The organism is Nocardia aurantia, assembly GCF_009604425.1.
In the GTDB taxonomy this organism is placed as follows: Bacteria; Actinomycetota; Actinomycetes; order Mycobacteriales; family Mycobacteriaceae; genus Nocardia; species Nocardia aurantia.
The window spans coordinates 286,878-342,412 of the sequence record NZ_WEGI01000009.1; the positions used below are offsets into that span (position 1 = coordinate 286,878).

59 protein-coding genes (1 of these 59 only partly in view) are annotated in these 55,535 nt (G+C 69.8%); 34 read left to right on the forward strand and 25 right to left on the reverse strand.

Going from position 1 to position 55,535, the window contains the following annotated elements; genetic code table 11:
- Positions 1–738 precede the first annotated feature (738 nt).
- Positions 739–1,596 carry a sulfurtransferase gene (locus NRB56_RS21450; RefSeq protein WP_153344902.1) on the reverse strand — a complete coding sequence of 286 codons (858 nt, stop codon included), beginning with the start codon at positions 1,594–1,596 and terminating at the stop codon, positions 739–741.
- Positions 1,596–2,474, reverse strand: coding sequence for a LysR family transcriptional regulator (locus tag NRB56_RS21455; RefSeq protein WP_153344904.1), 879 nt, complete (start codon positions 2,472–2,474; stop codon positions 1,596–1,598). Before NRB56_RS21455 ends, NRB56_RS21450 begins: the two co-directional genes overlap by 1 nt.
- A 195-nt stretch (positions 2,475–2,669) precedes the next feature.
- Between NRB56_RS21455 and NRB56_RS21460 the strand changes: the two genes are divergently transcribed.
- From NRB56_RS21460 to NRB56_RS40205, 9 genes are all read left to right on the forward strand, one after another.
- On the forward strand, positions 2,670–3,857 hold the full coding sequence (locus tag NRB56_RS21460; protein ID WP_153344906.1) for an LLM class flavin-dependent oxidoreductase: 1,188 nt from the start codon (positions 2,670–2,672) through the stop codon (positions 3,855–3,857).
- Positions 3,854–5,029: an acyl-CoA dehydrogenase family protein gene (locus tag NRB56_RS21465; protein WP_319943309.1), complete on the forward strand. Its 1,176-nt coding sequence runs from the start codon at positions 3,854–3,856 to the stop codon at positions 5,027–5,029. Before NRB56_RS21460 ends, NRB56_RS21465 begins: the two co-directional genes overlap by 4 nt.
- 130 nt (positions 5,030–5,159) lie before the next feature.
- A complete protein-coding gene (locus NRB56_RS21470) occupies positions 5,160–6,848 on the forward strand; it encodes an ABC transporter substrate-binding protein (RefSeq protein WP_153344908.1) in 1,689 nt (562 codons plus the stop codon).
- Positions 6,845–7,807 carry an ABC transporter permease gene (locus tag NRB56_RS21475; RefSeq protein ID WP_319943310.1) on the forward strand — a complete coding sequence of 321 codons (963 nt, stop codon included), beginning with the start codon at positions 6,845–6,847 and terminating at the stop codon, positions 7,805–7,807. Before NRB56_RS21470 ends, NRB56_RS21475 begins: the two co-directional genes overlap by 4 nt.
- A complete protein-coding gene (locus NRB56_RS21480; RefSeq protein ID WP_153344910.1) occupies positions 7,808–8,725 on the forward strand; it encodes an ABC transporter permease in 918 nt (305 codons plus the stop codon).
- Entirely contained in the window at positions 8,722–10,395 is a 1,674-nt protein-coding gene (locus tag NRB56_RS21485) for a dipeptide ABC transporter ATP-binding protein (protein WP_153344912.1), read from the forward strand. Before NRB56_RS21480 ends, NRB56_RS21485 begins: the two co-directional genes overlap by 4 nt.
- 21 nt (positions 10,396–10,416) lie before the next feature.
- Complete coding sequence (locus tag NRB56_RS21490) at positions 10,417–11,160, forward strand: DUF1684 domain-containing protein (protein ID WP_319943311.1); 744 nt, start codon at positions 10,417–10,419, stop codon at positions 11,158–11,160.
- 116 nt (positions 11,161–11,276) lie between these two features.
- The gene (locus tag NRB56_RS40200; RefSeq protein WP_319943312.1) at positions 11,277–12,293 is read left to right on the forward strand and encodes a ketopantoate reductase family protein; all 1,017 of its coding nucleotides are present in this window, start codon (positions 11,277–11,279) and stop codon (positions 12,291–12,293) included.
- Positions 12,294–12,431: 138 nt separating this feature from the next.
- Positions 12,432–13,283 carry a nuclear transport factor 2 family protein gene (locus tag NRB56_RS40205; protein WP_319943313.1) on the forward strand — a complete coding sequence of 284 codons (852 nt, stop codon included), beginning with the start codon at positions 12,432–12,434 and terminating at the stop codon, positions 13,281–13,283.
- 41 nt (positions 13,284–13,324) lie between these two features.
- On the opposite strand, the gene NRB56_RS21505 is transcribed toward NRB56_RS40205, so the two are convergent.
- Entirely contained in the window at positions 13,325–14,233 is a 909-nt protein-coding gene (locus NRB56_RS21505; RefSeq protein ID WP_227838102.1) for an alpha/beta hydrolase, read from the reverse strand.
- 212 nt (positions 14,234–14,445) lie between these two features.
- Between NRB56_RS21505 and NRB56_RS21510 the strand changes: the two genes are divergently transcribed.
- Positions 14,446–14,814, forward strand: coding sequence for a hypothetical protein (locus NRB56_RS21510; RefSeq protein WP_153344914.1), 369 nt, complete (start codon positions 14,446–14,448; stop codon positions 14,812–14,814).
- A 57-nt stretch (positions 14,815–14,871) separates the two neighbouring features.
- Here NRB56_RS21510 and NRB56_RS21515 read toward each other — a convergent pair whose 3' ends face one another.
- Positions 14,872–15,303, reverse strand: a complete 432-nt coding sequence (locus tag NRB56_RS21515; RefSeq protein WP_153344916.1) for a nuclear transport factor 2 family protein — start codon at positions 15,301–15,303, stop codon at positions 14,872–14,874.
- Between the two features lie 123 nt (positions 15,304–15,426).
- On the opposite strand from NRB56_RS21515, the gene NRB56_RS21520 reads away from it, so the two are divergent.
- The 5 genes from NRB56_RS21520 (at position 15,427) to NRB56_RS21540 (ending at position 20,033) form a co-directional block, all read left to right on the forward strand.
- Positions 15,427–16,236, forward strand: coding sequence for an enoyl-CoA hydratase/isomerase family protein (locus tag NRB56_RS21520; protein WP_153344918.1), 810 nt, complete (start codon positions 15,427–15,429; stop codon positions 16,234–16,236).
- Positions 16,233–17,153: a TIGR03619 family F420-dependent LLM class oxidoreductase gene (locus NRB56_RS21525; protein ID WP_153344920.1), complete on the forward strand. Its 921-nt coding sequence runs from the start codon at positions 16,233–16,235 to the stop codon at positions 17,151–17,153. The genes NRB56_RS21520 and NRB56_RS21525 overlap by 4 nt, the downstream gene beginning before the upstream one ends.
- Before the next feature lie 72 nt (positions 17,154–17,225).
- A complete protein-coding gene (locus NRB56_RS21530; protein WP_153344922.1) occupies positions 17,226–17,816 on the forward strand; it encodes a TetR/AcrR family transcriptional regulator in 591 nt (196 codons plus the stop codon).
- Positions 17,813–19,009: an NADH:flavin oxidoreductase gene (locus NRB56_RS21535; protein ID WP_153344924.1), complete on the forward strand. Its 1,197-nt coding sequence runs from the start codon at positions 17,813–17,815 to the stop codon at positions 19,007–19,009. The genes NRB56_RS21530 and NRB56_RS21535 overlap by 4 nt, the downstream gene beginning before the upstream one ends.
- A gap of 313 nt (positions 19,010–19,322) precedes the next feature.
- On the forward strand, positions 19,323–20,033 hold the full coding sequence (locus NRB56_RS21540; protein ID WP_406603513.1) for an SDR family oxidoreductase: 711 nt from the start codon (positions 19,323–19,325) through the stop codon (positions 20,031–20,033).
- Between the two features lie 4 nt (positions 20,034–20,037).
- Here NRB56_RS21540 and NRB56_RS21545 read toward each other — a convergent pair whose 3' ends face one another.
- The 3 genes from NRB56_RS21545 to NRB56_RS21555 all read right to left on the reverse strand — a co-directional run bounded on the left by NRB56_RS21545 (position 20,038) and on the right by NRB56_RS21555 (position 23,274).
- Positions 20,038–21,756 (reverse strand): DUF3556 domain-containing protein, encoded by a 1,719-nt coding sequence (locus NRB56_RS21545; protein ID WP_153344926.1) that lies wholly within the window; start codon positions 21,754–21,756, stop codon positions 20,038–20,040.
- 137 nt (positions 21,757–21,893) lie between these two features.
- Positions 21,894–22,091, reverse strand: coding sequence for a ferredoxin (locus NRB56_RS21550; RefSeq protein WP_319943314.1), 198 nt, complete (start codon positions 22,089–22,091; stop codon positions 21,894–21,896).
- Between the two features lie 10 nt (positions 22,092–22,101).
- Positions 22,102–23,274 (reverse strand): cytochrome P450, encoded by a 1,173-nt coding sequence (locus NRB56_RS21555; RefSeq protein WP_153345254.1) that lies wholly within the window; start codon positions 23,272–23,274, stop codon positions 22,102–22,104.
- 393 nt (positions 23,275–23,667) lie between these two features.
- Between NRB56_RS21555 and NRB56_RS21560 the strand changes: the two genes are divergently transcribed.
- The gene (locus tag NRB56_RS21560; protein WP_153344928.1) at positions 23,668–23,886 is read left to right on the forward strand and encodes a hypothetical protein; all 219 of its coding nucleotides are present in this window, start codon (positions 23,668–23,670) and stop codon (positions 23,884–23,886) included.
- Positions 23,887–23,931: 45 nt separating this feature from the next.
- On the opposite strand, the gene NRB56_RS21565 is transcribed toward NRB56_RS21560, so the two are convergent.
- A complete protein-coding gene (locus NRB56_RS21565) occupies positions 23,932–25,341 on the reverse strand; it encodes an MFS transporter (RefSeq protein ID WP_153344930.1) in 1,410 nt (469 codons plus the stop codon).
- A gap of 101 nt (positions 25,342–25,442) precedes the next feature.
- Between NRB56_RS21565 and NRB56_RS21570 the strand changes: the two genes are divergently transcribed.
- Positions 25,443–26,480 (forward strand): helix-turn-helix transcriptional regulator, encoded by a 1,038-nt coding sequence (locus NRB56_RS21570; RefSeq protein WP_153344932.1) that lies wholly within the window; start codon positions 25,443–25,445, stop codon positions 26,478–26,480.
- 20 nt (positions 26,481–26,500) lie between these two features.
- Here the strand turns inward: NRB56_RS21570 and NRB56_RS21575 are convergent, their stop codons facing one another.
- On the reverse strand, positions 26,501–26,719 hold the full coding sequence (locus tag NRB56_RS21575) for a hypothetical protein (RefSeq protein WP_153344934.1): 219 nt from the start codon (positions 26,717–26,719) through the stop codon (positions 26,501–26,503).
- 212 nt (positions 26,720–26,931) lie between these two features.
- On the opposite strand from NRB56_RS21575, the gene NRB56_RS21580 reads away from it, so the two are divergent.
- Together NRB56_RS21580 and NRB56_RS21585 are read left to right on the forward strand one after the other, a co-directional pair.
- A complete protein-coding gene (locus NRB56_RS21580; protein ID WP_153344936.1) occupies positions 26,932–27,495 on the forward strand; it encodes a TetR/AcrR family transcriptional regulator in 564 nt (187 codons plus the stop codon).
- A 181-nt stretch (positions 27,496–27,676) separates the two neighbouring features.
- Entirely contained in the window at positions 27,677–29,263 is a 1,587-nt protein-coding gene (locus NRB56_RS21585; RefSeq protein ID WP_153344938.1) for a GMC oxidoreductase, read from the forward strand.
- A 47-nt stretch (positions 29,264–29,310) separates the two neighbouring features.
- Here the strand turns inward: NRB56_RS21585 and NRB56_RS21590 are convergent, their stop codons facing one another.
- Positions 29,311–29,883, reverse strand: a complete 573-nt coding sequence (locus tag NRB56_RS21590; protein ID WP_153344940.1) for a hypothetical protein — start codon at positions 29,881–29,883, stop codon at positions 29,311–29,313.
- A 261-nt stretch (positions 29,884–30,144) separates the two neighbouring features.
- Positions 30,145–31,185, reverse strand: a complete 1,041-nt coding sequence (locus tag NRB56_RS21595; RefSeq protein ID WP_319943315.1) for a TIGR03857 family LLM class F420-dependent oxidoreductase — start codon at positions 31,183–31,185, stop codon at positions 30,145–30,147.
- 325 nt (positions 31,186–31,510) lie between these two features.
- Here NRB56_RS21595 and NRB56_RS21600 point away from each other — a divergent pair, with 325 nt between their 5' ends.
- Genes NRB56_RS21600 through NRB56_RS21610 form a run of 3 tightly spaced genes read left to right on the forward strand, consistent with a single transcriptional unit; the run spans position 31,511 to position 33,944 of the window.
- Positions 31,511–32,119: a TetR/AcrR family transcriptional regulator gene (locus tag NRB56_RS21600; RefSeq protein WP_153344942.1), complete on the forward strand. Its 609-nt coding sequence runs from the start codon at positions 31,511–31,513 to the stop codon at positions 32,117–32,119.
- Positions 32,116–33,207 carry a phosphotransferase family protein gene (locus tag NRB56_RS21605; protein WP_319943316.1) on the forward strand — a complete coding sequence of 364 codons (1,092 nt, stop codon included), beginning with the start codon at positions 32,116–32,118 and terminating at the stop codon, positions 33,205–33,207. Before NRB56_RS21600 ends, NRB56_RS21605 begins: the two co-directional genes overlap by 4 nt.
- A gap of 38 nt (positions 33,208–33,245) precedes the next feature.
- Positions 33,246–33,944: a response regulator transcription factor gene (locus tag NRB56_RS21610; RefSeq protein ID WP_319943317.1), complete on the forward strand. Its 699-nt coding sequence runs from the start codon at positions 33,246–33,248 to the stop codon at positions 33,942–33,944.
- A gap of 79 nt (positions 33,945–34,023) precedes the next feature.
- Here NRB56_RS21610 and NRB56_RS39160 read toward each other — a convergent pair whose 3' ends face one another.
- Positions 34,024–34,359 (reverse strand): hypothetical protein, encoded by a 336-nt coding sequence (locus tag NRB56_RS39160; protein WP_227838104.1) that lies wholly within the window; start codon positions 34,357–34,359, stop codon positions 34,024–34,026.
- Between the two features lie 137 nt (positions 34,360–34,496).
- Between NRB56_RS39160 and NRB56_RS21620 the strand changes: the two genes are divergently transcribed.
- The 4 genes from NRB56_RS21620 to NRB56_RS21635 are packed head-to-tail and all read left to right on the forward strand — an operon-like array spanning position 34,497 to position 36,952.
- Positions 34,497–34,730: a hypothetical protein gene (locus NRB56_RS21620; RefSeq protein WP_153344944.1), complete on the forward strand. Its 234-nt coding sequence runs from the start codon at positions 34,497–34,499 to the stop codon at positions 34,728–34,730.
- 1 nt (position 34,731) lies between these two features.
- Positions 34,732–35,220 (forward strand): Clp protease N-terminal domain-containing protein, encoded by a 489-nt coding sequence (locus tag NRB56_RS21625; RefSeq protein ID WP_153344946.1) that lies wholly within the window; start codon positions 34,732–34,734, stop codon positions 35,218–35,220.
- Entirely contained in the window at positions 35,217–36,119 is a 903-nt protein-coding gene (locus tag NRB56_RS21630; protein ID WP_319943318.1) for an ABC transporter ATP-binding protein, read from the forward strand. Before NRB56_RS21625 ends, NRB56_RS21630 begins: the two co-directional genes overlap by 4 nt.
- Complete coding sequence (locus NRB56_RS21635) at positions 36,116–36,952, forward strand: ABC transporter permease (protein WP_153344948.1); 837 nt, start codon at positions 36,116–36,118, stop codon at positions 36,950–36,952. The genes NRB56_RS21630 and NRB56_RS21635 overlap by 4 nt, the downstream gene beginning before the upstream one ends.
- Positions 36,953–37,034: 82 nt before the next feature.
- On the opposite strand, the gene NRB56_RS21640 is transcribed toward NRB56_RS21635, so the two are convergent.
- Complete coding sequence (locus NRB56_RS21640) at positions 37,035–37,589, reverse strand: TetR/AcrR family transcriptional regulator (RefSeq protein ID WP_227838173.1); 555 nt, start codon at positions 37,587–37,589, stop codon at positions 37,035–37,037.
- A 199-nt stretch (positions 37,590–37,788) separates the two neighbouring features.
- On the opposite strand from NRB56_RS21640, the gene NRB56_RS21645 reads away from it, so the two are divergent.
- Genes NRB56_RS21645 through NRB56_RS40210 form a run of 4 tightly spaced genes read left to right on the forward strand, consistent with a single transcriptional unit; the run spans position 37,789 to position 40,920 of the window.
- Entirely contained in the window at positions 37,789–38,799 is a 1,011-nt protein-coding gene (locus NRB56_RS21645) for a Rieske 2Fe-2S domain-containing protein (RefSeq protein WP_153344953.1), read from the forward strand.
- The gene (locus NRB56_RS21650) at positions 38,796–39,881 is read left to right on the forward strand and encodes an NAD(P)H-dependent amine dehydrogenase family protein (RefSeq protein WP_153344955.1); all 1,086 of its coding nucleotides are present in this window, start codon (positions 38,796–38,798) and stop codon (positions 39,879–39,881) included. Before NRB56_RS21645 ends, NRB56_RS21650 begins: the two co-directional genes overlap by 4 nt.
- An 8-nt stretch (positions 39,882–39,889) precedes the next feature.
- Entirely contained in the window at positions 39,890–40,321 is a 432-nt protein-coding gene (locus NRB56_RS21655; RefSeq protein ID WP_153344957.1) for a nuclear transport factor 2 family protein, read from the forward strand.
- An 8-nt stretch (positions 40,322–40,329) separates the two neighbouring features.
- Positions 40,330–40,920 (forward strand): TetR/AcrR family transcriptional regulator, encoded by a 591-nt coding sequence (locus tag NRB56_RS40210; RefSeq protein WP_319943320.1) that lies wholly within the window; start codon positions 40,330–40,332, stop codon positions 40,918–40,920.
- A 6-nt stretch (positions 40,921–40,926) separates the two neighbouring features.
- Here NRB56_RS40210 and NRB56_RS21665 read toward each other — a convergent pair whose 3' ends face one another.
- The 5 genes from NRB56_RS21665 to NRB56_RS21685 all read right to left on the reverse strand — a co-directional run bounded on the left by NRB56_RS21665 (position 40,927) and on the right by NRB56_RS21685 (position 44,763).
- Positions 40,927–41,367 (reverse strand): carboxymuconolactone decarboxylase family protein, encoded by a 441-nt coding sequence (locus NRB56_RS21665; RefSeq protein ID WP_319943321.1) that lies wholly within the window; start codon positions 41,365–41,367, stop codon positions 40,927–40,929.
- Positions 41,368–41,414: 47 nt separating this feature from the next.
- The gene (locus NRB56_RS21670; protein WP_153344963.1) at positions 41,415–42,296 is read right to left on the reverse strand and encodes an NAD(P)-dependent oxidoreductase; all 882 of its coding nucleotides are present in this window, start codon (positions 42,294–42,296) and stop codon (positions 41,415–41,417) included.
- A 102-nt stretch (positions 42,297–42,398) separates the two neighbouring features.
- Complete coding sequence (locus NRB56_RS21675) at positions 42,399–43,256, reverse strand: TIGR03619 family F420-dependent LLM class oxidoreductase (RefSeq protein ID WP_319943322.1); 858 nt, start codon at positions 43,254–43,256, stop codon at positions 42,399–42,401.
- Between the two features lie 89 nt (positions 43,257–43,345).
- Positions 43,346–44,176 carry an alpha/beta fold hydrolase gene (locus NRB56_RS21680; protein ID WP_153344965.1) on the reverse strand — a complete coding sequence of 277 codons (831 nt, stop codon included), beginning with the start codon at positions 44,174–44,176 and terminating at the stop codon, positions 43,346–43,348.
- Between the two features lie 8 nt (positions 44,177–44,184).
- Positions 44,185–44,763 (reverse strand): TetR/AcrR family transcriptional regulator, encoded by a 579-nt coding sequence (locus NRB56_RS21685; protein ID WP_319943323.1) that lies wholly within the window; start codon positions 44,761–44,763, stop codon positions 44,185–44,187.
- Positions 44,764–44,928: 165 nt separating this feature from the next.
- Here NRB56_RS21685 and NRB56_RS21690 point away from each other — a divergent pair, with 165 nt between their 5' ends.
- The 3 genes from NRB56_RS21690 to NRB56_RS21700 all read left to right on the forward strand — a co-directional run bounded on the left by NRB56_RS21690 (position 44,929) and on the right by NRB56_RS21700 (position 47,187).
- Positions 44,929–45,501 (forward strand): TIGR03086 family metal-binding protein, encoded by a 573-nt coding sequence (locus NRB56_RS21690; RefSeq protein ID WP_153344967.1) that lies wholly within the window; start codon positions 44,929–44,931, stop codon positions 45,499–45,501.
- A gap of 33 nt (positions 45,502–45,534) precedes the next feature.
- Complete coding sequence (locus NRB56_RS21695; protein WP_319943324.1) at positions 45,535–46,542, forward strand: RNA polymerase subunit sigma-70; 1,008 nt, start codon at positions 45,535–45,537, stop codon at positions 46,540–46,542.
- A 78-nt stretch (positions 46,543–46,620) separates the two neighbouring features.
- Positions 46,621–47,187, forward strand: a complete 567-nt coding sequence (locus tag NRB56_RS21700) for an RBBP9/YdeN family alpha/beta hydrolase (protein ID WP_153344969.1) — start codon at positions 46,621–46,623, stop codon at positions 47,185–47,187.
- 50 nt (positions 47,188–47,237) lie between these two features.
- Here the strand turns inward: NRB56_RS21700 and NRB56_RS21705 are convergent, their stop codons facing one another.
- The gene (locus tag NRB56_RS21705) at positions 47,238–48,161 is read right to left on the reverse strand and encodes an SDR family oxidoreductase (protein ID WP_153344971.1); all 924 of its coding nucleotides are present in this window, start codon (positions 48,159–48,161) and stop codon (positions 47,238–47,240) included.
- Between the two features lie 112 nt (positions 48,162–48,273).
- Here NRB56_RS21705 and NRB56_RS21710 point away from each other — a divergent pair, with 112 nt between their 5' ends.
- The gene (locus NRB56_RS21710; RefSeq protein WP_153344973.1) at positions 48,274–48,864 is read left to right on the forward strand and encodes a TetR/AcrR family transcriptional regulator; all 591 of its coding nucleotides are present in this window, start codon (positions 48,274–48,276) and stop codon (positions 48,862–48,864) included.
- Between the two features lie 129 nt (positions 48,865–48,993).
- Here NRB56_RS21710 and NRB56_RS21715 read toward each other — a convergent pair whose 3' ends face one another.
- The 6 genes from NRB56_RS21715 to NRB56_RS21740 form a co-directional block, all read right to left on the reverse strand.
- Positions 48,994–49,581 carry a DUF1003 domain-containing protein gene (locus NRB56_RS21715; RefSeq protein WP_319943325.1) on the reverse strand — a complete coding sequence of 196 codons (588 nt, stop codon included), beginning with the start codon at positions 49,579–49,581 and terminating at the stop codon, positions 48,994–48,996.
- 49 nt (positions 49,582–49,630) lie between these two features.
- The gene (locus NRB56_RS21720; protein ID WP_153344975.1) at positions 49,631–50,956 is read right to left on the reverse strand and encodes a magnesium transporter MgtE N-terminal domain-containing protein; all 1,326 of its coding nucleotides are present in this window, start codon (positions 50,954–50,956) and stop codon (positions 49,631–49,633) included.
- Positions 50,957–51,018: 62 nt separating this feature from the next.
- The gene (locus tag NRB56_RS21725; RefSeq protein WP_153344977.1) at positions 51,019–52,401 is read right to left on the reverse strand and encodes a flavin monoamine oxidase family protein; all 1,383 of its coding nucleotides are present in this window, start codon (positions 52,399–52,401) and stop codon (positions 51,019–51,021) included.
- A gap of 233 nt (positions 52,402–52,634) precedes the next feature.
- Positions 52,635–53,657 (reverse strand): TIGR03617 family F420-dependent LLM class oxidoreductase, encoded by a 1,023-nt coding sequence (locus NRB56_RS21730; protein ID WP_319943326.1) that lies wholly within the window; start codon positions 53,655–53,657, stop codon positions 52,635–52,637.
- A gap of 64 nt (positions 53,658–53,721) precedes the next feature.
- Complete coding sequence (locus NRB56_RS21735) at positions 53,722–54,867, reverse strand: hypothetical protein (RefSeq protein ID WP_153344979.1); 1,146 nt, start codon at positions 54,865–54,867, stop codon at positions 53,722–53,724.
- Between the two features lie 3 nt (positions 54,868–54,870).
- On the reverse strand, positions 54,871–55,535 hold the 3' portion of the coding sequence (locus NRB56_RS21740; protein WP_319943327.1) for a metal-dependent hydrolase. It continues 262 nt past the right edge of the window; 665 of the gene's 927 nt are visible here — the last part of the coding sequence; the start codon falls outside the window, past its right edge — the gene reads right to left on this strand; it ends in the stop codon at positions 54,871–54,873.

Sequence of the window (55,535 nt, forward strand, 5' to 3'; positions counted from 1 at the left end):
GGTGACCCGGCCCCGGCAACAGGGGCACGTGCGGCTGCGGAATGGTGACCGGATCACGGCGAGTGGGGTACGTACGGCTGCGTAACGGTGACGGGGTCGCGGGGAGTGGGGTACGTACGGCTGCGGAACGGTGACCGGGCCACGGGGAGTCGGGTACGTACGGCTGCGGAAATGGTGACCGGGCCCCGGCAACAGGGGCACGTGCGGCTGCGGAATGGTGACCGGATCACGGCGAGTCGGGTACGTACGGCCGCGAAACGGTGACCGGGCCACGGGGAGTCGGGTACGTACGGCCGCGAAACGGTGACCGGGCCACGGGGAGTCGGGTACGTACGGCCGCGAAACGGTGACCGGGCCACGGGGAGTCGGGTACGTACGGCCGCGAAACGGTGACCGGGCCACGGGGAGTCGGGTACGTACGGCCGCGAAACGGTGACCGGGCCACGGGGAGTCGGGTACGTACGGCCGCGAAACGGTGACCGGGCCACGGGGAATGGGGTACGTACGGCCGCTAAGGGGTGACCGGGCCACGGGGGAGTCGGGTACGTACGGCTGCTGATGGTGACCCGGCTACGGGGAGTGGGGTGCGTGCGGCTGCTAAATGGTGACCGGGTCACGGGGAGTGGGGTACTTGCGGCGGCGGAAAGGGTGATCGGAGGGGGTGCTGATGCGGTGAGTCTGCTGGGTGGCATGGTGGTGTGGCGGGGTCGGTTGTGCTGTGGAGCGGCCGTCGTGGGCTCAGTGCGTATTCGCGCCTGCGACCGGGCGATCCGGTTCCGAGCTCCACTGTGACCAGGAGCCCGGGAACAGTGCGCCGTTGATGCCGAGGATGCGCAGGGCGGCGAGGTCGACGGCGGCGGTGACGCCTGAGCCGCAGTAGGCGCCGACCTGGTCCGCGCCCTTTGTCTCGGCGAAGATGTTCTCCAATTCCGCGGCGGGACGGAAGAATCCGTTCTCGTCGAGGACCGAGGCGCTGGGGACGTTGCGGGCGCCGGGGATGTGGCCGGGGACGCGGTCCACCGGTTCCACCTCGCCGCGGAAGCGCTCCGGGGCACGGGCGTCGAGCAGGACCCCGGTGGTGGCGAGCGCGGCGGCCTCGTCGGCGGTCAACGTCGGCGCCGCACCGGAATACAGGTCGGGGTAACCGATCTCGACATCGCCGACCGTGGGCTCCTCGGTCCCGGTGGCGAGTGCGTGACCCCCGGCGATCCACGCGGCCAGGCCACCGTCGAGGATCCGCACCTCGGTGAGCCCGGCGGCGCGCAGCACCCACCAGGCGCGCGCGGAGCCGGCGCGATTCCAGTTGTCGTACACCACGACCGGGACGTCGCGGCGCAGGCCCCAGCGCCGGGCCGCCGCCTGCAGGGCCGCGCCGGCGGGCAGGGGGTGGCGGCCGCGGCCGGTCACCTCGTGATCGGACAGTTCGGTGTCCAGGTCCACGTAGACGGCGCCGGGAATATGGCCCGCCGCGTACGCCTCCCGGCCGTCGGGGCGGTCCAGCTGCCAGCGGACGTCCAGCACGCCGGTCGGGGTCCCGCTGCCGAGCCGCTCGGCGAGCTCGGCGGCCGTGATGAGAGTGTCCGGGCGGGAAGGCATTACGCGACTCCTCGAAGCTGTCGGTCGGATGTGGGACGGTAGTGCGCGGCGATCGCCGCGACAGCGGTGGCCTCGATACCGCTGCCCAGCCCGCGCCGGGCCACCAGCCGGACGTCGACCGAGCCCATCGCGGGCAGGCCGCGCACCTCGGCGACGCCGTCGGGGATGGCGGTGTGGAAGGGTAGCAGGGCGATGCCGAGTCCGGCCCGCGCCGCGGCCAGCACACCGTCCAGACTGCCGGATTCGGCGGTCACCGACACCTCGAACCCGATCTCCGTGAGCCGCTGCACCGCGCGGCGGCGCAGCCCGCACGGCTCCTCGAAGGCCACCAGCGAGATCGGGCCCGGCACCGCCGGCGGCTGCCAGTGCGGTCCGGCCACCCAGCGCAGGCCCAGTGTGCCCACCTCGGTGCCGACCGGGTCGCCGTTACCGCCGAGCACCACCGCCAGATCCAGGGTGCCCTTCAGCACGGCGTCGGTGAGCGCGGTGGACCGTTCGATCCGGAAATGCAGATATACGTCCGGATAGGCCGCCCGCAGTACGCTCAGCAACTGCGGCAGCAGCCCGTCGGCGGCGTGTTCGGTCGAGCCGATGGTGATGCGCCGCGGATCCGCCGGCGCGAACCGGGCCAGCACGCTGTCGTGCGCGGCCAGCAGCTTCCGGGCCTCCACCACCAGGCGTTCGCCGTCGGCGGTGAAGCGGGAGCCGCGGCCGTCCTTCTCCACCAGCGGGAGTTTGAGCCGGCGCTCCAGCAGCCGCACATGCTGGCTGACCGTCGGCTGGCTCAGGTGCAGGGCGTCGGCGGCGCGCCGGAAACCGCCGGTTTCGGCGATCGCCACCAGCGTGCGCAGATGGGTCAGATCCAGGGGTTCCGGCATGGTCGAATTCTCGTCCGCTCACGCCGCCGCGAAACCCTTGCACTCAGGCAGATCCGAAAGTACCGATCGGACTTTCCGTTATCGGTTGCTATCGGCGAAATTTATCTATAGGGCTGATTCGAAATATGTTGCCGCCCTGCGGAGCTCCCTAACATTGCGTCCTGCATCGAGCGAGCAGACCGGAAGAGGACCCTCATGACCGTCGATCCCGCCCCGGCGGACGTGCCCGCCACCGCCGCCGCGGAGGTGGAATTCATCAGCCTCACCCACACCAATCCGTCCACCGAACTGAACCCGCTGCCCAGTCGCGGGATCGACCTCGCCTTCGTGCGCCGCTACGTGCGGACGCTGGAGGACGGCGGATTCGACGCCACCCTGCTGCCCTACGCTTCGAACAGCGCGGATTCGTTCGTGCTGGCCTCGGCGGTGGGGCAGCTGTCGGAACGGCTGAAGCCGATCGTGGCGGTACGCCCGAACACGGTGTTCCCGACCGTCGCCGCCCAGCAGCTGGCGACGCTGGATCAACTCACCACGGGCCGGGCGGTGGTGCACCTGATCTCCGGTGGCAGCGACACCGAACAGGCCAGGCAGGGCGATTACCTGGACAAGACCGAAAGATATTCGCGCACCAGCGAATTCATCGACATTCTGCGCCGGTCCTGGACCGAGACCGCGCCCTTCTCGCACGCCGGCGCGCACTACCGGTTCGACGGGTTCGGTCCGGGCTTCCCGCCCTACGCAGGGCCGATCCCGATCTCCATCGGCGGGCAGTCCGATGCCGCCTTCGAGATCGGTGGCGCGCAGGCCGACATCTTCTCGTTCTGGGGAGAACCGCTGGCGGACATCAGGTCTCAGATCGATCGGGTACACGGCATCGCCGCCGCGGCCGGCCGCGCCGACCGGCCGCGGATCTGGGTGACGTTCCGCCCCATCATCGATCGCACCGAGGACCTGGCGTGGTCGAAGGCGCAGGAGTACGTCGAGCGGATCGCCCGCACCTTCCAGGAGGCCACCCACCGGTTGGGCTTCAAGGGCGAACCGCAGAACGTCGGCTCCCAGCGCGCACTGGACTTCGCCCGGCGCCAGGAGGTCTACGATCGCGCCCTGTGGACGCGCACCGCGGCGGCGACGAACGGTAACGGCGCGTCCACCGCTCTGGTCGGCACCCCGGAGACGGTTGCCGCGGCCATCGTCGACTACATCGATCTGGGGGCGAGCCTGGTCTCGATCCGCGGTTACGACACCCTCAACGACGTCGTCGACTACGGCCGCTACGTATTGCCGCTGGTCCGGCAGGAATTGGCGCACCGCAAGGCCACCGGCCGCCGTGGCAGCCTGCAGGCCGACCATCCCGGCGCCCTCGCGACGGCGGGCCACCAGTGAGCACCGCCACGGATCATCAGGTCCTGACCGTACCCGATCTGTCCGAGCCCGCGCTGACCGCGCTGACCACCGAGATCGCCGCCACGGCAAGGGAATACGATCGCAGCGGGGCGATTCCCGAAGCCGGTCTGGCGGCCGCGCACCGCGGCGGCTACCTCACCGCGACGGTCGCCGCGCGATACGGCGGCCCCGCCGTCGACCCGATCGGGCTGGCGCGCATCCTGATCGCCCTCGGCGCGGGCGATCCGTCGGTGGCGCTGATCGCGGCCAACAACCTCAACACGCATCAGACCCAGGCCGCGCACGGCATCTGGCCCGACGACGTGTACACCGACCTGGTGCGCCGCTCGGCGGTGGCCCCGGCGCTGGTGAACGCGATCCGCGCGGAGCCGGAACTGGGCGCGCCCGCGCGCGGCGGACTGCCCGCCACGGTCGCCCGCCGCACCGCCGACGGCTGGATCCTCAACGGCCGCAAGACCTTCGCCACCGGCGGCACCGCACTGGCCTATCACGTGGTGTGGGCCGTCACCGACGAGAACCCGCCCCGCGTCGCGCATCTGCTGGTACCCGCCGACGCACCCGGCATCACCTGGCACGAGACCTGGGACCACCTGGGTCTGCGCGCCTCCAACACGCACGACGTCGAATACGCCGATGTCCCTGTGCCATCGGCGAACTTCGCCGAGATCCCGTTCACCGACGGCGTGTACCGGGATCCGGCGGTCGCGGCGGGCCCGACCTCCTTCGGGCACGTCGCGCTCTACGTCGGTGTCGCTCGCGCGGCGCGCACCGCCTTCGCCGATTTCGCGCGCACCCGGATACCGACCGCGCTGGGCCGCCCGATCGCCGAGACCGAGCGCATCCAGACGGTGGCGGGCGAGATCGAGGCGCAGATCGTGCAGGCGGAGACCCTGCTCTTCGGCACGCTCGCCCTGCTGGCCGCGGGCGAACCGCCCGTGCCGCATCGGCTTTCGCTGATCAAGGCGCAGATCGCCCGTTCGGTGGTGGCGGCCGTGCAGACCGCCGTCGCGGCGCTGGGCAACGCGGCCCTCACTCGGCACAACGACCTGGAACGGCACCTGCGCGACGTCCTGTGTGTGCGGGTGCACCCGCCGCAGGAGGACGCCGCGGTCCTGGCCGCCGGCCGCGCCGTCCTACGTCCGGCTCCCTGACCTCCCGCCCCGTCCGCGAAACCGTCACCGCGCCTGCGAAGTCCCGGCGCGGTCACGAAACCCACACCGCGACAACCGTTGTCACCGAACCGGGGTGCCACCCCGCCCGAACCGAGGAACTGCTTCCGCGATGAACATCACCACGCGTGCCACCCGCCGCCGGCGGATCGGACGACGAGCCGCGGCCGCTGCCGCCGCCGCGCTGACCCTGCTGGCCGCCGCCTGCGGCAGCGGCGGTGACCAGGCCAGCGGTCCCAGCGGCGAGGGCAAGGACCCGGTCCGCGGCGGCACTCTGAACATCGCCTTCTGGCCCGACAACACCGCATTCCTCTGCATCGACCCGTTCCAGACCTACTGGATCGAACATCGTTCGCTGATCCGCAATTTCGCCGATTCGCTGACCGACCAGAACCCGGACACCGGCGAGATCGTGCCCTGGCTGGCCACCAAGTGGGAGATCAGTCCGGACGGCCTGGACTACACCTTCCACCTCCGCGACGGCGTCACCTTCGCCGACGGCGCCCCTCTGGACGCCACGGCCGTGAAGACGAATTTCGACGCCTTCCAGGATCTGGTGCGCAGTTCCGGCGGAACCGCGTTCGGCGCGAGCTACATCGTGGGCCTCGACAACACCACGGTCGTCGACCCGAGCACGGTGCGTTTCCACTTCATCCAGCCCAATGCCTCCTTCCTGCAGGCGACTTCGACCACGAATCTGGCGCTGCTGTCGCCCGCCTCGTTCCGGAAGACCCCGGCGGAGCGGTGCAAGGGTGACATCGCCGGCTCCGGCCTGTTCACCCTGGACAAGTACGTGCCGGAGCAGAGCGTCACGCTCAGCCGCCGGGCCGGCTACCACTGGGGTTCGCCGCTGAGCAAAAACACCGGCGAGGCCTACCTCGACAAGATCCAGGTCAGCTATGTCGCGGAGGACAGCGTCCGGACCGGCAACCTGGTCAGCGGCCAGATCGATGTCGCCTGGCCGCGCAGCCCGTTCAGCGTCGAGGACCGCACACTGATCACCGCCTCGGGTGCGTACCTGAAATCGCGTCCGCTGCCCGGTGTGTCGTACACGTTGTGGTCGAACGTCTCCGACGGACATCCGCTCGCCGACGATGCGGTGCGGCAGGCGCTGTACCGCGCGGTCGACCTGAAGACCTACGCCTCGGCCGTCTACGGCCCCGACTATCCGGTCGTCGCGGGTCATTTCGACAGCACCACACCGTATTTCAGCAGTCAGGCGGCCAAGCTGGCCTACGATCCCGAGGCTGCCGCACGGATCCTCGACGCCGCCGGCTGGAAACTGACCCCCGGTGAGCAGTACCGCAGCAAGGACGGTAAGCGGCTGTCGGTGCAGTTGGTACTGACCACCCACGGCCCCGGCGCGGACCTGTTCCAGGATCAGCTGCGCAAGGTCGGCATCGAGGTCCAGCAGAAGATCGTGACCGCGGCCGAGCGCACCGCCGTCGTCGCGAACAACCAGTACGACCTGATCGAGAACTACTTCACCCGCGCGGATCCCGGTGCGCTGCAATTCATCCTGAACGAGCAGCTGGCGAACTCGAAGGCGATGGCCCGCGCACTGCAGAAGCCGGACACCGCCGTGCGGGTCCGGGACCTGCTGAACTCGGCCGGGCAGGCCACCGACGAGAATCGCCGCAAGCAGATCTACGCGGATCTGCAGAGCCGGCTCCTCGACGAGGGTGTCGGCCTGCCGTTGTACGAGCGGGTGCAGTACGTCGGATTGCGCAACAAGGTCAACGGATTCCGGTTCACCTCCGAGAGTTTCCTGACGCTCAACGACGTCTGGATCCAGCCGTGACGTTGCTGCGCTACATCGCGGGCCGGGTGGCGCAGGCGGCCGTGGTGTTGTGGGCGGCGTTCACGGTGACCTTCGTGGTGCTCTACCTGCTGCCGAGCGATCCGGTCTCGATCCAGCTCAGCGCCGCGGGTATCGAACCGGATTCGCTCACCGGGCCGCAGTTGTCCGCGGCGAAGGCGAAGTACGGACTGGATCGGCCGCTGCTGGAACAGTATTGGACGTCGCTGACCGGCGCGCTGCACGGCGACTTCGGTCTCTCGATCGCCAAGGGCGTGCCGGTGGGCCATCTGATCGGTGCGCGGATCGGCGGCACCCTGGTACTCAGCGCCTTCGCCGGCCTGCTCGCCGTCCTGCTGGGCACCGGGCTCGCGTATCTGGCCGCCTTCGTGCGGATCCGCTGGCTGCACCTGCTGCTGGACCGGGTGCCGGCGCTGGGTGTCGCGATTCCGGGCTTCCTCGTCGGGCTGGTGCTCATCCAGTACTTCTCGTTCGATCTGGGCTGGCTGCCGTCCTCGGGCAGCGGCGGCTGGAAATACCTTGTGCTGCCGGTGATCACGATGGCGCTGCCGACGGCGGCGCAGCTGGCCCAGGTGCTGGGCCGCAGCTTCGAGCAGACGCTGACCGAGCAGTACATCGTGACCGCGCGGGCCAAGGGCCTGTCCCGCGGCGCCGTGCAGTTGCGGCACGCGTTCCGCAACGCGGCGCTGCCCGCGCTCACCATTCTCGGTCTGCTGGTGGGCGTCACGGTGACCAGTTCGATCGTGGTGGAGAACGTGTTCAACCGCAACGGGATCGGCCGACTGGCGCAGGACGCGGTGCTGGCCAAGGACGTTCCGGTGGTGCAGGCCATCGTCGTGATCGCCGCGGGCGGTTTCGTACTGGTGAATCTGATCGTGGATCTGCTCTACCCGCTGCTGGATCCGCGCATCACCCACATCGCGAAAGCCGAGGTGAGCTGAATGGCAACCGATCTCACGGCCGCCACCGCACCGGTGCTGCCCCGGCCCGGCGCCGATCGTCCGGCCGGACCGGGCCGGGCCCGGCCGTCGCGCCGGCGGGGGATTCCCCCGGTGGTGCGCCGCGTGGCCCGGCGGCCGGGCTTCGTGGCCTCGATCCTTCTGGTGTCGTTCGTGGTCGTGGCGGCCTTCGCGCCGCGGGTGTTCACCTCGCGGGACCCGTATGCGACCGCGCCCGCGCTGCGGCTGCGGCCGCCGAGCGCCGCGCATCCCTTCGGCACCGACGACGTCGGACGCGATCTGTGGACGCGCACCCTCTACGGGTCCGAGCTGACCGTCAAGGCGGCGTTGATCGCGGTGGGCATCGCGCTGATCGGGGGCCTGACCCTGGGCCTGCTGTCCGGATTCTTCGGCCGCTGGGTGGACACCGTGATCATGCGGGTGGTGGACGTGCAGCTCGCGATACCCGGCCTGCTGTTCGCGCTGGCCATCGTGACCGCGCTGGGTTTCGGCACCGTCCCGGTCGCGATCGCGGTGGGGGTGGCGAGTGTGCCGGCCTTCGCCCGTACCACCCGCGCCGAGGTGCTGCGGGTGAAGACGCTGCCGTACGTCGAGGCGGCGCGGGCCGGTGGCGCGGCCTGGCCGCGGGTGCTGCTGCGGCACGTGCTGCCGAACTCGTGGGGCCCGGTGTTGTCGCTGGCCGTTCTCGATTTCGGGACCACCATCATCTACGTTGCGGCACTGAGCTTTCTGGGCTTCGGCGCGGCGCCGCCGCGCGCGGAGTGGGGGTCGCTGGTCTCGGGCGGGCGCAATTTCCTGATCACCGCGCCCTGGGTGTCGCTGGTGCCGGGTGCGGTGGTGGTGCTGACGGTGCTGGCGCTCAATCACATCGCCAAGTCCCTGCCGGAGGTGCGCCGATGACCGCGCTCGCCACCGGCGGAACCCACACGGCGACCACCGATTCCGAGGTCGCGCCGGTCGTCGCGATCACCGGTCTGTCGGCCGGGTACCTGCGCGACGGCAGCGTCGTGCCCGCCGTCCACGACCTCACCCTGCGGGTGCGGCCGGGCGAGATCGTGGCCCTGGTGGGCGAATCCGGCTCGGGCAAGTCGACCACCGCGCACGCGATCATCGGCCTGCTGCCGGACAACGCCCGCATCACCGGAGGCTCGATCGCCGTGCGCGGTACCGAGGTGGTCGGCGCGTCCGAGCGAACGCTGCGCGGACTGCGCGGTTCCACCGTCGGCCTGGTGCCGCAGGATCCGATGGTGGGTCTCAACCCCACCCAGCGGATCGGGCAGCAGGTCGCCGAGGCGGTCCGGCTGCGCGGCGTGCGCGGCCCGGCGGTCGCCGCCGAGGTGCGAGAGTTGTTGCACCGGGCCGGATTCGACGATGCGGACCATCGGCTGAGCCGGTACCCGCACGAACTGTCCGGCGGCCAGCGGCAGCGCGTGCTGATCGCGATCGCCCTGGCCGGCGAGCCCGATCTGATCATCGCCGACGAGCCGACCAGCGCCCTCGACGTCACGGTGCAGGCCCGCATCCTGGATCATCTGGAATCCCTGGTGCGTGACAGCGGTACCGCGTTGCTGATCATCACGCACGATCTCGCGGTCGCCGCGGACCGCGCCGACCGCGTGGTGGTGCTGCGCGACGGCCGCGTCGTCGAATCCGGCACGCCGGCCGAGATTCTCGTGGACAGCGCGGACCGCGACCCCTACACCCGGCGGCTCGTCGCCGCGTCGCCGGCGCTGGCCTCCGGCGGCGACCTCGAACCGCGTTACGCGACAACACTTCCGGACGACACCGCCGCACCGATCCTGGAACTGCGCGGCATCCGCAAGGAGTTCCGCACACCGCGCGGGGTGCCGAATGTGACCGCCCTCGACGATCTCTCGGTGCGCGTGGATCGTGGCCGCACCCATGCGATCGTCGGTGAATCCGGTTCCGGCAAGTCGACGGCGCTGCGCATCGCGATGGGTCTGGCGGCGCCGACCGCCGGTTCGGTGCGTTTCGACGGCACCGAGATCACCGGGCGGTCCTGGCGCTCGCTGCGACCGCTGCGGCGGCGTTTCCAGCTGGTGCAGCAGAATCCGTACGCTGCCCTGGACCCGCGATTCTCGGTGCGCGACAGCATCATCGAACCGCTGGTGTCGTTCGGGGTGGGCAGCCGCGCCGATCGCCGCGCCCGCGCGGACGAGTTGCTGGACCGGGTGGCCCTGCCGCGGGCGTTCGGCGACCGCCTGCCCGCGGAACTGTCCGGCGGGCAGCGCCAGCGGGTCGCCATCGCCCGCGCTCTGGCCCTGGAACCCGAACTGGTCCTGCTCGACGAACCGGTGTCGGCCCTGGACGTCTCGGTGCAGGACCAGATCCTGACCCTGCTCACCGACCTCCAGCGGAATCTCGGCCTGACCTATCTGTTCGTCTCGCACGACCTCGCGGTCGTCGCCCGGGTCGCACACACCGTATCGGTCCTCCGCAACGGCCGAGTGGTCGAATCGGGTTCGGCCGCAGCGATTTTCCGCGATCCCGCCGACGACTACACCCGCCGGTTGCTGGCCGCCGTCCCCGGCCGCCGCACCGCCCGCTGATCACCGTACGAAAGGAATCCCGTGACCGCCACCACCGACACCTGGCTCGCCGACCTGGAGGACTGGCACGACCGGCGCACCGCCCAGGCGACCGCCGAGCACGGCATCGCCGCCCTGATCGGCACCCACTGGCTCGACGCCACCCCCGAACCGATCGACGGCCTGCCCGGCGACTGGGCCGCCGTCGACGGAAGGATCCTCGGCACCGCCCCCGGCCTGCACGTCGACCTGTCGCCGGGCGACCGCTACGAGCTCGGCGACCGGGTTCTGGTGGCGCTGGCCCGCGCGGGCCGCCTCGCGCTGCGGATCTTCGATCCGGCCGCGCCGACCCGCACCACCCTCGAGCGCATCGAATCGTTCGATCCCGATCCGGCCTGGGTGCTCACCGGCACGGCCGAGATCGCCGAAACCGATACGTACTCACTGAAATTGGACCACATCGACGGTTTCGTCAGCGACAACACCGGCGTGCGCGTCCGCCTGCCGATCGGCGGCACAGAGCACGTGTTCCACGCCGCCGCCGCGGCGGACGGTTCGTTGCAGATCACCTTCTCCGACACCACCGTCGGCGACGAGACCCAGAACTTCCGGTTCCTGACCGTCCCCGCCCCGGACGCCGAGGGTCGCGTGATCGCCGACTTCAACCGCGCCTACCTCCCGCCCTGCACCTTCACCGACCACTATCTGTGCCCGCTCCCGCCTGCCGAGAACCGCCTGAACCTGCCGGTGCGCGTCGGCGAATCGCGGTTGCGCCGGGTGGGCTGAGCCCGAGCGCTGCCGAGTCCCGAGGTGGACTCGCAGTACCGATCGGTGTGTATCGATGATCTGCGCGGTGCGAAGCCGTGCCGGAGGGTGCCCCCGGGCGCCGGAGGAGGTGTGCTGTGACGCGATACGTGATCGTGGGCGCCGGGGCCGTGGGCGCCTGCCTGGCCGTCGAGCTGGGCGACCGGGGACACGAGGTGCTGCTGATCGCCCGCGGCGCGACCCTGGAACACCTTGCGGCGCAACCGTTGTCGTATCACACCCACGCCGGGGCGCGGGAGGTGCGGCTGCCGGTGGCGGCGATCGGCGACGAGTTGAACCTGCGCCTCGGTGACATCCTGGTGCTCGCGGTGAAGACGCAGGACGTCGCCGGCGCGGCCGCCGAACTGGCCTGGCGCGACGTCTCCGATCGGCGCGGCGGCGTGCTCGGCCCGGCCGCCGAGCTGGTGCCGATCGTCACCGTGCAGAACGGGCTGGACGCCGAGCGCGCCGCGGCCCGCTGGTTCGACACCGTGATCGGCGCGGTCTTCATGATCTCCGCCCAGTACGCCCGGGTGGGCGAGGTACGGGTCGGCGGGTATCCGGCGATCGGCGCCGCGATCGCCGGGGTGGCCGCCGGTGATCCGGGCACCGGTGCGCAGGCGCTGAAGACGTTCGTCGCCGACCTGCGGGCCGCCAACTTCGGCATCGAACCCGTCGCCGACGTCCGCGCGTACAAGGCGGCCAAGATCCTGCACAGCGTCCGCAACGGCGTCGAGGTCCTGGCCGGCGACCGGCCGGTCAAACAGGCCGTCGGCGACGCGCTGACGGCCGAGGCGCGCCGGGTGCTGGCCGCCGCCGGGATCGAGCACCGCGAGACCGGCGACCTGATCCTCGACCCGGACCAGGAGAGTTTCAGCGCCGGTTCGGGCGTACAGCGCGACCGCCAGTCCACCTGGCAGAGCTTCGCGCGCGGTGCCGGCGGTCACGAGGCCGACTACCTCAACGGTGAGATCGCCCTGCTCGCCCGGCTGCACGGCGTCGACGCGCCCCTCAACACGCGCCTGCAGCAACTGCTCGGCCGGGCGGCCCGCCGCGGTGGCGGGCTGGAGCAGCCGGGCCTGGAGCTGCTCGTGGAGCAGCTCCCCGGCGACTGACCGGGCGAGCGGAATCGCGTGCGCCCGGCGGCGGTGCGCGCTCAGCTGTTGAGAATTTCATTCTCGCCATGAAGAATGCAATTGTGCGGGCGCGTCGGTGCCGGCTCGCCAGGGCAACGCCGCCGAAAGGGGTCCCACATGACGGTCGACCGCGAGATCCGCGCGGACGTCACCGACGTCCTGATCCGCTACGCCACGAGTGTCGATCGGCGCGACTGGGACCTGTTCCGCACCTGCTTCACCGACGACTGCACCGCCGACTACGGCGAGATCGGCGTCTTCCACGATGTAGAGGGCTTCACCGAGCGCTGGGCGCTGGTGCATTCCCACTGCGGTCCGTCGGTGCATCGGATCACCAACTGCGACATCGTGATCGGCGAATCCGGCGCCACCGCCCGCTGCTACGTGGACGCCGTCGTCATGACCCCGGACGGCCGGACCGGCAGCCACGCCGTCGGCTTCTTCGACGACGAACTGGTCGAGACCGCGCGGGGCTGGCGGATCGCCCGCCGTCGCTACACCATGGTGCTGCTGCACACGATCGGCAACGAGGGCCGCGGCGCCGCCCGCCCGGACCCGGCCGCCGACATCGAGGCGATCCGGGCCCTGAAGGGCCGCTACTTCCGGACCCTGGACACCAAGGACTGGAACGGTTTCCGCGCGGTGTTCACCGACGACGTGGTGATCGACACCAGCGGCTCCGGCGGCCCGCGCTTCGAGGGCGCGGACGAATTCCTCGCCTTCCTGCGACCGGGCCTGGCCGAGGCGGTCACCGTGCACCACGGGCACACCCCCGAGATCGAGCTGACCTCGGCCACGACCGCCACCGGCGTGTGGGCGATGGCCGATCTGGTGCGCTGGGCCGACGGCTCCCAGCTGACCGGCTACGGGCACTACCACGAGACCTACCGCAAGGACGGGAACGGCTGGCGGATAGCGTCTTCCGCACTGACCCGGCTGCGGATGGACATGGCGCCGGCCGCGGGCTGAGTGAGGTGCGGCCGGGCGGATTCCGGCCGTCCGGCCGCACCTCAGTCGGCCCGGAGTTCCGCTCCCGCAACGCATTCCGCCACGAAGGCGAGCAGGCCAAGATGGTAGGCCCGGGCGGTGTGGCCGATGCTGAGGTTGTGCCCGGCGTCGGCCTGCAGGTGGACGATCGTGCGGGGTGCGTTCGTGAAGGCCGCGGTGGTCGCGGCCAGGTGTTCCGCGTCGTTGCGCCAGACGCTCTCGTGATCGCCCGCGGTCAGCCGCACGGGTCCGCGCACCCGGGCGGCCAGCGACTCGTAGCTGTCCTTCGACCAGTAGGCGGCCGGATCGGTCTCGTGCGGCGGCCGCGGCGAGCCGATCGGCTTGCCGCCGAGGATGTCCGGGGGATACAAGCGGTTCGGCAGCCACAGCCAATGCGCGGGGACGCGCGGCCGGCCCGCCACCACGACCGCCCGGTTCTCGAGGTCCGCCTGCACCTCCGGCCGCAGTTCCCGCCCGGCGCCGCCGATCTCGAGGCCCAGCAGGTTCGCGCCGCGCGGATCGGCCGCGAGACGCAGCGCGATCTCGCTGCCGGCCGAATGGGCGACGAGGAAGATCCCCGCGCCGCGGTCCAGCCCGGCCAGATGCGCGTCGATCGCGCCGAAGGCCAGGTCCACCCGCCGGGCCGGGTCGGCGAGCCCCTCCGGGTTCGCGGCCGACGCGCCGTAACCGGGCCGGTCCAGGGCCAGCACCGTGTAGCCGAGCCGGGTGGCCAGTCGCAGCAGGGACAGCTCCGGGTGGCCGGGACAGTCGAAGTACGCCGAGGTCGTACCGCCGCCGTGCACCGCGACCAGGACGGCTCGCGGCGCGGCCACCGGCGCGAGCAGCCCCGACATTGGGGTGCCACCGACATCGGCGACCACCGGCACAGGGACATGTCCCGAAATAGCCGTCTCCAAATCCGAAAGTGACATTCTCACTCCTGCCGAACTGTATTCTTGCTCGACCAGACCACAGACCGCCGGTCACCGCAAGCGGTGCTGATCTACCGGGCGGCTCTGTCCACCTCGATGTGGCTGTGGGCCTGGGCCACCGCGACAGGGCGCATCCGCGCCCCGGGTCGCGGCCGAGCGTCGCCGACAGCCGCTCTTCTCCATGTTTCCGAGCCCGTAGTAGGGAGCTGTCAATGAAGATTCGTCCCGTTGTCCTCGCCGTCTTGTTCGCCGCGGCGACCGCGGTCGGCGCCGGTTGGACCACCGCCGCCGCCGCGCCGCTGGTCCACGCCGATATTCCGTCGAGTGACTGTGCCGTCCTGAAGCAGATCGCCGGGTCCGTCGTCGGCACGCTGGCGCCCTTGCAGTCCGCGCCGCCGGACGAGGCCGCGGCGACGATGGCCAACTATGTCGCCAACCTGCGCGCCAAGGAGGGCCAGGTCAGCTCGCCGGAGGCCGCGGCCGATATCGAGGGGCTGGCCAGCGCCCTCGAGAACGCCACCGGTCCGGACGGCGCGGGCGCGATCTACAGCGCCATCGGCAAGATGAACAACGCCTGCTAGCGGCGTGGATACCGGCGGCGCCCGGCGTGCGATCCGCACGCCCGGCGCTGTCGGTCGTCAGTTGCGAGCCGGCGCGGGCGGGCGGTTGGCGAACCAGACGATCGTGTCGACCATCTTCGCGCTCTTCCACCCGTCCACGGTCCGCACGACCTCGTGGTAGTAGTGGCCGCCGCAGTAGCTGAGCTCGTCGTTCCCGGGCAGCCGCATCGGGTTGAAGAACAGGGCGCGCACCGTCGCGCGGTCGCCGTCGAGGTCGATCTCCACGTTCGTGATCAGGTGCTGTGTCATCGGCACGTGGTCCAGGCTGGCCGCCCACCAGGCGACCAGATCGTCGCGCGAACCGGCCGGCTTCTCGCCCGAGGTGGGCAGGTCGATGTCGGCGTCCGGGGTGAACACCGTCCGCAGCAGCTCCCAGTCCTTGGTGTCGACGGCCCGCGCGTATCGGGCCAGCAGCTCCTGGATCTCCAGCCGGTCGATGACATGCTGCATAGGGAAACTCGATTCTCTGAAATCAGAACGCGATACTGTATTAATGAGAGCGGATTAATCATCGCGAGTCAATCACGGCACGGCCGGTCACGCCGTCGTGGGAGACCGGGAGAGGAAGACATCATGGGAGACGATCTCGGCGCCGCCGGCCTCCGATTCGAGCGCCAGGGTTCCATCGGCTGGTGCGTCATCGACCGGCCCGAGGCGCGCAACGCCCTGACCCCGGCGATGTACTTCGGCATCAAGAAGGCGGTCCGGCTGGTCAACAGCGATCCGGATCTGGCGGCGCTGATCATCACCGGCACCGGGGACGTGTTCGCGCCGGGTGGTGACCTCGGCGGCCGCCGGCAGCCCGGCGACGCGGAGGTGCCCGACGTCGGCCAGGAGATCCTGCCGTTCCTGAACATTCGCGACAGCCGGGCGCCGGTCATCGCGGCGGTGAACGGCATCTGCCAGGCCGGCGGCCTGCTGATCGCCATGCTGTCCGATATCTGCGTGGCCAGTGACCGCGCCACCTTCCGGGTGCCGGAGTTGTTGCGCGGCATCCCCGATGCCACCTACGCCGCGGTGCTGCCCGCCCATGTGGGGATCGCCGCCGCGCGCGATCTGCTGCTGTCCGCGCGCAAGTTCGATGCCGCGGAAGCCCTTCGGCTGGGCGTGATCTCGCGAGTGGTGCCGCACGAGACGTTGCGGGAGGAAGCGATCCGGGCGGCCCGCGAGATCCTGCAGACCCCGCCGATGGCGCGCATGCACGTGAAGCGAATGCTGAACGAGCGCTACGGATTCATCGATTACCAGACCATGTTCTGGGCGCTGGAGGAGTCGCCGGAGCCGCGCGAGGGCATGCGCGCGTTCATGGAGAAGCGCGCGCCGAACTGGGTGCCCGAGGACGTGGCCCGCGACCTCGGCCCGGAACCGAAGGCGCGGGGATGAAACTCGGCTTCCCGATGCCGCATCTGCTGCGGCTGCCGGCCAACTGCCGGCCGTGGGAATCGGTCGTGACGGGCGCCGACCAGGCCCGGCTCGCGCGCTGGGCGGAGCGGCTGGGCTACGAGATGATCAGCGTCCCCGAACATTTCGTGATCCCATCCGGGCACGTCGAGCGTTCGGGCGCGCACTACATGGCCGCCTATCCGACCATGGCCTACCTGGCCGGCGCGACCGAGCGCATCCGGGTCAACTCCTGCATCGCCATTCTGCCGCTGCAACATCCGATCGTCACCGCGAAAACGCTGGCGAGCATCGACTGGCTGTCCGGCGGCCGGGTCACCGTCACCTTCGGAGTCGGCTGGCTGCCGGAGGAATTCGAGGCGCTCGGCGTGCCCTTCGATGAACGCGGCGCGCGCAGCGAGGAATACATCCGGGCGATCCTCGAACTGTGGACCGCCGAGGAGCCGGAGTTCGAGGGCGAGTTCGTCTCCTTCCGGGACGTCCGGTTCGAGCCGAAACCGGTGCAGTCCCCGCATCCGCCGGTCTGGTTCGGTGGCGACGCTCCGCCGGTGCTGCGCCGCGCCGCCCGGTACGCCTCGGGCTGGTGGCCGTTCCTCACCAAGCCCGAGGACATCCCCGCCAAGCTCGACTACATCCGCTCGCAGCCGGACTACAGCGGCGGGCTCACCGATGTCTGCTACGGCTTCGCGACCACCCGGGTCGGGGAAGGCCATGTCGCGCAGGAGGATCCGCGCGCCCGGCCCGGTATGACGAAACAGGAGATCATCGACCGGCTGGGCTGGTTCGCCGAACTGGGCGTGACGATCAGCGCGGTCCCGATCCCCGACGTGCGGCACCTCGACGAGTACTTCGACTACACCCAGTGGGTGGCCGAGGAGATCATGCCCGCGATCGCCTGACCGATCGCCCGCGTCCCATCGTCGTTTCAATCAGTGATTGAAACGACGATGGGAACGTGTTCTACTTCTGGCATGGCCGACACCGTCCCGGGCACCCGCGACAGACTCCTGTCCGCCGCGGAGACCCTGCTGCGGACCGCGCCCTACGACGAGGTGTCCGTCCGCGCGATCTGCGCCGCGGCCGGTGCCAACCCCGCTGCGGTGCACTACCATTTCGGCTCCAAGGAGGCGCTGGTCGCGGCGCTGCTGGAGGCTCGGCTCGGCCCCCTGTGGGCCGACCGGCTGGCCGTGGCGGCCGGCCGCGGCACGATCGAGGACATCGTCGACGCCGTGCTGGCCCCGTTCGTGGAACTCGCCGCCGATCCCACCGGCCGGTTGCATCTGCGGCTGCTGGCCCGCTTCGTGCCGGGCCGCCGGGTCACCGGATTCCACGGCCCCTGGTTCCGGCTCGACTCCTGGGCGGACCTGCTCCCGGGCCTGGACGAGGCAACCGGCCGGCGTCGCTGGATGCTGGCCTTCGACCTGATCATCATGCGCTTCGGCCAGGCCGGAGCGGCGGAACGACAGCTCTCGCCGGACATGCTCGCCACGCTGCGCGGGTTCGTGGTGGCCGGCCTGACCGCCCCGGCGGCGCAACCCGCATCGGCAGGAGAAATACGATGACCGACATCTTCGACCCGGCCACGCTCGGCCCGGTGACGCTGCGCAACCGCGTGCTCAAGGCCGCGACCTTCGAGGGCCGCACCCCGGACGCGCTGGTCACCGACGACCTGATCGACTTCCATCGCGAGATCGCCGCCGGCGGAGTCGGGATGACCACGGTCGCCTACTGCGCCGTCGCCCCCGGCGGCCGCACCGACCGGCACCAGATCTGGATGCGGCCCGAGGCGGTGCCCGGCCTGCGCCGGCTGACCGACGCGGTGCACGCGGAGGGCGCCGCGGCGAGCGCGCAGATCGGCCACGCCGGACCGGTCGCCAACGCCGCCTCCAATCGCGTTCCGGCCCTGTCGCCGAGCCCGATGTTCAGCCCACTATCCATGAGCCGCATGCGAGTTCCCGACGAACACGAGATCGCCGAGGTCGTCGCCGCGCACGCGAACGCCGCGCGCCTGGCGGCCGAGGCCGGATTCGACGCGGTCGAAATCCATTTCGGCCACAACTATCTGGTGAGCTCGTTCCTCAGCCCGAAGCTGAACCGCCGCAAGGACCGCTACGGCGGCTCCACCGCCAACCGGGCCCGACTCGCCCGCGAGATCGCCCTGGCGGTAAGGGAAGCCGTCGGCGATCGGCTCGCGGTGACGGCGAAGCTGAACATGACCGACGGCGTGCGCGGCGGCCTGGAGGTGCCGGAGTCGCTGCAGGTGGCGGCCTGGCTGGAGGCGGACGGCGCCCTCGACGCGCTCGAATTGACCGCCGGCAGTTCCCTGTTGAATCCGATGCTGTTGTTCCACGGCGACGCGCCGCGCACCGAGTTCGCGAAGGTGCTGCCCACCCCGGCGCGCCTGGGCTTCCGCGTGGTGGGCAAGAAATTCCTGAAGGAGTATCCGTATCGCGAGGGCTTCCTGCTGGAGCGGGCCCGGCACTACCGCCGCGAGCTGTCGATGCCACTGGTCCTGCTGGGCGGCATCACGAATCTGGAAACCATGGAACTGGCCCGCGCCGAGGGCTTCGACTTCGTGGCGATGGGCCGGGCCCTGCTGCGGGAACCGAATCTGTTGCACCGCATCCGATCCGACGCCGCCACGCGTTCGGCCTGCGTGCACTGCAACGCGTGCATGCCGACCATTTACACCCGCACCCGCTGCGTGTTCCGGCCGGACCAACCGGCTGAACCGCTCTCCGCGGAACCGGCCTGACGACCGGGATACGAAGGGAACCAGCATGAATGGACCAGCGCCCGAGTCGGCAGCGGAGCGTGACCGGGAGGGCATTCTGTTCACGCCCGGGGAGCCCAGCACGAGCGGGCAAGCGCCGCAGCGTGACCGGGAGGGCATTCTATTCACGCCCGGGGAGCCCAGCACAAGTGGACAAGCGCCGCAGCGTGACCGGGAGGGCATTCCGTTCACGCCCGGGGAGCCCAGCACAAGTGAACAAGCGCCGCAGCGTGACCACGCAGGTGCCCCGCTCGTACCCGAAAAGCCCAGCGCGAGTGGCAGACTGGCCGGCCGCGTGGCTCTCATCAGCGGCGGCGCCTCGGGGATGGGCGCGGCGCACGCCCGGGCCTTCGTCGCCGAGGGTGCGCGGGTGGTCCTCGGCGACATCGCCGCCGAGGCCGGTGCGAAACTGGCCGCCGAACTCGGCGAGCACGCCGCCTACGTCCATCTCGACGTCACGAAGGCCGCCGACTGGGCGGCTGCCGTCACCCGCACGGTCGACCTGTTCGGCAAGCTCGACGTACTGGTCAACAACGCCGGCGTCCTCGACGGCGGCGAACTCGGCACCTACACCGAAGAACAGTGGCAGCGGGTACTTTCGATCAATCTCACCGGCCCGTTCCTCGGCCTGACCGCGGCTCGCGACGCGCTGGTGGCGGCACGGCCCGCCGCGGTGATCAACATCTCCTCGGCCGCCGGCCTACAGGGCGTGGCCGGGATGCACGCCTACACCGCCTCCAAATTCGGCCTGCGGGGCCTCACCAAATCGGCCGCCCTGGAGCTGGCTCCCCATGGCGTGCGGGTGAATTCGGTGCACCCGGGCGGCATCCTCACCCCGATGATCGGCGCGCCGGTCGGCGCCACCGCCGACCGGGACGCGAACACGCTCACCCGGCTCGGGGTGGCGGAGGAGGTCAGCGGCATGGTGGTCTTCCTGGCGAGCGCCGAGTCCAGCTATTGCACCGGTTCGGAATTCGTCGTCGACGGCGGTATGACCGCGGGCTGAACGGTCACCGATCCACCTCGACCGGCACGTCGTCGTCCCAGGGCTGGCGGGTCACCAGATCCGCCACCCGGACGCTGCCGCGCTCGAATTCGCCGGTGGCCGCGTCGATCAGGCGATACCGCTGGGTCTGCCGATGGATCGGCTGCGCGTCGAGCAGGATCACGCGGACCTCGCCCGGCTCGAATCCGCAGCGCCGTTGCAGGGCCGCGATCAACTGTTCGTTGTGCATATGCCCGTCACCGAAATTCCAGCCGATCGCGGTGGCGCAGATCCGTTCCCCGTCGGTGACGGTGTACTCGTCCTCGTGACCGGCCGGCACCGCCCGGTGCACCAGTGTGAACAACGCCCGCCCGTGCGAATTCATCGCGCGGAACGCGTATCCCAGATACAGCGGGATCACCGCGCGATCCCGGCCGTACATCCGTTCCAGCTGCGCCTGCGGCATGCTCGCGATCGCCACCACGTGCTCGTCGATCTTCCGCGCCGCCGACGGCCGCACGCACCACAGTGTGGTGTCCCAGTTCCCGGCGTAGTACCGCATGCCGGGCAGGAAGGAAACCGTGCGCGGGAACAGATTCCCGGCGGTCACGACCGCGGCGGCCAGCACCGCCGGGAGCACGGCCGGCGCGGGATGTTCCAGATTCCAGGGCCGCAGGTCCGCGTGCGCGACGAACAGCGTGAGCACGCCGAAGATCATGAAGACGTTCCACTCCAGCGGCACCCCCATCGGGATCGCGGTGAGGATCGCCAGATGGAAGCACACCAGCACCGTCGCCGCCACCGTGGTCACCGGCCCGCCGCCGGAACAGATCAGCACGACGCCACCGGTCATCTCGACGGCGGTGGAGACGTGCGCGACCACCCGAGACCACCGGCCCGGCCGCAGATCGTCCGGAAAGCGTTCGAAGAACCGGCGTTTGAGCGCCCGGGTCCGCATCACCGGACTGTTGGACATCATCGTCGAGACCACGAAGGGGAAGTGCCGGTTCAGCTTCGAGGTCGCCGCGCCCATCCAGATCACGACGAAGATCAGCTTCGCCGCGATCACGGTGTCGGCGCCGCCGAACAGGAAGGTGACCGTCAGCGTCGCGTAGACCTCGCCGCGCGCGGCCAGGAAGATCACCTTGTCGCGCAGCCCGGCCACCGCCAGCAGCACGAGGATCAGCACGATCTCCCAGCGCGGCAACAGCCCGGCGCCGTGCTGCGACACCGGATTCGGCCCGGTCCCACCGGATCCCAGCGCCCAGCAGATCGCCAGCAGGACCGCGGCGTAGAGCGCGACGTCCACCGGCGTCCGATCGTCGCCGGAGGTGAACGGAACCCGCCGCGGCCACGGTGGCAGCCGGATCGTGTGGGGCCGCAGCCAGTACAGGGCGGACCCCATCGGCGGGAGATACCGGTTGTTCAGCGGCCCGAACCCGCAGCCCAGCCCGATCACCTCGAAAAGCATGGTGTACAGCACGATCTTCTCGAAGACGATCGGCTCCGACCACCACGACCCGATCGCCGTCGGCCCGCCCAGGCCCGGCGTACTGCCCGCGATCAGCCAGCCGCCGAGCAGATAGAGGCCGATCTTGGCCACGTAGAACAGGTGCAGCACCACCGGTGTGCCGAAGCCGACCTCGGCCCAGTGCCGAGCCATCGGCCGGATCCGTTCCCCGCGTGAGCCTTTCGACCACTCCGCCAGATCCAGCGTGGGCAGTTCGGGCTCGAGAAAACCCATCGGAACGCCTCCGTCCCCGGCGTCACGCCCCGATGCGGCAGCCGGTCCGGATACGGTGACATCCGCCGCCGGTGCTGTCAATCACGTGATAGAGGAGCCGGTCCGGGATCCGGTCGCACGCCGGATCCCGGCACCGCTCACGATTCGTCGAGTTCGATGGCCAGGGCGGGGCACAGCCGCGCCGCCTGGCGCACGTCCTCGTCCCGGTCGGCGGCCGGATTCTCCTGTAGCAGCACCACGATCGCGTCGTCGTCGCGCTGGTCGAACACGTCCGCGGCGGCCAGCACACACTGTCCCGAACCGATGCACTTGTCTTGATCCACAACAACTTTCACGAGGGCCTCCTCACCAGGTCACGGGCAGGGCATGGACGCCGTACACGATCATGTCGTGCTTGAACTCGACCTCCTCGAACGGAACCGCGAGGCGCAGTGCGGGTATCCGGCGATACAGCGTGCCGTAGACGACCTGCAACTCCATCCGGGCCAGCGGCTGGCCGAGGCACTGGTGCACGCCGTACCCGAAGGCCACGTGATGCCGGGCCTGGCGGCGGATGTCGAGCCGATCGGGATCGGGGAACGCCCCGGCGTCCCGATTGCCCGCGTCGTTGGCGAGGATGATGCCCTCCCCGGCCCGCACCAGCTGCCCGCCCACCTCGACGTCCTCGGTGGCCACGCGGCGCCGGCCGGAGTGCACGATGGTCAGGTAACGCAGCAGCTCCTCGACCGCGTTCGCGATCAGCGCCGGATCCGGCGTATCACGCAGCGCGGCCAGCTGATCCGGATGCCGCAGCAGCGCCAGCGTGCCCAGGCCGATCATGTTGGCGGTGGTCTCGTGCCCGGCGATCAGCATGAGCACGCCCATGTCCACCACCTCGTCGACGGTGAGCTCGCCGGCGGCGAGCTGCCCGGCGACCAGCGAGCCGAGCATGTCCTCGGTCGGCGCCTGCTGTTTGACGGCGACGAGATCCTTCAGATACGAACGCAATTCGTCGCTCGCCGCCAGCGTCTCGTCGACCGACGACTCACGGGAGATGAGCTTGCGGCTGCACGCCTGGAAGAACTCGTGATCCGCGTACGGCACCCCGAGCAGTTCACAGATCACCAGCGAGGGGACCGGTAAGGCGAAGGCGCGCACCAGATCCGCGGGTTTCGGGCCCGCCAGCAGCGCATCGATCAGCTCGTCGGCGATCTGCTGCACCCGTGGTCGCAGCGCGTCGATGCGCTTGATCATGAAGTTGCGGGTCAACATCTTTCGCAGCCGCGCGTGTTCCGGATCGTCCAGCACGATGAACGGCCGGGAGTCGCGGCGGCGCTGCGCGGACGAGGCGGACTGGTGCGGGAATCCGGGTTTCAGCGCGTCGGCGCTGAACCGCTGATCGGCCAGCACGCTGCGCTGCGTCTCGTATCCGGTTACCAGCCACGGTGTCTCGCCGTTCCAGATGCGGACCCGGCTGACGGATTCGGCCTCGCGCAGCGGCGGCGGCGGATCGAACGGGCGGTCCTGCGCCCGCGACATGGGATAGGTGGGAAGGGTTTCGGTCACGGCGACCCCCAGAGTTGTTACCAAACAAACGTTCACTAACCCGACCAGGATAGAACTCTTTCGTTCCCCTGAGCAACGATCTGTGGACCGCCGTCGTGCGCGCGGCCGGTTGCCCGGAGCGGCTCGGATTGCCAAGGGCCAGGCCACAATACGTTGCCGGACGGTCGCGGACCGGCTCGGTGGAATTCGCTCCGGCGGCCGTCCGGTCGGTTTGTTGCGGGCTCGTGGCCGATATACCTAAGCGGTCGGTATGCGTGACTACGGATGCCGTGCACGTGCATTCCGGTCATCCTGTGAGACACGAAGTATCGGCCGACACCGCCCCCACGGGCGGCGGCCGCCGGACGATAGTTGGGAACCGACGACATGCCTGCGGTCAACGACGACGGCGTCGAGACGAAACCGGATCCGTGCCACATCCACGTGAGTTTCGCCAGCCCGCCGGTGGAGGTCGACTATCAGGACGAACGTGACGTCGCCGCCCGGTTCGCCGCGGCGATCGCTCGGACCGGCGCGGTCGTGACGATCGATGGCGACCTGGGCGGCGACCTCCCCCTGCTGCCGTGCCGGCGACTGTGGCTGTGACGGCCGCGGCCACCACACCCACAGTCGCCGGCACGGCGAACCGGATCAGGCGCGGGCGCCCGAACCCGGCAGTGTGACCGCGAACAGCACCCCGGCCACCAGGCAGGCGACGGCGTTGACGGCCAGCGCCGTGGCGACGCCGTGCGCGATGCCGCCGCCCGCCGCGGTGACCACGGCCGACATGATCGGCGTGCCCAGCGTGATGCCGATCTGCTGACTCATCGTGGCCAGCCCGGTCGCCAGCCCTTGTTCGGAATCGGGCAGCCCCGAGGTGGCGGTCACCATGAATCCCACGATCGCCACCAGATTCGCCACCCCACCGGCGAAGGTCGCCGCCAGCAGCACCACGAACCAGCCCGGCAGTGAATCCAGGAACACCAGCGGCAGCGTCGCCGCCGCCTGCACCACGAAACCGGCTGCCACCGCGTACTTTCCGCCGATCCGGCCGATCACCCGCGGCCCCGCGATCCCGCCGAGCACGGTGCCGAGCCCCATCACCGCGAAGGTCAGCCCCGCCTGCAACGGGGTGAACCCGCGCGCATTCTGCAGATACAGCGTGAGCAGGAAGACCACCGACGTCTCGGTCGCGAAGGCCAGTATGCCGGCCGGATTGCCCCACCCGATGCCGCGGCGGCGCAACAACATCGGCGGCACCAGCGGCTGCGCCACGCTGCGTTCGATCCCCGCGAACACGATCAGCAGCACCACGGCCGCGAGCAGGAACCCCCAGCTCCGCGGATCACCCCAGGAGTGCTGGCCCGCCTGGGTGAGCCCGTACACGCCGGCCACCAGTGCCAGCGTCACCGCGATCGCCCCCGGCGCGTCCAGCCGCAGCCGCACCTCGGAACGGTTCTCCCGCAACACCATCGGCCCGGCCACCAGCACGGCCACCGCGACCACGACGTTGACGAAGAACGCCCACCGCCAGCTGATCAGATCGGTCAGCAGACCGCCCAGGATCGCCCCGGTGGTGAACCCGGCCGCCATCAGCGCCCCGTTGAGCCCGAGCGCCCGCTCCCGCAACCGCCCCTCCGGGAACGACGTGGTGAGCAGTGACAACGCGGCCGGCGTCACCGCGGCGGTGGCCAGCCCCTGGACCACCCGGGCGAGCAGCAGCACCCACGGCGTCGTGGCGAGCCCGCCCGCCAGCGAGGCCACCCCCAGCACCGCCATCCCGGCGAGGAACTGCCGCCGGCGCCCGAACAGATCCGCCAGCCGCCCGAAGAACAGGGTGAACCCGGCCGCGCACACCGCGAACGCCGTGGCGATCCACTGCAGATCGGCCAGGCCGAACCCGACGTCCGCGCCGATCCGTGGCAGCGCCACATTGAGTATCGAGAAGTCCACGGCGAGTGTGAAACTCGCGGTCAGCAGCACGAGCAGCGCCATCCGATCGCGCGGCCGGACGGAGGGCTCCGGTGCGATGTCGGTGACGGCGAGAGAGTCGATGGTCATGTCTGTGACACTCCGCCCGCCGCCGCCCGGCAACCACTCCCGGCGATGGGTACCACTGCCAGTGGCAGCCTCGCTGTCACCGAACCGGGCACACTGGAGTCATGCGAGCACACCCCCGGCACACCCCGGACGATACGTCCGCCTCCGCGAGCGAGACCGCTCCGCCGGTGAGCACCACGCCCACGGGCTCCGCCGCGCAGCGTACTGCGGAAACCGCGCCGACCACCGCGCAGCGCACGCCACCGGACACCGCGCGTGCAACGCCGCGGCCCGCCGATAGCGCGGGCCGCGCGGCAAGTACACCGCCCGCGAACGAGCTCGGCGACTTCCTGCGCACGCGCCGCGCCGCCCTCAGCCCGGCGGACGTCGGCCTCACCACCTGGGGTACCCGGCGAGTGCCCGGCCTGCGCCGGGAAGAACTCGCCCAACTGGCGGGCATCTCGATCAACTATTACATCCGCCTGGAGCAGGGCCAGTCCGCCAACGCGGGGGATTCTGTCATCGAATCCCTGTCTCGCGCACTGCGTCTCGCCGACGATGAGCGAGCCCACCTCTACGCGCTGGCCCGCCCCGCCGCGGCGCGCCGCCCCCGCCCGGCCCGCCCGGAGACGCCGAGTTCCGGCGCGGTCCGGCTGCTGGAATCCATGCCCGATGTGCCCGGACTGCTGCTGGGCCGCCGCAACGACATCCTCGCCTGGAACGAATTGGGCCACGCCCTGCTCGCGGGCCATCTCGATTTCGCGGCGCCCACGGATCCCGTGCACCGGCCGAACCAGATGCGACTGCTGTTCCTCGATCCGCACACCCGGGAGCTCTACCGCCGCTGGTCCGACGAGGCGGCTCTCGCGGTGGCCTCGCTGCGCTACACCGCCGCCGATTATCCGGACGACCGGTCGCTGGCCGAACTGATCGGCGACCTCAGCATCAAAAGCCCCGAATTCGCCACGCTGTGGGCCCGTCACGACGTCCGATTGTGTTCGCGCGGAAGCAAATTGCTGCACCACCCGGAAATCGGCGACGTGGAATTGCACTACGAGGCGATGCAGTTGCCCGACACCCAGGGCCAGCGCCTGTTCACCTACACCGTGACGGCGGATTCACCCGACGAGGACGCCCTGGCCCTGCTGCGCCGCCGCTGACGCACACCGGTTGCCGCCGATCAGTCGTCGCTGCCGCGCCGATCGCCGAGAAAGGCCAGCAACGCGGCATCGCCCGAGGTGAACCGGTCCACCTCCTCGCCGCCCGTGCACTGATAGAGCCCGACGGTCACCCGATCTCCCCGCCGCCCGAGCACCCGCCAGATCGCCCCGGCGTCCGCCCAGCGGGTCAGGATCGCCACCGGATCCGCCGGCCCGGGATCCGTCCATTCCTCCGGCATACCTCGATGATGCCGATACCACGGTCGTCTCGCACCCCGCCTTCCCCGGTAGGTCCGGGACGACCGCCGGCCGGGGGACGACCCAGCCGCTCTGCCCCTGCGAAATTCACCCAGCGATCGGCTACCGGGCAGGGCGCATCCGCCCCGGGACCGCCCGGCGAATTTCCCGTTCGTCCGTAACGCCCTGTTCACGGACGTACACTCCCGAGATTATGCGGTCACGGAACAAGATCCTCGACGCGACGCTCGACCTGATCCGGCGCGAGGGGTTCGAAGGCGTCAACATCGCCGCGGTCGCGCACGCGGCCGGGGTGACCCGGCAGACCGTGTACTCCAACGTCGGTTCCCGCGAGGATCTGGTCTCCCAGGCGCTGATCGAGCTGCTGATGCGCACCCTCGCCGGCATCCGCGCGAAACTCGCTCCGGTACAGGACATTCCGGAGTACATCTGTGAACTGTACGTCGCGATCCGGTCGGTGGTCCGCGCGGATCCGGTACTGGTCCGGCTGCTCGCCGCCGAGAGCGGCAACCCGCTGTTCGACCCGATGATGACGACCCGCGCGAAACCCGTTGCGAGAGAACTGCTCCTGCCGGTGCTGGAGCTCGATCCGAGCCTGGAACCGCATCTGGACGACATCATCCAGATCGTGGTCCGCCTGGGCATGTCGATCGTCGTCTTCGACGGCGACGACATCCGCACCGACGACGATCTGCGGCACTTCGTGGCCCGGTGGGTGTTGCCGGCCCTCATGGCGCCCCCGATTTTTCGGGACTGATCACAAACCACGCGAACCTGATCTTGACACTTACCCGCAATACTGTCTAATTTTGCGTCGGCCCGGAGATCTTGTTCGGGCGTCCAACTCGCAAATCGGTTCATTCGCAGGATAAATCGACGTGTCACCCGGTAGCCCGGGCGCTGCGCCGACGCGTCCTGATGCGTCACGGAGGTCGGTCATGTCCGCATTCACCCGCCGTTCGTTCCTCGGGGCGGCCGGCGCCGCAGCGATCGGGCTCGCGGCCGGACCGGCGGCCCGCGCCGATACCGGCACTCCGGTGCGGGTACCGGTGACCCGCGAAGACCACCGCGCGATCGTGATCGGCTCGGGTTTCGGCGGCGGTGTCGCCTCGCTGCGGCTGGCCCAGGCCGGTGTGCCGGTGTTGCTGCTCGAGCGCGGGATGCGCTGGCCGACCGGCCCGAACGCGCAGACCTTCCCGTCGGCGAGCAATCCGGACAAGCGCATCCTCTGGTATCGGTCGGCCAAGCGACTGTTCGGCGAACAGCTCGACCTCGAGCCCTACACCGGCCTGCTCGAGGCCGTGTCCGGCGACAATATGACGGCCCTGTGCGCGGCCGGCGTCGGCGGCGGATCGCTTGTCTACCAAGGCATGTCGCTGCAACCCGCCGAGGACGTGTTCCACACCCAGTTCCCCGCCGAACTGGACTGGGCGACCATGAACCGGGTCCACTACCCGCGGGTCGCGAACATGCTGCAGCTGGCCGTCGCCCCGGACCAGCTGATCGACAGCCCGAACTACCTGGCCGCCCGCGTCTTCGCCGAACGTGCGCGGGCGGCCGGGCTGCCGGTGTCGAAGATCCCGATGCCGATCGACTGGAACTACGCGCTGGACGAGCTGGCCGGCAAGATGATTCCCTCCTACACCAACGGCGCCGGCGCGCTGGGGGTGAACAACGGCGGCAAGCACTCGGTCGACGTCACCTACATCGCGGCCGCCGAGGCCACCGGCCGGGTCGAGGTCCGGGCGCTGCATCACGTCACCGATATCGAGCGGGCCGCCGACGGCCGCTGGACGCTCCACGTCGACCGGATCGACACCACCGGCGCCGTCCTGGAGAACCTGATCCTCACCACCAACGCGCTGATCATGGCCGCGGGCAGCCTGAACACCACCAAACTCCTGGTGCGCGCCGCCGCCAAGGGGCAGATCCCCGACATGCCCGACGGCCTGGGCGGCAACTGGGGAACCAACGCCGACCGCATCTACGTCTGGACCGATATGCGGGAGTCGCTGGGCAGCCCGCAGGGCGGCCCGGTCGTGTACGGCAGCCTGAACTGGTCCGACCCGGCCGCGGCGGCCACCGTGATCCAGGCGTCGATCCCGCCGCTGAGCCTCGATCCGCACAGTACCGTCCTGGTCGGCTACGGCGTCAGCTCGAGCCGCGGCCGATTCGACTACGTCTCGGGGGCCGACGACGCGGTGCTGCGCTGGCCCGGCGACGGCGACGCCGCCATCCAGGATTCCCGGATCGGCCCGCTGGTACAGGCCATCGCCGGCCCTGGCAGCACCCTCACCGACACCAACGCCCTCGTCCCGTCGACCTGGCATCCGCTCGGCGGCGCCGCGATGGGCTCGGTATGCGATCTGGACGGCCGGGTGCTCGGCCAGCGCGGCCTGTACGTCCTCGACGGCGCGCTGATCCCCGGCAACTGCGCGGCCTGCAACCCCTCGATGACCATCGCGGCCGTGGCCGAGCGCGCACTCGACAACCTGGTCACCCAGGACGTCGGCTCGCTCATCTGAGATCGGCCCGCGGCCGACCGGGTCCGTCACGATGAACGCCCGTCTCGTCAGTGCACTTCCGGATTCTCGCCCGCGTGGACGATCAGCCGGTTGATGTACAGGGAGCGGCGGTTGCGGATCAGATATCTGCTGTCCCACAGGTGAATCACCTTGCGCTGCACTCTGCTCACGTCGAGAGCGAGATAGTGCGTCGGAACGGTGTGGTACACGCCGATCTCCCCGGACAGGGACAGGTCGGAGATCGTGCCCGGCGCGATACTCGTCACGAACTGCCCGCGATGGCCGCTCGGATCCCTCGACGGCCGCAGTGTGCCGGTGCCGAGGATCTCCTCCAACTCCGCGCGAGAGGTGTAGCGGTACATCAGCCGCTGCGATCCCGCCGCGGCCGGGTCGGTCAAACGGGCCACGAATTCCGCTGCGGCCGGATACTTCTCGGGCTCATCGGCGAAGCGGAACACCACGGCCCCGCGCTCCTCGGCCGCTTTCAGGATCTCCGAACCGTCGGCCGACGTGCGGACGAAGCCCTCCATCCGGTCCGCCAGCGCGTTGGCCGCCCGCCGGGTGATCGCGCTGAGATCGCTCGCGATCTTCGACATCAGGTCGATCGGTTCCGTCACCATGCTCCCGCCGTTGTGCCGCCGGCAGCCGCGAAATCTCAGCCGACGAGGACGGGCCGGCATCGGGCGAGCACGTGAACGCGGTTGTGCGGTGCGTATTTCGCGGCGGTCCGCCGAAATCGTTGCGGCGTGTCACGGTATTCGAGGAAGAAGCGGTCGCGCAGGGGGCCGGCGGTGAACGCGTAGTGAATGTGTCCGGTCAGGCCGGACTGCGCCGCGAGTGACGGGAGTCGCGGCGCGGCAACGGATCACGTGTGCGGGGGTTCATGCCTGCCGGGCGTATTCGGCCACGATCGGAGCCAGTTCGTCGGGGGTGGCGCCGTGCAGGATGACCCGGTCCGCGCCGTGGCCGAACTCCTCGCGCACCCGCGCCGCGCAGCGGGCCGGGCTGCCGGTCGCGGCGGCCGACAGCCACTCGTCCGGCAGCAGGGTCGCGATGTGCTCGAGCTGTCCGGTGTCGGCCTTGCCGTCGATGGCCCCGGGAACCGAGGTCACCACCGGATCGGCGCGGAAGCGTTGCAGCACAGCCGGATCCCAGTCGTTGGTCGCGACCATCAGGTCCCCGTAGCCTTGTAGGTAGGTGGCGAGCCGGCCCACGGTCTTGCGCAGCCGCGACTCCTCGGGCAGGTGATCGCCGACGGTGGCCAGGCAGGACCACACCCGCACCGCGTCGGGGTCGCGCCCGGCCTGTTCGGCCGCCTTCTTCACCGTCGCGACGCAGCGCCGCAACGTCTCGGGCGGGAAGTAGGTGTGCAGGACGACATCGTCGAACACCCGTCCGCCGAGGGCGAGCGACCGCGGCCCGAACGCCACCAGCGCCAGCCGGATGTCCTCGTCGAAGTCGGGATCCAGGAACAGCACCGGGTAGCGGCCGATCGGCCCGTCATGGTTGGCGATGATCTCGCCGCGCCACAGCCGCCGCATCACCTGTGCCCAGTCCTCCAGTTGCGCGGTGGTGACGGCGGGTATTCCGTACGCGGCGTGGATCGCCGCGATGCCCCGCCCCACGCCGAGGGTGAACCGGCCGCCGGACAGGCGATGCATGGTGGTCGCCCAGGACGCGGTGATCAGCGGATGGCGGGTGTTGTAATTGGTGGCCGCGGTGGCGATGGTCATCCGCTCGGTGACCGCGCACGCCGCGCCGGTCAGCGACGAGGCTTCCTTGGTGTTCCAGCGCTCGGAGATGAACGCGGTGCCGAACCCGAGTTCCTCGCCGCGGCGAGCCTCGTGCAGCAGTGCCGCGGGCCCGTCGATGCCGGCGCCGGCCAGCAGATAGAACCCGAGTTCGTCGAATGTACGTGTCACGTGCCAACTCCTAGCCGGCGGCGATGCCGGAACGCCGTGTCCCACCGCACGCTTAAGATAACGGGTTATCTTCGAGCATCGGCGAGCGCTGTGGGGCGTCTGCCGTGCGCCGGTCCCGACCTCGCCGCGAGGAACCGCCGATACGTTGTCGCGCAATGATCTTGCTCCGCACCGGGGTACGGCGCGGATCGGCGCGGACGCTCGAGAGGACCCCCGGCGGTGGTCGTGCCGTTGCCCGGATATCGAACTGTAGCGCGGTTAAGATAACATAGTTTCCCACTGTGGGGCAGGTCGATCCGGATCCCGGAGCGAAGGAGCGCGACGAGTGCCGAAGCCGTTGCTGAGCGCCGAGGCGATCTTCGACGAAGCACTGCGGGTGCTGGCCGAGGAGGGCGCCGCGGGCCTCACCATCCGCACGCTCGCGGCGCGGCTGCGCTGTTCGAACAAGACCCTCTACCAGCAGGTCGGCAGCTACGAGGTACTGGTGCGCGGGGTGGTCGCCCGCGCCTTCGCCCGGCTGGAGCTCGGCTTCGCCGCCGACGCGGCGTGGGAGGTGGCCGCCGAGTCGTGGTGCACCGAACTGCGTGCGGCCCTGCTGGCCAATCCCGATCTGTGCACCCTGATGACGATCGCCGACCGCGATGTCGTCATCGATCACGTCCACCGGCTGATGGCCGTCCTCGAGCGGGACGGTTTCCATCACAGCCGGGCGGTCGAGGCCGGCGGCATCCTCGCGCACGTCACGCTCAGCATGACGTTGTCCGATGTCGCCGCGCCGGGCGAGTGGGACGATCCGCGCGTCTTCGCGACGACGGTTCGCTGGCTCGTCCACGGAATGGCGCTGTCCCGCGCCGAAGACAATCTGCGCCACCATGATCGGGCCGGGTCACCGCGCACCGGCCGTCCGGCGCGGCGACGAAGGAACGCATCGTGAACACATCACAGCGGGGGGCCGGCGCCGTCCCGCCCGCACTGCCCGCCGATCCCGCTCAGCTCACCGCCGAATGGCTCGGAAGCGTACTGGGAGTGGAGATCTCATCGGTACGCGTCGACGCGGTCGGCACCGGCCAGACCGGCGCGACCTATCGGATCACCCCCGTCTACGCGGGATCCGCGCCCGGCCCGCACTCGCTCATCGCGAAACTGCCGTCGCAGCACGCGGAGGTCCGTGAGCGTGTCGCGCTCGGCTACCGCGCCGAACACGCCTTCTACACCAGGGTCGCCGGCACCGTCGCGGTGCCGCTGCCCGCGGTGCACCACTGCGATATCGCCACCGACGCTTCGGAATTCGTCCTGCTGATGTCGGACCTGCGTCCCGCCGTGCAGGGCGATCAGATCCGCGGCTGCACCGTGGCCGAGGCGCGGGTGGCGGTGGAGGCGCTCGCGGGCCTGCACGGGCCGCGCTGGTGCGATCCGGCCTGGCTGTCCTTCGACGGCGCCGCCCTGCCGCGAGCCCAGGGGGCAGTCGCCCGCGGCATGGGCGATCTCGCCCGCTTCGCCCTGGACGCCACGCTCACCGGCCTCGGCGACCGCCTCAGCGCCGAGGACCGCGCCACCCTCACCGCGGCGGCGGACGCCGTCGAACCGTGGCTCGGTATCCATCCGGACCGATTCTGCCTGCTGCACGGCGACTACCGGCTGGACAATCTGCTGTTCGCACCCGACGCGAGCGCGGTGACCGTCGTCGACTGGCAGACCATCACGATCGGGCTGCCCGCCCGCGACCTGGCCTACTTCCTCGGCACCGGCCTCACTCCCGAGGTGTGCGAGCGAGCCGAGGCCGAACTCGTCGCCGCCTATCACACGCGGCTGCTCGGCTACGGCGTGACCGGCTATCCGGCGGCGGACGGCTGGACCGACTACCGGCTCGGCATGTTGCAGATCCCCATGCTGACCACGCTCGGCTTCGCCTTCTCCACCGAGACCGACCGCGGCGACGAGATGTTCCTGACCATGCTGTCCCGCGGCTGCGCGGCGATCCGCCGGCTCGGCACGATCGAACTCGTGCGGACCCTGGCCTGATCCGGCCCGCGCCGGGCGAACCTCGGTACCGTGAGAACGTGCCCGATACCGCCGCGACCCCGGAGGCCACCGTGCTGGTGGTCGACGATGATGCGAACATCCGCGACCTGCTCTGTGAGGCGTTGCGCCTCAACGGGTTCCATGCGTTCGGCGCCGACAGCGGGCAGGCCGCGCTGACCGCGTTCGCCGCCCGCCGCCCCGACATCGTGGTGCTGGACGTGATGCTGCCCGACCTGGACGGCTACACCGTGGCACGCCGGTTACGGGAGAGCGGTCACGAGGTGCCGGTGCTGTTCCTCACCGCCCGGGGCGCGGTGGCCGATCGGATCGAGGGCCTGGCCGCCGGCGGCGACGACTACGTCGGCAAGCCGTTCAGCCTCGAGGAAGTGGTGCTGCGCCTGCGCGCGATCCTGCGCCGCACCAACGGATCCGGCGACGACAACCTGCTGCGGTACGCCGACCTGATGCTGGATGTGGCCGCGCATCGGGTGGTCCGCGCGGGCGCCGACATCCTGTTGTCCGCGACCGAGTTCAACCTGCTGCACTACCTGATGATCAACGCGGAAGTGGTGGTCAGCAAGGAGAAGATCATCGATCGGGTGTGGCACGCCGACGCCGGCCGGGAGAGCCGGGTGGTGGAGTCGTTCATCAGCCAGTTGCGGCGCAAGGTGGACGCGGTGGATCCGCCGCTGATCCACACCATCCGCGGCGTCGGCTACGTGCTGCGGCGGTCCTGAGGACCGCCGCGCCCGGATCGACTCGGGGACGGTGCCGACCGGGTGGCCCGCACCTCGGTGACCGCCTGACGCCCCGCGCTCAGACGATCCGGCGCCCCGGATCCGGGCGCAGCGCCCGCGCGCCACACCATTGCGTGACCGCGATCCGTCCGCGATCGTTCCCGGTCGCGATCATGAATTCGACCAGCCCGAGCCAACTCCCGTCGCTGCACCGCGCCCAGGCCAGCAACCGCCCCGGCACCGTGCGACTCAGATCGAGCCCGCCCGCCTTCACCCGCATCGGCAGAGTGTCCCGCCCGAACCGCCCGCCGGGCGTCCGCGCGATCGCGACCCCGAGCTCCACGAGAACCGGCACCGGCGGATCGACGACCCGGCGCATCGACGGGCTGAAGATCTCGGGCCAAGTCTCGAACATATATTCGAACTATAGTTGACACGTCTCGGAACGGAAGAGTCCGGCATCGGGTTGTGACGACAGGCCGAGGCCGGTCTCCGCTGTCGGCGGATAAGCAACTGCGGTTGACTACAGGGTATTAGTCCTACGGTTGCTTCATGTCCGACACGGATATTCCCGAGAAGATCACCGACCCGGCGGATGCCCTGGCGGCGGTCGTCGCGTTGCGGCGATTGGCCGATCTGGTCGAGGACGCGGCGGTCGAACAGGCGATGCGGGCCGGCTGGGGCTGGCCCCGGGTAGCCGAGGCGCTGGGCGTGACCCGGCAGGCCGTGCACAAGAAGCATTTCCAGCGGCTGTCGGCCGCCGGTGTCGCCCTGAGGAGGCGTTGACATGGTGGCCATCAAAATCGGAAAACACATCACCGCCGTCCTGGAGCGGGGTCGGGAGGAGGCTCGTGCCGAGGGGGCCGGCACGGTCGAGGCGGCACACCTGCTGCTGGCCCTGGCCGCGGGGGAGAATGCCGCGGCGTGCCGGGCGCTGGCCGGCGCCGGGCTCGATCACGAGGCGGTCCGGGCGGCGCTGCGGCGCGAATTCGAGCACAGCCTCCGCGCGGTCGGGGTCACCGACCTGACCCGCCAGCTGCCGCCGCCGAGTCCGGCGCCCCGGCGACCGGCGCAGATCGGCGCCTCCGCCAAGCTGGCGATCGAACGTGGCGTGCGGGCCGCGGCGCGGGCGGAATTCCTGCCCGCTCATCTGCTGGTGGGCATCGTCCGCGCCGAGGCGGGCACCGTCCCGCGCGCGCTCCGGCTGGCGGGAATCGATCCGGCCGACATCGAGCGGCGGGTGGCCGCGGAGCTCGGCGCGGAGCCGGCCCGGTGACCCGGCACGACACGGTCGTCGAGGTCGACGGGCTGCGGATGAGTTACGGGAGCACGACGGTGCTGGCGGATGTCACGTTCGCGATCCGGCGCGGCGAGGTGCTCGCGCTGCTGGGCCCCAACGGCGCCGGCAAGACCACCACCGTCGAAGTGCTGGAAGGCTTCCGGATCCGCTCGGGCGGCCGCGTGTCCGTACTCGGGAGCGATCCCGAACACGGCGACCAGCGCTGGCGGGCCCGTCTCGGCGTGGTGCTGCAATCCTGGCGTGACCACGGCAACTGGCGGGTGCGGGAGCTGCAGGCCCAGCTCGGCGCCTACTACGCCGCCTACGCCGACGAGACCCATCCGCGGCCGTGGGACACCGACGAGCTGATCGCCGCGGTCGGCCTCACCGATCGGGCCGGGACCCGGGTCGACCGGCTGTCGGGCGGTCAACGCCGCCGGCTCGACGTCGCCGTCGGTCTGGTCGGCCGGCCGGAGCTGCTGTTCCTGGACGAGCCGACCGCCGGCTTCGATCCGCGGGCCCGGCGCGAATTCCACGATCTGCTGCTGGGCCCGGTCCGGGACACCGGCATCACCGTCCTGCTGACCACACACGATCTGGCCGAGGCGGAGAAGCTGGCCGATCGCATCGTGATTCTCGGCGGCGGTGGCATCGTCGCCGCCGGCACCGCGAGCGAGCTGGCCCGCGACATCGTCGGCCGGGACCTGGTGCGCTGGCGGCTGGACGGCCGAGAGTTCGAGCAATCGACTTCGGCCGCAACCGAATTCGTGCGCGAGCTGTTCGCCCGGCACAGTGCCGGGATCACCGATCTGGAGGTGCGCCGCGGCACCCTGGAGGACACCTATCTCACGCTGGTCCAGCGGGCCGAGGACACCGTGGCGCAGGAGACGAAATGACCACCGTCGCATTCCGGGCCGGCGTCGCGCGCGGCCTCGTCGAGTTGCGCCAGGCGTTCACCGGCACCGCCCTGCTCGGCCAGTTGCTCTGGCCGGCCGCGACGGTGGCGGCGCTGTGGTACTTCCGCGACCACCGGCTGCCCGGCGGCGGCACCCTCGGTGCCTTCATCCTGCCGAGCGTGCTCGGGACCTACGTGGCCGTCGGCGCGGTGCTGATGATCCAGTATCTCGCCACCGAACGCGAGGACGGAACCCTGTTGCGTGCCAGGATAATTCCCGACGGGATCCAGGGATACCTGACCGGCAAGCTGGTCACCGTCTCCGGCAGTGTCGCGATCTACCTGGTGCTCGTCGCCGTTCCCGGCGCGCTGCTGGTGCACGGACTCGCGGTACACCGGGTGGGTGCCTGGCTGACACTCGCGTGGGTGGTCCCGCTGGGCTTCGTGGCCACCCAGTCCATCGGCGCCACGCTGGGCGCGCTGGTCTCCGGCACCCGCGCGATCGGCTATCTGTCGGCCCTGGTCATGGGCCTGATCTCGATCTCCGGAATCTTCTATCCGATCACCGCCCTCCCGCGCTGGCTGCAATGGGTCGCACAGGCATTCCCGATCTACTGGCTTGGCCTCGGTATGCGTTCGGCCGTGCTGCCCGCCGGCGCGGTCGCCGCCGAACTCGGCCGGTCCTGGCGTCCTCTGGAAACCGCTGTGGCCCTTAGTATCTGGACCGCCCTGGGTCTGACCCTGGCCCCGGTCGTACTCCGCCGCGCGGCCCGCCGGGAGTCCACCGCCACCGTCACGCGCCGCCGCGATCGCGCCCTCCGCCGCACCCGCTGAGGGGCTCCGCGGCCGGCTCGGGTTCCGCGACCGCGAGAGGGCGCGCCGGCCGCGCCGCCTGTCCGGCGAATCCCGTTGCCGCTCAGTCGGAGAGGTAGGCGGTGAGCGCCCCGATCAGCCCGTCGAGGGCGTCGTCGAGATTGCCGTAGGTGCCGAGGGTGCGCTCGGAGGTGATCCCGCGCATCGCGGCGGGGACAAGCGCCGCCACCTGCCGCACCTTCACCGGATCGACTCCCAGATCGGCGAAGGCGCGCTCACAAGCCTTGTCCCAGTTCGGCTTCCAGGATGCCAGCTCGGCCGCGGTGCGGGGGAAGTCGCGCTCCAGTTCGGCCTGGTCGCGGGGGAGGGCGGCGCGCAGGGTCTCGATCGCCAGCGATTCGGGAGTGCGCAGCCCCACGGCCATCACGCGGATCAACGCTTCGACCCGCTCCGCAAGGGTGCCACCGGGTTTCAGCCCGGCCGGCAGGTCACCGCGCTTGTCGGCGGTGTGCCGCAGCACGGCCGCCCACAACCCGTCGATGTCCCCGAACTGGTACTTCACCACACCCCAGGTGGCCCCGATGTCACGAGCGATCCGGTTGCCCGAGACGGCGGCGGGATCGCCGGTCGCCAGCGAGGCGATCGCCGCCTCCAGCATGCTCTCCCGGGTCGCGAGCCCGCGCTTGTTCGCGCGTCGCCCACTGGTCGCCACATCCGTCACGATCGCCGATTGTACCCGTTGACCTGGTGGTTCACTTATCACATACCCCTCTTGCAATCTTTCAAAGAGGGTTCTATTCTAATGATCGCCACACGGCCCGGAGCACGGCTCGGCGCCGCGGAGATCGGGAGGCGAGATGGCGAGAACACCACTGTCGATGGAGCCCACCGGCTGGTTCCAGGTGGCGTGGTGCACGGAGATCGCGATCGGCGCCGTGCACCGGATGAAGTACTTCGGCCGCGACATGGTGGCCTGGCGGTCGGCATCCGGGCAGGTCGCGGTGTTCGACGCCTACTGTGAGCACCTCGGCGCGCACCTCGGCCACGGCGGCCGGGTCGACGGGGAGAATCTGGTGTGCCCGTTCCACGGCTGGGAGTGGAACCGCGAGGGCCGCAACGTCTGCATCCCCTACGAGGACCACCCCAACCGCGGCCGCCGCATCCGCAGCTATCCGGTCGCCGAACGCAACGAGGCCGTCTGGATCTGGTACGACATCGACGGCCGCCCACCGTTTTTCGAGATACCGGATATCTTCACGGCCTTCGGAGACGACCGGACCGCCGCCGATTACTACCCGCCGGTGCCCGCCGCGACGCTGTTCCGCCCGGCGCTCGAACTGCATCCGCAGTACATCATGGAGAACGGCGTCGATTTCGCGCATTTCAAGTTCGTGCACAAGACCCCGTTCGTCCCCGAGTTCACCCGCCACGATTTCTCCGGGCCGGTGTCCTACGTCGACTTCACCATCGCGTTCGACGCGGGCATCGCCGAGGACGAGATCGCCAGCGGGGTCGAATCGATCAACGCCGGGCTCGGCTGCTCGATCACCAAGAGCTGGGGCATGGTCGACAACCGCACGATGCCCGCGGTGACCCCGGTGGACGAGTTCACCTCCGACGTGCGCTTCACCGTGTGGATCGGCCGCCGCCCCGGCGACGACGCCCCCGAACCGAGCCGCTACGGCGCCACGATGGCCGACTTCGTCATCCAGCAATTCGCCGCCGACGTGGAAATCTGGGCGCACCAACGGTATTCGGACCCGCCCGGCCTGTCGCGCAAGGAATATCGGGGCTTCACCGCCTTGCGCGCCTGGGCGGCCCAGTTCTACCCCTCCCACTCCTCGTACCGAAAGGCCGACGCGCAATGAGCACTTCCGGGCAGATCCGGGTATTCCAGGTCGCCACCGGCAATCTCGGCACCGAGATGATCGGCCGGATCCAGGCGCATCCCGATCTCGAACTCGTCGGATTGCACTGTTACACACCGGACAAGATCGGCCGCGACGCCGGCGAGATCGTCGGCATCGGTCCCGTCGGGGTCACCGCCACGGGCACGGTCGAGGAGATTCTCGCCGCCCGGCCGGACGTGCTCACCTTCCACGGCGTGTTCCCCGACGAGGATCTGTACGAAAAGGTGCTCGAGGCGGGCATCGATGTGATCACCACCGCCGACTGGATCACCGGATTCCATCGCGACACCAATCACCCGCACCCGTCCGGCCGGAAGGTCAGCGAAATCATCGCGGCCGCCTGCGAACGCGGCGGTTCCACCTTCTACGGCACCGGCATGAATCCCGGTCTGTGCCAGATTCTCGGCATCGTGCATACCGCCGACGTCGCCGAGATCGAGAACATCGTGGTCACCGAATCCGTCGACGTGTCCTGCCACCATTCCGTGGACACCTGGAAGGCCGTCGGTTACGGCCGCCCGGTCGACGACCCGACCATTCCGGATTCGCTGTACAAGTACACCGCGGTCTTCGCCGACTCGGTCCACCTGATGGCCGACGCGTTCGATCTCGAACTCGACGAGGTCGCCTTCCGCTACGAACTCGGCGCCTGCACCAAGGATGTGGACCTCGGCTGGTATTCGATGCCGAAGGGTTCGCTCGGCGCCAGCTACATCAAATATCAGGGCATGGTCGACGGGGTGCCGCGCATCGAGACCCACCTCGAATGGCAGATGACCCCACACACCGATCCGGCCTGGCAGATCAAGGGCTGCTACATCACCCAGGTGACCGGCGACCCGAGCATCTACAGCAAGCACATGATCTTCCCGCGCAAGGGATTCGACCTGTCGAATCCGGAGAATTTCGCCTCGATCGGCATGACCGTCACCGGCCTGCCCGCGCTGAACTCCATCACATCCGTGGTCGCGGCCCGACCCGGCATCATCACCAGCGCCGATCTGCCGCTGCGCGCCTATGCCGGCCGCTTCAAGATCTGAACCGGCGCATGGATATTCAGCGAATCGGCGACACCCTCGACATCCAGGCCGTGCTGCACACGTATTGCCGCGCGGTCGACACCCGGGACTGGAAGCTGTACCGCTCGCTGTTCACCGCGGACGCGGTATTGGATTACCGCTCGGCCCCGTTCGGCCGCAGCGGCCCCCGCGACGAGATCGTCGACTGGTTGCGCGAATCCATGGCGGTGCTGCCGATGACCCAGCATTTCGTCACCAATATCGAGGCCGATATCGACGGCGACACCGCCACGGTGCGGGCGCAGTTCTACAACCCGATGCAGTTCCCCGGCTTCGCGGAACTCAGTTTCTGCGGCGGCTACTACCACCATTCGATGGTCCGCACCGCCGCGGGCTGGCAGAGCCGGGCATTGCGTGAGGACAATGTCTGGTTCGCCAACAACCCGCTGACCGGAACATAATCGACAGCGTGTCCTCTTCCCCGGCCGACCGGCAGGCCGCCCGGCGCAAGACCGGACGGCCCCGCTCCACCCGCGCCCCCGACGCCATTCGCGCCGCCGCGGTCGGGTTGTTCTCCGAGCACGGTTTCAGCGGCACCTCGGTGCGGGACATCGCGGCGGCGGCCGGCGTCGATCCGGCGCTGGTGATCCGGCATTTCGGTTCCAAGGAAGCGCTGTTCCTGGAAACGGTGTCGGTGGATCACAGCCTGCGCGGAGTCGTCGAGGGACCGTTGGACACGCTCGGTCGCGCGATCCTGCGCAGGCTCGTGGAAGAGGTTCCGGACGAGACGAGGAAGCTGTATCGCGCGCTGTTCGGTGCGCTGGACCGCCCCGAGGTCCGTGCCTATCTCGAGAATTCGACCGCGCGGCACGTCACCGCCCCACTGGCCGAGCGCCTGCCCGGCCCGGACGCGGACGTCCGCGCCGAACTCATCGCCGCCCAGATCGCGGGCCTGCTGATGAGCGGCCGAGTCTTCGGCTCCGGACGGGGCCCCCACCCGGATCCGCGGGTCCTGGATATCTATGCCCGCGCGATCCAGGCCCTGATCGACAGCCCGTAGGTGGCGCTACTCCTGCTCGAGCGTCTTGCCCGTATTCATCTTCACGGCGGCGCTCACATTCGCCCCCGGATCCTCGGCCTGCCCGGCCTCGGCCGCCTTCTGCCGCTTGGCCACCACCCGCTCGACCACCCCGTTCAACACCGAGCCGAGCGGAAATCCGAGGTAATGCGTGAGAAAGATTGCCATCTCCCGCAATTCGTCCGCGCTCAACTCCTCGTTCTGCAACGCGGCATTGACCTGAATCTCCGCCGCGTCCGGCAGATTCAAGGCCGTCACGACGGTCAACGTCATCATCCGCCGATCGCGCCGCGACAACCCGTCCCGATTCCAGATGGTCCCGAACAGATGATCGACAGTCAGCGCGAAATACTCGCCCGGCATGTCGGGCATCTTCCACGAGTAGACCTGGTTCATGGTCTCCAGGCCCTTACGCCGCAATTCGTCCACGGCACACTCCATTCTTGTCGGAAGACTGAAACTTTCGAAGTCCGGCGTCAGGCGGGCCGCGCGGCGGACGGCAGTTCGCCGCTGTACACCGCGCGCATGTGCGGCCGCGCCGCGTCGACGATCGGCACCTCGATCCCGGCGCTCGCGGCGAATTCCTGCACCGCGGCGAGATCCTTCTGCGCCAGCAGATCCGCCGAGGCGACGCGTTCCTCCGGGACGGTGATCCCTGCGGCATGTACCTGCAACAACGTCAACGGCGCCGCGCCCCCGTCGGTATCGCTGACCACCTCCAGCAGCCGCGGCAGCGAGATACCACCTGCCGTGGCGATGAGCGCCGATTCCCGCACCGCCGCCCACACCGAATACGTCAGGGCGTTGCGCGCCAGTTTCATCGTCATCCCCGTGCCGAGTTCGCCACAGTGCACCACCCGCTTGGCGAAATCGTCCAGCACCGGCCGGGCCCGCTCGACGACGTCGTCCGGCCCGCCCACCAGTACGGTCAGCCCGTTCTGCGCCGCCGCGGTGCCCCCGGTGACCCCGGCGTCCAGGAAATCCACCCCCGCCGCCGCGCACAGGGCGGCCAGCTCACGCACCTCTTCCAGGGCCACCGTCGACAACAGCGCCACCACCAGCCCCGGGTGCGCCGCCGACAGCAACCCGTCCTCGCCGGTCAGCACGGCCCGCGCCTGATCCGCGTCGAGCACGGCGACCAGCACCACATCGCTGCCGCGGGCCACCTCGGCGAGTGTCGGCACCTGCTCCGGGACCCCCTCGAGTGAGTCCGAGATCCCCGGCCGCACGTCGTACACCGTGGGAATCCGCCCGCGCCGCGCCAGGCTCACCGCCACGCCGCCGCCGATCATCCCGAGCCCGACCACGCCCGCGCGTGGTGCGGTCCCCGAATCCGATGCCGTTGTCCCAGTAGTCATGTCGAGTGCTCCTGTCCGGTCCACGCGGGACGGCTGTGATCACGCCCACATCATCCTGAGCGCCCACCCGACCTTCTGTCAACGGCGTTGATGAAACACGTCTCAGTTCAATCCGAGATCGCGCCGGAACCGCTCCATGTCCCGGAGCTTGTCGTCGAGGCTCGCCTCGGGCCCGGAATGGAACATCCACGGCATGGTCAGAATGTGCGTCACGCCGCCCTGCTCCGCCCGCGCGTAGTCCGCCGGCGTGATCGCGTCCGACAACGGCACCAGCACCGTGAACCCGTCCATGGATTTCCCTTCGGCCGAACGCAACTCACGCAGCCGCGCCGCCGCCGAGATCGCCTCGTCGGTCTTCACCAGATCCCCGACCCACCCGTCGTACCCGGCTGCCCGCCGCAGCGCGAGATCGCTGAGCCCGCCGATGAGGACCGGGATCGGCGGCGGCGACGGCGTCATCTCCAGTTTCGGCGTCCGATAGAACTCGCCCTCGAACTCCGTCCACCCCGGCTCCCACAACCGCCGCATCAATTCGATCATCTCCTCCGAGCGCTTCCCCCGGCCCGCGAAAGCGGCGCCCAGCAGATCGAATTCGTCCTTGCACCACCCGACCCCCAAACCCAGATCCACCCGGCCCCCCGACAGCTGGGCGGCGGTCCCGATCGCCTTCGCCGCCGAGTACGGATCCCGCAGCGCGGCAACATAAACCGTGGTCACGAACCGCAACCGCGTGGTCACCTGCGCGAGCGCGCCGATGAGTACCCACGGATCCGGCCAGTCGGAGAACGGTTCCCACCGCGGCCGCCCCGACCGGGTGTAGGGATACGGCGTGGTCAACTGCTCGAAGTTGACCACATGGTCGGGTACCCCGAGCCCGTCGTACCCCAGTTCGTCGGCCGCCTTCGCGATCTCCACGATCTCCCGAGTGTCCAGAAACCCGGTGCTGATATAGAACTTCACCTGTGCGCCGCCCTTTCGGATCGGACGTCCGCAGCCCCCCCGCGGCCACGCGATATCCGCCGGCGGGCTCGGCTCGCCGAACGCTGTCACTACCCGATTGTCGTCGACAACGCCTCGGCGATCGACTCGGCGAATTCCGCGGCGTCGGTCGACATTCCGTTGTGCGCACCCGGGAACTCGGTGACCTCGAGCCCGAGCCGGCGTCCGATCTCGACGGCCGGCCGATACGGCAGACATCCGCGGGTCTCCCGGCCGACGGCCAGTGTCAGCCGGTCGGCGAGCGGCGCCAGTGCCGCGTAATCCGGTACGTACGAGGTGAATTCGCGCAGCTCGTGCGCCATCATGATCGGCGCGTTCGCCACGCTGCGCTCCCGTCGCTGGACCTCCCGGAGCGGGAGGTCCGCCGATTCGGGCAGTGGCTTCATGGCCCCGCCGATCGCGGTGAAGAACCGCGATCCGGCGGCCACCGGTCCCTCGGTGTGGATCAACCGCACCACTTCGTCGATCATCGCCAGCTGCTCCTCGGCATCGGGAAGCACTGCGAAACAAGGCGGTTCGTGCGAGATCAGCGCCCGTACCCGTTCCGGATGCCGGGCCAGCAGATCGAGCCCGACGATGCCGCCGTTGCTGACGCCGACCACGTAGGCGGGCTCGTCGCCGACATGTGCCAGCAGGCGGGAGGCATCATCGCTCTGCACCGCGACGAACTGATCCTCGGGCACTCCGCTGTCGAGCCTGCTGCGCGAATACCCTCGCGCGTCGAAGGTCACGACGGTGAACCGCCGCCGTAGCACCGCGGCGACCCCGTCGGCCGCACCGGCGTCACCCCCGCCACCCGGAATCACCAGCAGCACAGGCCCTTCCCCGCTCACTTCGTAGTACAGCCCGGCGCCGGGCACCCGCAGAAAATCCGATCTCATCGTCGTCCTCATCCTCCGTAGACAGGCCAGTTCGACAGCGTCAGATCCAACGCGTCGAGAATGTGCGGCCACGAATCACCCGGGGATCGCGAATGAGCGAACCCACCCGCCGCCTCCAGCGTCGCGAACCCGTGAAAAGTACTGCGCAGCAAGCGAGCCGCATCCAGGCCCGCGTCGTCGCCGAGACCGTACCCGCGCAACACCGACACGGTCAGTTCGATGCTGCGCAGCAGCGCGGGATCCCCGGCCACCTCGGCGGGATCCATCCGGATCTGCGTCGCCGCGTACCGCTGCGGGAATTCGAGCACATACGCCCGGTAGGCCCCCGCGAACGCCACCAGCGCCTCCTTGCCGGCGCGCCCCGCCACCGCCGCACCGATGCGATCGTTCAACTCCGCACTGGCCAACAGCGCCACCCGAACTCGCAGATCGTGCAGATTGCGTACGTGCACATAGAGACTCGGATCCTTCACGCCGAAATGCCGTGCGACCGCGGACAATGTCAGCTTGTCGAACCCGATGTCGTCGGCCAGTTCGGCCGCCGCCCGGACCACCCGCTCGGTGGTCAACCCCGATCGAGGCGACACGATCCCTCCTTCCTAGGAGTATTAGGTTATTGCCTAATATTACTAGGGTCAAATCGGTGGACACCGCTGATCCGACCTCCCGTTCGCGATTCCTTTCCCCCGCCGGGTGGATCTACATATCGAAGGGCATGTCCGCCCTTCGATACATGTGAGGAGATCGTGTCCATGGACCAGCAGGTGACCACCGGTGTCGAGCAGCTTCGCCGCGCGCTCGCGAGTACCCGAGCCATCCTGGCCGAAGTCGAGCGCGACCATCTGGCCTTGCCGACACCGTGCGCGTCATGGGATGTGGCCGCGCTGATCAACCATTTCGTCGGCTCGGCACGGTGGTCCGCGACGGTCGTGTCGTCCTCGGCGCCCGCGCCCGACGAGGACTTCGCCGCCGGAGATTTCGTCGCCGCCTACGAGGACAGCATCACCACGGTCACCGCGGCGTTCGAAACCGAAGGCGTGCTGGACAAGACGTTCGTGCTGCCGTTCGGTGAGTTCTCCGGTGCCGACCTGCTGAGTTTGACCGCCCGTGAGCAGTTCGTCCACGGCTGGGACCTCGCCCGCGCGATCGGCCGTTCCCACGACCTCGAACCGGATCTGGCCACCGATCTGCTCGCCCGCGCCCGGTCGGAGATATCCGACGACCTGCGCGGCCCGGACGGCACCGCCTTCTTCGGCCCCGCCGTCGCCCCCGCCTCGGCCGCCCCCGCCGACCGGCTCGCGGCATTTCTGGGACGCTCTATCTGAGATCGGGCGATCGGACGAGGAGGCGGAACGACCGTGGCGGATCAGACGGGCTTCGCGCAGCAGACCGAGCCCTTCCGGCGTGAACTGCTGGCCCACTGCTATCGGATGCTCGGATCCGTCCACGACGCCGAGGACCTGGTCCAGGAAACCTATCTGCTCGCCTGGCGCGGGTTCGACGGATTCCAGGGCCGATCCTCGGTACGGGCCTGGCTCTACCGGATCGCGACCAACGCCTGCCTGAAAGCGTTGCAGCGCCGAAGTATTCGGCTGCTGCCCAGTGGATTGGGCGGTCCCGCGGCAGATCCCCTGGCCCCGCCGGTCGCGGCGGGGTCCCAGGTGGCATGGCTGGAACCGATCCCCGACGCCATGATCGGGGTGGACGATCCGGCCGACGTCGCCGCCACCCGAGAGGGGATTCGGCTGGCGCTGATCGCCTGCCTGCAACACCTGTCCGCCCCGCAGCGAGCGGTCCTGCTCCTCCGGGACGTGCTCGCGTTCCCGGCCGACGAGGTGGCGGTCATGCTCGAGACGACCACACCCGCCGTGAAGAGCACCCTGCAACGTGCCCGCGCCCGCCTCCGGCAACTCGACCCGTCCGAGGAGACCCCGGCGAAGGTCGATGATCCCCGGGCGCGGGAGCTACTGAACCGATACGTCACCGCCTTCGAGGCCGCCGACGTGGCCGCGCTCGAGCAATTGTTCAGTGCGGAAGCCACTTTGGAAGCGACCACGATCCGCACCTGGTTCGCCGGCCGCACCGGCTGCCTCCATTTCCTGCACCACCACATCCTCGGCGCCCCCGGTGACTGGCGCATGCTTCCGACCCGGGCCAACGGCGCCCCGGCCGCCCTGGCCTTCCACCGCACCGGCGACACCTACCGCCCCTACGGGATCGTGGTCCTGACGGTCGCCGACGACGCCATCACCGGAGTCGTCTCCTTCGCCGACCCCGCCCTGATCCCTCTCTTCACCCGGCCCGGCGATTCACCCGGCAACGGGTTTGCTCCACTTCGGCATATCCCGAGGTCGATCGGAACGTGATCGTGCTTGCGCGGCAGACCGGTGCGTTTGCTGTCCTCTTGACTCTCACACCGATGTCAACCCCTACCGTCGTGCGGCATGACCATCAGTACGTCCCGGCAGCGGGCGACCGTCATTCACGGTTACCACGCCACTCCGGCGGATCATTGGTTCGGATGGCTGGCTGCCCAGCTCGAGGCCGAGGGTGTCGCCGTCACCGTCCCCGCTCTTCCGAACCCGACGGATCCGGATCGCCACCAATGGGCTGCGGCGGTGGCCGCCGAACTCGGTGTCGTCGATGAGCATTCGATCGTTGTCGCACACAGCCTGGGCTGTCTCGCCGTACTCCGGTATCTGCGCTCACTGACGGGCGCCTGGCGCCTCGGCACCCTGGTACTCGTATCGGGTTTCACGGATAGGCTCCCCGCGCTTCCGCAGTTGGACTCTTTCGTCGGTGAGGGCTGCGCGGTGGCCGGGCTTCGTGACCACGTCGAACGCCTGGTGGTGCTGCGCTCCGATGCCGACCCGATTGTTCCCGCCGCTCATACGGATCGGCTCGCGGACCTGCTCGGAACCGGCGTCATCGTGGTCCCGGGCGCCGGTCACTTCCTCGCATCCGACGGAGTCGTCGCCCTGCCGGAAGCGCTCGCGGCTGTGGCAGCGTAGTGAAAACGCTGGGGCGGAAGAGATTTCGTGTAAAGACCGACCCGGCGAGCTCAGTGCACCCGCTGTGGATGGGAAGCGGTGAGATAGTCGCCGTGCTCGAGGTCGTCCAGCAGGGTCGGGTGGATGGGCTTCCAGCCGAGCGACTCTCGCGTGTACGCACTGGAGACCGGGGCGTCGGTGCCGTAGACGGTGGCCATGAACGGGCTCACGAAGTGCGTCGCGGCCTGGTCGGGAGTCAGTGAGACGGCGGGCAGCCCGAGTCCCCGGGCGATCGTGGTCGCGATCCGCTCGAACGCGATGCCGGGCTCGGCGACACCGTGCAGCACACTTCCGGCCGGTGCCCCCTCCAGCGCCAGCCGGAACAGGACGGCCGCGTCGAGCCGGTGGACCGCCGGCCAGCGGTTCGTACCGTCGCCGACGTAGGCGGAGACGCCCGTCTTGCGGGCAGTGGCGATGAGCATGCCGATGAAGCCGTGGTCGCCGGGTCCGTGGACGGTCGGGGCGAGCCGGATCACCCCGGCGCGCACGCCCTCGTCCGCGAAACCGAGGCATGTGGTCTCGCCCGGAATTCGGAAAGGCGCCAAGCCGTTCGGATCGGGCGCATCGCGTTCGGTGGTCTCCCGGCCCAGCGGCATGACCAGGGTGCCGGACGTGCAGATCAGCGGTTTACCGGTACCGCGCAAGGCTCGGCCGAGCGTCTCGATGGCCGTGCGGTCGCGGTGCATCATGTCGTCCGGATCGGCGAAATCGCCGCCGAACGCCATGTGCACGACGCCGTCGGAAGCCTCCGCGCCGCGCCGCAGGGTGTCGAGATCCTCGAGGGCGCCGCGGAGCGGGGTGGCGTTCAGTGATTCCAGCCGCGCGGCGGCGGCGTCGGATCGGGCCAGGCCGGTGACGGTGTGCCCGGCCGCGATCAGTTCGGTGACGATGGCGGGTCCGGTCAGGCCGGTGCCGCCGGTGACGAAGACATGCATGGAACACTCCTGGTTTCGCCAGTTGCTGGCGCTAAGTAGCGCCAGTCACTGACACTACACCTCATGTCAGTGACTGGCGCAACCCTGCGGTCGGGTGCGGTAGCGTGGGACGATGCCACGGAGCGGAGCGGATGCGCGACGCCGCCTGCAACAGGCGGCGCTGGAGCTGTACGGGGAGCGGGGATTCGACCGGACCACCACCGCCGAGATCGCCGCGCGGGCGGGGCTCAACGAGCGGACCTACTTCCGGCATTTCGCGGACAAGCGTGAGGTGCTCTTCGACGGTGAAGCCGATCTGCGCGCGACCATGGTGGAAGCGGTGGCCGAGGCGCCGGAGGGGTTGCCGCCCTTCGAGATTCTGCTGCCGGCGTTCCGCCGGGCCGGCCGGATCCTCGAAGCGAATCGCCCGTTCTCCGAGCCGCGCCTGGCGGTCATCGCCGCGACGCCCGCGCTGCGGGAGCGCGAACTGGCGAAGGGCGCCTACCTGATCGCGGCCCTCACCGACGCGTTGCGGCAGCGCGGCGTCCCGGCCGGCCACGCCGCACTGGCTGCCGAAACTGGTTGGGCCACTTTCCATCACGCGGCTCAGGCGTGGATCGACGACCCCTCGGAAAGTCTGGATTCCCATCTGGATCGGGCCTTCGACGACCTACGGACCTTGTCCGCGAAAATCCCGGTGGTGCGGCGAGTTCCGGGGGACTGAGCGCGGCGGTATCGGCCGTGGAGACGCCACCCGGTGGCTCCGATCGGCGGCCCACCGTGCCGGTGTCGTTCTGGGGCACAGTGGTTCGATGCCGGGTCGAGGACATCGGTGACGAGTGACGCCCGCGCTCTACGGTGTGTCCGACTCCTCCTGCGGCACAGTCACATCGGCGCGTTTCGGCGCCGCGCGCTTCTTCGCCTTCTTCCCCCGCACGTCGTCGCCCGCGGCCAGGGCCTCCAGTCGCTCCAGCGATTCCCGGATGGTGTCGAGTTCGCGGCGGAAGTAGTCGCGGGTGGTGACCTCGCCGACGGCGAAGCGGAGGGCGGCCAGTTCGCGGGCCAGGAATTCGGTGTCCGCCTTGGTCTGGGCGGCGCGGGACCGGTCCTCCTCGAGCGAGACCCGGTCGCGATTGTCCTGCCGGTTCTGGGCCAGCAGGATCAGCGGGGCGGCGTAGGCGGCCTGGGTGGAGAAGGCCAGGTTCAGCAGGATGAACGGGTACGGATCCCATTGCAGCGCAACGATGAAGACGTTCAGCACGATCCAGACGATCACCACCATGGTCTGGATCACCAGATAGCGCCCGGTGCCGAGGAATCGGGCGATCTTCTCGCTGCCGCGCGCCATCGCCTCCGCGTCCCAGTCGAATCCGCGGAAGCGGGACTCGACCGGCGTCTCCAGGCGCTGCCGGGCGGTGATCTTCGTCGGGCGGTCGCTCACGCCGCGACCTCCCGGCGCGCATGGAACCGGCCGGTTCCGTCGGGACGGGTCATCGCCGGTCTCCAGTCTCCGCCGGCACGGCGATACCGTGCAGGTCGGGATCGTCTTCGTCCTGTTCGCGCCAGTCCTCCGGCAGCAGGTGATCGAGCACGTCGTCGACGGTGACGGCGCCCAGCAGGTGATTCTCCTCGTCCACCACCGGCCCGCAGACCAGGTTGTAGGTGGCGAAATAGCGGGTCACCGCGGTGAGCGGGGCCTCGGGCCGCAGCTGGGCCAGGCCGTTGTCGAGGAGGCCGCCGACCAGGCTGGCCGGCGGTTCGCGCAGCAACTGCTGGAAGTGCACACAGCCCAGGTAGCGGCCGGTGGGGGTGGCCGTCGGCGGTCGCACCACGAACACCATGCTGGCCAGGGCCGGGGTCAGCTCGGGGTCGCGGATGCGGGCCAGCGCCTGGGCGACGGTCATGGACGGGGTGAGCACCACCGCCTCGGTCGTCATCAGGCCGCCCGCGGTGTAGGGCGCATGCTTCAGCAGCCGCCGCACCGGGTCGGAATCCTCCGGATCCATCAGTGCCAGAAGCGATTCCGCCTCGGTCTGGGACAGCTCACCGAGCAGGTCGGCGGCGTCGTCGGGATCCATCGCCTCCAGGACGTCGGCGGCTCGCTCGGTGCCGAGCTCCTCCAGCAGCTGCACCTGGTCGCTCTCCGGCAGCTCCTGCACCACGTCGGCGAGCCGTTCGTCGTCGAAGGCCGAGGCGACCTCGAGGCGGCGCTTCTCCGGCAGTTCGCGCAGCCGATGCGCCACGTCCGCGGCCCGCAGGCCCTCGAACTGCTCGAGCAACTGCGTGACGTCCTGACCCGGCAAGCCCAGTTCGTTCTGGGTGAGGCCGCGCACCTGACCCCAGTCCACGACGTGCACCTCACCGCGGCGCCGGAAGCCGACGCCGAGCCGGCGATGCTCGCGCACCGCGACCCGCGACACCACCCAGTCGCGGCTGCGGGTCTGTTCGATGCCGAGGTCGACCACCACCACGTCGGTGCCGGCCAGTTGCGGTAGTTCCGGATCGACCACCTGCACGGTGGAGTCCAGGATCTGCGCGATCGCCAAGGTCTCGCCGGGCCGCTGTTCGAACCGGCGCACGCTGATCGTTCCGGTGTTCAGCGTCACCGCGCCGGGATCGACGGTCTGCACCCGCAGCATCGGCACGAAGATCCGCCGCCGCGTGGGCAGTTCCACGATGGCGCCGAGTACGCGCGGCTGCCGATCGTCGTAGCGGATCGAGACCACGATGTCGCGCAGCCGGCCGATGGATTCGCCGTCCGGGCCGAGCACCGCCAAGCCCATCAACCGGGCAGCGAAAACCTTGGTCGCTGTCATGGGGCCAGGCTAATGGGTCCGGTCCATCCGGAATGTCGCACCCATTGCCCACGACCACGAATTCAGCCGCCGTTCGCCGCTCGGGCACCCCCGCGCGCGAAGGCGGTGGTGATCTCGCGGGCCGCGCGGTGGCCGGATTCGGCGGCGCCGTCCATGTAACCGGTCCATCGGACGGCCGTCTCCGCGCCCGCCCAGTGCAGCGGGCCGACCGGGGCGCGCAATGCCGGGCCGAACCGGGTGAGCACGCCGGGCGGGGTGAAGGCGCCGTAGCAGCCGCCACTGAATTCCTCGGCGGCCCAATCCTTTTCGATGTAGGCGAGCGGGTCGCGGGCGCGCGGGCCGAAATAGCCGGTGAGATCGCCGAGTACGCGGGCGCGGCGATCGGCGGGATCGAGGCGGGCGCCGAGGTCGGCGTGCCGGCCCTCGAGGAAGCCGACGAGTACGCCCGGGGCGCCCGCGGGTGGCGTGTTGTCGAACACAGTGCCGAGCGGCCGCCGATCGCTGTTGGCTTGGCCACTGCGCCCCGCAGCGCGCCAGAACGGTTCGTCGTAGACGACGTTCACCTTGATGACCCGGCCCATCGGCATCCGCCGCACCAACTTCTCGCGGTCGCCGGGGAGGCCGGGGTCGAAGCGGATTCGCGCGGCCAACGGCGGCGGCACCGCGAGCACGGCGCGGCGGGCTCGGACGAATCTGCCGCCGGCGCGCACCCGCACCCCGGACTCGTCCCAGCCGACCTCGGTCACCGCGGCGCCCGGCACCACTCGATCCCCGAGTTCCGCGGCCATGGTCAGCGCGATGGTCTGGCTGCCGCCGAGGATCCGGTCCTGTTGCGCGCCACCGGTCGTGTCGATCAGGGCGTCGAGTCCGCCCGCCGCGCCGATGTAGTAGGCGGCCCACAGGGCCGACAGCTCCTCCGGTTCGGCGGAGAACACCGCCTCGGTGACGACGCGGAAGAACGCGCGGCCGTGGCCGGTGCGCGCGGCGCGGTGCAGCCAGGTGGCGAAGGTCTGCCCGTCCAGTGCCTCGGCGCGCTCGGCCCGCCACGGTTCGGCGGCCGCGACCCGGCGCGCCAGCCGGTCCAGCCGCCATTGGGCCTGTGCGACGTCGGCCAGCACCAGCGGGCTCACCCTGGGGATGCGGCCGGTGTATTCGCTTCTGGCCGTACCGATCTCGGCGATGTGCCGACCGGCGGCATAGGTGGGATGGGTGCCGATGCCCAATTCCGCGAGCAGTGCGTGGATCTCGCGCTGACCCGGTCCGACCCACTGGCCGCCCACCTCGATCGGATCGCCGCCGGGCAGGCGATCGTTGAGCAGCCGCCCGCCGACCCGGTCCCGTGCCTCCAGCACCAGCACCTCGGATCCGTCGCGGACCAGATCCCGCGCGGCCACCAGTCCGGCGATCCCGGCGCCGACGACGACCACATCCACCGACTTGTCCATCCCGCCCCCGTTTCACCGCAGAGGTAACCGATGTGCGGAGTGTAGGCGCGGCCTCTGACACGGTGCCGCGGACTTTCGGCGGTGCGTAGGTGACGTCCGTCGGCGGTTTGATCGTGCCCGCGGCGACGTCGCCGCCGAGTCCGGATGTGTGTGCGTGGCGGTCGCATTCGGCTGCCATCGCTGATTGTGCTGCGAGATGTGACCGGTGCCGGCCCGAGTTGCCGAGGTCCGGATCAGGCCGATGCCGGGATACTGTGCAGCGCGGCGACCAGATCGGCGACATCCGCGGGCTCGGCCGCGTAACCCGGAAAATAGCAGCACACTTCGCCGGCGTAGGCGCCGAACCGGTCGCGGATCTGTTCGGCGCACTGTTCCGGCGTGCCGACGACGGCGATGGTCGCCACCATCTCGGGGGTGATCAGGGCTCGCATATCGGCGTAGCGGCCCGCCTTCGACAGGGCGTTGAGGGCGGGCATCAGTTCGGCCCACCCCTGCACCTCGAGCACCGGCGCGTAAGCGGGTGTCGAGCCGTAGAACGCGATCAACCGGCCGACCGCGTCGATGGCCCGGAGCAGTTGCCCGTCGTCACGGCCCACCGCGACCATCGCCTGCGCGATGATCGCGAACTCCGCCGCGTTCCGGCCCGCCCGCCGCAGGCCCGCCTCGACCGCCGGTATCGTCCGCTCGGCGAAATGGCGTTTCGAATGGAACGGCATCACCAGCAGGCCGTCGGCCACCTCGGCCGCCGTGCGGGTCATGATCGGTCCCAGCGCGCCGAGCAGGACCGGCGGCGGACCGTACGGATTCGGGCCGGGATCGAAATTCGGCGGCATCAGCGTATGGGTGAAGTACTCGCCGCGAAAATTCAACGGCGCCTTGCCTTCCCACGCCGCCAGGATGGCCTTGACGGCCGCTACCGTCTCGGCCATCCTGGCGGCGGGTTTGTCCCACCGGGCGCCGTAGCGCCGTTCGATGTGCACCTTGATCTGCGATCCCAGGCCGAGCCGGAACCGGCCCGCGCTGTAACACTGCAGATCGTAGGCGGCGTGGGCCAGATGCAGCGGGCTGCGCGGACCGGCGATGGCGACGTTGGTCATCAGGTCCACGTTCACCGTGCCCGCGGCCACCACCAGCGGGAAGAACGCGTCGTGCGGACCCTCGAAGGTGAACAGCCCGTCCGCGCCCAGCTCCGCGATCTCCCGCGCGTGGCGGGCGACCGAGTCCGGTGACCCGTCGATCTGAAGATGCACTCTCACAGTGGATTTCCTCGCTGATAGCGGCTGTGACCGGTCGAGGGCGCCGCCCCGGCCGGTCCGGCGGTCAACCGGCGACCGCCGCGTTCTCGGGTGTCGCCGGCACGGCGGGCCGACGCCACGAGGTCCCGAATACCGCTGCGGCGCAGAGGATCGCGACGACGAAGCAGGCCACGGTGTACCAGGCGTTGCCGATCGGCCCGCCGTCGCGCGCCCGTCCGCCGGTGGCGTGCCGGAAGTCCGGCAGCGCGGTCGCCCACAGCAGCGCCAGCACGGCGAGGTACACCACGCCGTACGCTCGCACAACGGGATTCGTGTACACCGGCGTGCCCCCGCCGCGGCGGATCGCGAACCACTGCCGGATCAGTACGACGATCGCGACGGCGCTGAGCCCGATCAGTTCGGCAGCATAGAGCACGCCGCGCACGGTGGTGTCGTTCGCGCCGAAAACCGTGGCGGGCAAGGGCAATACGAAGGTGCCGAGCGCTCCCAGCACGCCGATCACGACGGTCCGCCACACCAATTGCCCTGCGGGCAGCGATCTTCCGGCGTCGACGTGGCGCCCGACAAAGAACTGCACGCACAGCGCCAGCGACATCGGCCACAGCGCGGCGAACACCACCACGCTCGACAACGGCACCGAATCGAACATCGGCTGATTCAGCGAATTACCGGTCGACCATTCCCACCAGCGCAGCTGCGGCCCGAGCTGATCGAAGACCTCGTAATAGGCATGATGGACGAAACCCACGCAGACCGCGCCGACCAGCACGCCGTATCGGCGGAAAACCCCGAGCATGCGCACGGTTTCGAAGGCCAGCGTCGCCATGAACGGATAGATCGCCACGATGTACAGCGGCAGCCGGCCCCACAGGAAATCGACGGTGAACACGTTGTGCGCGAACATCGTGTCGACGTGTTCGCTGATCCCGAACGCGGCCGGAAAATACAGTGGCGGTTCGATGATGAACAGATAGGCGGTCGCGCCCAGCCAGAGCACCAGAGTGGTGGGATCGCCGTGGCGGCGCAGGCGCCCGATCGCGTAGATCAATGTCAGGATCGCGCCGAGGATCACGCACACCTCGAGAACCGGCAGCGTCCAGTTCTGCAAGGCGAAGGGATTGCGGAATTCGACTAGCCCGCCGGCGGTCCGGCAGGAGAAGCCCAGTTCGGTGGCGAGTTGTTCGAATGTGGGGGAGCAGTGCTGCGACATCGGCTATCCAATCGTGAGACCGGCGGTGTACCACCGGGTGACGTCGTAGCCCTCGTCGAAGCGGCGGAACCACACCTCGGCGAGTTCGGGCAACGTCTCGTGGGTGGGGTCGTGGCCCGGCAGCTGGCTGCGGACGACGCCGGCCAGCGCGACGAGTTGTTCGCGCAGCGGCAGCCGGTCGAAGGCGCGCGGCATCGTGCCCTCGTCCGGCACCCGCAGCGCCGGCAGCAGGCGGCCCAGCCGCCGCCGGTACCGATGGGTGGCGAACATCGACATCGAATCGACCAGCCGGTCCGCCACCGGCACATGGTCGTTGAATCCCTGGCAGGCGATCCGCACCATGCGCATCACGTGCCGGAATATCGAGGGCGCCATCCGCATCCGATAGAGATCGCTGCCGACCACCGCGTCGAAGATGATCAGCGCCGAACTGCGGTGTTCGACCTCCTCGACGAAATGCCAGAGGAACAGCGACGCCACCCGATCGTCGCCCGGCGCGAACAGGGTCGCGTCGTTGTCGAGCATCAGTTTGAACACCGGGGTGAAGGTCGCCTCCAGATCCGCGGTGTAGGCGAGCCGATATTCCAGCGACGTGTTCGTGGTGAGATCGTCGAATTCGCCGATCACCCGGTCCAGCGTTTCGCGCAGACCCGGATACGAACGGATCA

Bases quoted from the DNA above. Each gene is read 5' to 3' on its own strand.
- NRB56_RS21635 (WP_153344948.1), top strand. From the start codon at position 36,116: ATGACCACCGTCGCATTCCGGGCCGGCGTCGCGCGCGGCCTCGTCGAG.
- NRB56_RS21670 (WP_153344963.1), bottom strand. From the start codon at position 42,296: ATGACTACTGGGACAACGGCATCGGATTCGGGGACCGCACCACGCGCG.
- NRB56_RS21485 (WP_153344912.1), top strand. From the start codon at position 8,722: ATGACCGCGCTCGCCACCGGCGGAACCCACACGGCGACCACCGATTCC.
- NRB56_RS21535 (WP_153344924.1), top strand. From the start codon at position 17,813: ATGACCGACATCTTCGACCCGGCCACGCTCGGCCCGGTGACGCTGCGC.
- NRB56_RS21525 (WP_153344920.1), top strand. From the start codon at position 16,233: ATGAAACTCGGCTTCCCGATGCCGCATCTGCTGCGGCTGCCGGCCAAC.
- NRB56_RS21590 (WP_153344940.1), bottom strand. From the start codon at position 29,883: ATGGTGACGGAACCGATCGACCTGATGTCGAAGATCGCGAGCGATCTC.
- NRB56_RS21735 (WP_153344979.1), bottom strand. From the start codon at position 54,867: ATGTCGCAGCACTGCTCCCCCACATTCGAACAACTCGCCACCGAACTG.
- NRB56_RS21645 (WP_153344953.1), top strand. From the start codon at position 37,789: ATGGCGAGAACACCACTGTCGATGGAGCCCACCGGCTGGTTCCAGGTG.
- NRB56_RS21545 (WP_153344926.1), bottom strand. From the start codon at position 21,756: ATGGGTTTTCTCGAGCCCGAACTGCCCACGCTGGATCTGGCGGAGTGG.
- NRB56_RS21510 (WP_153344914.1), top strand. From the start codon at position 14,446: ATGAAGATTCGTCCCGTTGTCCTCGCCGTCTTGTTCGCCGCGGCGACC.
- NRB56_RS21700 (WP_153344969.1), top strand. From the start codon at position 46,621: ATGACCATCAGTACGTCCCGGCAGCGGGCGACCGTCATTCACGGTTAC.
- NRB56_RS21520 (WP_153344918.1), top strand. From the start codon at position 15,427: ATGGGAGACGATCTCGGCGCCGCCGGCCTCCGATTCGAGCGCCAGGGT.
- NRB56_RS21480 (WP_153344910.1), top strand. From the start codon at position 7,808: ATGGCAACCGATCTCACGGCCGCCACCGCACCGGTGCTGCCCCGGCCC.
- NRB56_RS21570 (WP_153344932.1), top strand. From the start codon at position 25,443: ATGCGAGCACACCCCCGGCACACCCCGGACGATACGTCCGCCTCCGCG.
- NRB56_RS21575 (WP_153344934.1), bottom strand. From the start codon at position 26,719: ATGCCGGAGGAATGGACGGATCCCGGGCCGGCGGATCCGGTGGCGATC.
- NRB56_RS21620 (WP_153344944.1), top strand. From the start codon at position 34,497: ATGTCCGACACGGATATTCCCGAGAAGATCACCGACCCGGCGGATGCC.
- NRB56_RS21515 (WP_153344916.1), bottom strand. From the start codon at position 15,303: ATGCAGCATGTCATCGACCGGCTGGAGATCCAGGAGCTGCTGGCCCGA.
- NRB56_RS21705 (WP_153344971.1), bottom strand. From the start codon at position 48,161: ATGCATGTCTTCGTCACCGGCGGCACCGGCCTGACCGGACCCGCCATC.
- NRB56_RS21625 (WP_153344946.1), top strand. From the start codon at position 34,732: ATGGTGGCCATCAAAATCGGAAAACACATCACCGCCGTCCTGGAGCGG.
- NRB56_RS21470 (WP_153344908.1), top strand. From the start codon at position 5,160: ATGAACATCACCACGCGTGCCACCCGCCGCCGGCGGATCGGACGACGA.
- NRB56_RS21555 (WP_153345254.1), bottom strand. From the start codon at position 23,274: ATGTCGCGGGCGCAGGACCGCCCGTTCGATCCGCCGCCGCCGCTGCGC.
- NRB56_RS21650 (WP_153344955.1), top strand. From the start codon at position 38,796: ATGAGCACTTCCGGGCAGATCCGGGTATTCCAGGTCGCCACCGGCAAT.
- NRB56_RS21505 (WP_227838102.1), bottom strand. From the start codon at position 14,233: ATGTCACTTTCGGATTTGGAGACGGCTATTTCGGGACATGTCCCTGTG.
- NRB56_RS21725 (WP_153344977.1), bottom strand. From the start codon at position 52,401: ATGGACAAGTCGGTGGATGTGGTCGTCGTCGGCGCCGGGATCGCCGGA.
- NRB56_RS21640 (WP_227838173.1), bottom strand. From the start codon at position 37,589: ATGCTGGAGGCGGCGATCGCCTCGCTGGCGACCGGCGATCCCGCCGCC.
- NRB56_RS21450 (WP_153344902.1), bottom strand. From the start codon at position 1,596: ATGCCTTCCCGCCCGGACACTCTCATCACGGCCGCCGAGCTCGCCGAG.
- NRB56_RS21720 (WP_153344975.1), bottom strand. From the start codon at position 50,956: ATGACAGCGACCAAGGTTTTCGCTGCCCGGTTGATGGGCTTGGCGGTG.
- NRB56_RS21690 (WP_153344967.1), top strand. From the start codon at position 44,929: ATGGACCAGCAGGTGACCACCGGTGTCGAGCAGCTTCGCCGCGCGCTC.
- NRB56_RS21560 (WP_153344928.1), top strand. From the start codon at position 23,668: ATGCCTGCGGTCAACGACGACGGCGTCGAGACGAAACCGGATCCGTGC.
- NRB56_RS21710 (WP_153344973.1), top strand. From the start codon at position 48,274: ATGCCACGGAGCGGAGCGGATGCGCGACGCCGCCTGCAACAGGCGGCG.
- NRB56_RS21585 (WP_153344938.1), top strand. From the start codon at position 27,677: ATGTCCGCATTCACCCGCCGTTCGTTCCTCGGGGCGGCCGGCGCCGCA.
- NRB56_RS21565 (WP_153344930.1), bottom strand. From the start codon at position 25,341: ATGACCATCGACTCTCTCGCCGTCACCGACATCGCACCGGAGCCCTCC.
- NRB56_RS40205 (WP_319943313.1), top strand. From the start codon at position 12,432: ATGACGGTCGACCGCGAGATCCGCGCGGACGTCACCGACGTCCTGATC.
- NRB56_RS21680 (WP_153344965.1), bottom strand. From the start codon at position 44,176: ATGAGATCGGATTTTCTGCGGGTGCCCGGCGCCGGGCTGTACTACGAA.
- NRB56_RS21460 (WP_153344906.1), top strand. From the start codon at position 2,670: ATGACCGTCGATCCCGCCCCGGCGGACGTGCCCGCCACCGCCGCCGCG.
- NRB56_RS21530 (WP_153344922.1), top strand. From the start codon at position 17,226: ATGGCCGACACCGTCCCGGGCACCCGCGACAGACTCCTGTCCGCCGCG.
- NRB56_RS21580 (WP_153344936.1), top strand. From the start codon at position 26,932: ATGCGGTCACGGAACAAGATCCTCGACGCGACGCTCGACCTGATCCGG.
- NRB56_RS21655 (WP_153344957.1), top strand. From the start codon at position 39,890: ATGGATATTCAGCGAATCGGCGACACCCTCGACATCCAGGCCGTGCTG.
- NRB56_RS21455 (WP_153344904.1), bottom strand. From the start codon at position 2,474: ATGCCGGAACCCCTGGATCTGACCCATCTGCGCACGCTGGTGGCGATC.
- NRB56_RS39160 (WP_227838104.1), bottom strand. From the start codon at position 34,359: ATGTTCGAGACTTGGCCCGAGATCTTCAGCCCGTCGATGCGCCGGGTC.